The following is a 56,427-nucleotide window of genomic DNA, read 5'->3' on the forward strand; positions in this document are numbered from 1 at the left end:
GCGGGCGCGGCGGCGGAAGCGGGCGCGGCGGAAGCGGAAGCGGGCGCGGCGGCGGAAGCGGGCGCGGCGGCGGCGGAAGCGGAAGCGGACGCGGACGCGGGCTCCGCGGTGGGGGCGGGGGCGGCAGCGCTCGGGGCGGGGGTGTGGGGGGCAGCGCCCCCCACGTTGGACGAGGCCGGGAGCGTGCTCGGGGCCGGGTCGTCCTGGCAGGCGGCGAGGGCGAGGAGCAAGGCGGAGGTGGCGAGGAGCGGGCGCTTCGGCATGTCGATCGTCTCGGCTTGTAGCAAAGGACAGGAGGGGCGTCGTCGGGATCTTTCGGCGACGCGGCCCCGGAGGAACGGCGCGGGGGGCCCGGAGGTTACATGCGAGCCGAGGGGGCCATTCCGCAGGGCGAGATCGGGTAGGATCGCCGCGATGGAGCAGCTCTTCGACCTCTCCTGGTGGCTCCGCATGCACGGGCGGGTGCTCTTCGCGGGCGCCGCCTTGGGGATGTACTGGGTCTCGCAGGCCCACAGCCGGCACATCGACGCGGAGGTGTTCGCCTCCGTGGTCCGGAAGCTCATCGAGGCCGGCAACGTGCCGCGCGCCCTCAAGCTCACGAGCGCCGGTCTCCCCATGCCGGCCTGTGTGGCCACGAAGGCCGCAATCCTCGCAGCCGTTCGTGTGGGCGCGCAGGTCGGCGCGGCGCGGGGCGGATATCGAGGCGGGCCGAATGCCGCCCTCCCGCCCGTCCTGCCCGAGATTTCGCGCGACTACGACGAAGCGTTCCGGAAGGCCACGGCGTCGTTGTGGAAGGCGTTTTTCCTCGCGCTGCCGTCGCCGTTCCTGCTCGCGCTCGCCGCGTGGGGCTCGTTCGAAAGCCGCGGGGCCGCGTCCTTCACGTGGGGGATGGCCGTCGCCGCGACCGGGATCCTCGTCCTCGGGTATGCGGGGTATTGCCACGTCCGAATCGTGCTTTCGCGCGAACGCGTGTTCCAGAATCTCGCGCCGTTCTTCGAGCAAATCGCCCGGGACGGCGGGAAAGCCGTTGAGGCACGAGAACAAGCGACGGGCACGTGAGCCGTTTTCCTTCGCTCGGGCGTCCTTGGGTTTGGCGCGTAATCACGCGTATCGGCCCGGCAGATGGCCCCGATTCACGAGGAGAATGGAAAATGATGGTGAAGAGGCAGCTCGCTCTGGTGCTCGTGTCCACAATGGCCCTGCTCGGCGTCGCTTGTGGAGGAGGCGAGATACCGCAGGCCGACACGCCGCCGCCGCCGCCGCCGGCCGAGACCACGCCGCCGCCGGCCGAGACCACGCCGCCGCCCGCGCCGACGGCCGCAGCGCCCGCCCCGGAGGCAGCCCCGGCCCCCGCGGCCGAGCCCGCGCCCGCCCCGAAGCCCGGCAAGGAGCGAATCGTCGGGCAGTGGCAGTTCGATCTTTCGGGGGAGCCGCGCGCGGCCGCCGAGGCCGAGGCCAAGAAGAAGGCCGGCAAGGACGAGAAGAAATACGCCGCGCTGATCAAGGAGACCGAAGACGCCGCCGCCGGTGAGTGGGTCGAGTTCACCGCCGATTCGATGTACGTCTCGCACATCACCGAGAAGGGCAAGGACAAGGTCATCCTCAAGGTGAAATACGAGGTCGCGAAGGACGAAAACGGGGCGATTGTCATGAAGCCCTCGGGCAAGGACGAGATCTCGAAGAAGGAGATGCCCAAGGACCTCGAAATCGCCGTTACTTTCAAGGATGACAAAACGATCGAGTTGAAGGACCCCAAGAAAAAGATGACGCTCGTCTTCAAGCGGAAGTCCTGATCCTGCTTTGGGCGCGCGTGCGCCTTGCGGGATGCTCCATATCCCTGCATGATCGTGCCTCCGGAAAACGGAAAACCCCCGCCCGACGGAGGGACCATGACTCCCGAGACACACATCGCAGGCGAGCACTGGATCGAGCGCGAAGAGCGCGATCTTTTCGTCTATCGTTTCCCCCACGGAACGGCGACCGGCGCGCACGTCGAAGAGCTGAGCAAGCTCGAACGGCCCCTATGGGACGAGGGCGCGCCGCACGTCTACAACCTGGTCGTGCTGGGCGAGGAGCTTGCCATCTCGCCCGGCGCGATCACCGAGACGGCGAAGCTCTTTCGCACGTCGCCCCCGCGCACCGCAGCGTACGTGGCGCGCCGGTTTTTCCACCGCACGTCGATGGAGTTCCTCACGCGCATGATTCGTGCGTTCGGGGTGAACATGCACGGGAAGGTCTTCGACAACGAGGTGAGCGCGCGCGCGTGGCTCGCCGAGCGGCGCCGGGTGCGCAACCGCAAGAGCGTGATGTAGATCGTTCCGCGGGGTTTACTTCGCGTCGGGATCGTCGCCGGCCGGATCGCGGCTCTCGATGACGATCGTGCCGCGCTTCGTGGTGGCCTTGCGCGGCGGCGGGGAGGGGTTCGTGAGGGAAGCCAAGAGCTCGGGCGCGGGGGCGCCGGCGATGGGCAGGACGATCTCTTTGGTCTCGGCGCCGCGCTCGTAGGTGACGCGGAGCTCGGGCGCGGTGGCGAGCGAGGTCCACACGTCCCAAAGCTGCTCGGGGGTCTCGACGGTCTTGCCATTGACGCGCGTGACGACGTCGTCGGGGCGGACGTCGAGCCCGGTCCACTCCTCCGGGATGGCCACGAGGCGCCAGCCGACGAACTTACCCTCCCGGAAGACCTCCTCGGGCCAGACGCGGCGGAGCAGCCACGGCAGGCCCATCGGCAGGACGGTCTTCAAGGCGTCCCGTTCGAGCTTGTCCGGGGCCTTCGCCGGGCCCTTCGAGGCGGCTTGCGCGGACGCGCTCGCCGGGGCCTTGGGCGCGGCCGGCGGAGGGGACGTCTCGCTCCCCGCGCCACAACCGTGCAGGGCCAGAGAGACCAAGCCGAACCGATACACGTCTCGCCACCGCATGGAGGGACTATGGGAGAGCCGCGCGCCGCTTGCCAACAATCCGGAGGCGGGCCCGGTCAGGCCGCCTCTTCCAGCGGCGGGCCGCCGGTGCGGGCGATCTGCTCGTGCCGCACCCGGCCGACGTCGAACGAGCGGGCGGCATCGAGCATGCGGTCGAGGAGCTCGTCCACGGCCATCGTGGCGCCCCTGCGGAAGCGGAGCGGGTTCAGCCGCGCGACGACGAAGGGCTTGAGGAAGGGGCTCTCGAAGCCGCGGGCCTTGAGCGCGGCGGCGATCGCGGTGACCCGATCGTCGAGCGCGAGGAGCTTCTGCGCCTGCGCCTCGCGGCGGGCGAGCGCGTCTTCGAGCGGGACGTCGAGGAAGGCGTCCGTGGCCCGGAGCAGGCCATGGTACGAGCCGCCCGAGAAGCGCGGGCGGGCCTCGTAGCAGAGGCCAAGCGTGAGCAGCGCGGGTTCTTCGAACTCGAAGGAAAAATCCGCCTCGGCGCGGTCTGCGCCGGCCTCGGCGAGGGAGCGGGCCATGCGGATGACCTCGAGCGCGCGCTCGCGGACGTTGTGGGCCTTTTCGGTGTTGAGGGCGAGGATCTGGTAGGCGACGCGCTCGTCCGGCACGACGAGGGCGACGAGGGCGCGGCCGCCGAGGCGTTTCATCGCTTCGAGGCGGTGGCGGCCGTTCGGGGTCCAGTAGCGGCCGTCGGGCCTGCGGAAGGCGATGATCGGGTCGAGGAAGGTGCCGATCTTGTCGATCACGGCGGCGAGTTTGTTCGCGTGGGCCTCGGAGAGATCACGCTGGAAGGGCGTGGGCTCGACGCGTTCGAGGGGCAGGCCCGCGAGGACGGTGGGGTGGGCGCCGAGCGGGTCGCGGTAGACGGCGAGGACCGAGCCGCCGTCCTCCTGGATGGCGCGCGTGAGGGTGTCGATCTCGGGCGGGACGGGGCCGGCGAGCAGGACGCCGGCGGGCAAACCGCGGGATCCCTCGGCGGGGCCTTTCTTGCGGCGGGCGCGTTTCACCGGCGGCGCGGCAGCCTCGGGCTTCGTCGCGGCGGCGGCCGTCTCGGGCGCTCTTTTGGGGCGGGGTGCGGCGCGTTTGGTCGTGGCCATGCACCACGTTCGTTCGGCGTGACGTTCGTCCCGGCAACTGGTTCGAAGGGGATCCACCCTTCGGTTGGGCTCAATCCCGCACGTAAATCGAGGTGGAACGAGGCGTCGGCGTCGCCGTGGAGGTGGCAGGCGGGCGCGCGGACGCCTTCGTGGAGGAGGCCCGGGGCGTGGACGACGGGGCGGGCGTCGGGGAGGGCGCGGCGACCGCGGACGAGGTGGGGGGCGCCTCGGCGGTCGTGGGGAGGAGCGGCGAGGGGGCGGGGGCCGGGAGCGGGGAGACGTCGACGATGGGGGGGCTCGCGGAGCTTCGGGGCGGCGTGTCCTCCGTGGTCGGTGCGGGCGGCGGCGTGGGGGGCGCGGCAAGGAAGACGCGCGTGGCCAGGGCGCCCACGCCGAGCAGGCCCAGGGCGAGGAGCGTGGTGTTGCGGATGCGGCGGGGGGGTTTGTCTGGGGGCGCAGCCGTGCCTCCCGAGGCCGCCCGGGGGGCCGCGGGGGGCGCTGTCAGCGTGACGGCCTCGCGGCCGGTCTTCGAGAGGGCGGGGCGATTACTCGGCACGAGGCGGAGCCGCGCAGGGCCGAGGGGCGCCTGGGCCGGGAGCGGCGTTTCACCTGCGCCGGTCGTCGTGGGGAACGACGGCGCCGGCTGGCCGAGCACCTCGGCGAGGGCCCGGACGGCCTCGGCGGCGGAGGGAAAACGGTCGTCGGGCGCGAATGCGGTGGTCCTCGCGAACCAGGCGTCGAACGCAGGCGGGAGTTCGACGCCCGCCTGCTCGGCGCGCGCGCTCGCCGGCTCCTGCGGGCCCCGGCACACCCGCGTGGCGAATGCAAATACATTCAGCCCCGATTCGGTTTCCTTGTACCAATAGGCTACACCGCAGAGGAGCGTGTAGGCGATCATGCCCAGGGCAAACACGTCGGTCGCGGGGGAGACGGACGAATCCTCGTCGAACTGCTCGGGCGCCATGTAAAGAGGGGTGCCCATCGAGCGCGTGGTGCCCGCTTGGGAGGCGCTTGCCGCCAAGATCTTGGCGATACCGAAATCGAGCACCTTGATGCGCGGGGGGCCCTCGTCGGGCGCGCACAAAAAGAGGTTGTCGGGCTTGAGGTCGCGGTGCACGATGCCGGCGCGGTGGGTTTTGTCGAGCGCGAGCGCCGTTTGGCGGAGGTGCTCGATCACCTCGGTCGGGCTGAGCGGCCCGAGGCGACGCACGCGTTTGCCGAGGTCCTCGCCGCGGAGCAGCTCCATCACGAGGAAAGGCATGCCGCTCGGCGTGTCGATGCCCGCGTCGAGCACGTCGACGATGTGCTGGCTCTGCACGTTCGCCGCGACGCGCGCTTCCTGGCGGAAGCGGCCCCGGAGCTGGTCGCTCTGGATGCAATGCGGCAGCATCACCTTGAGGGCGCAGTGCCGCTGGGTCTCGGCGTGGACGACCTCGTAGACCGCGCCCATCCCGCCGGTGGCAATGCAGCGGACCACCTCGTAGCGGTCCGCGAATACACTGCCTGGAGAGAGCGGCCCTGCCGACATGGCGGGGACCATAGCGCGGCGCCGGTTCGAAGAGAAGCGTCGGGCCGAACCCGGATGCGGCGTGGAGATCCGGCCGTGTCCTTGCAAGTAACCGATCCGACATGCGAGCATCCGCGAGCAAGGAGGCCACGATCACGATGAGTTCGGGGGACGCTCGGAGCGCCATGCGGCGCGGGTCGCGCGGCGCGGGCGCCTGCGTGGTCGTCTCCGCGTTCGCGGCGGCGAGTTTTTTCCCGAACGTCGCGCGCGCCGATCCAGCCGTGTGTGCCCTCGAGCCGGCGATGTGGCCCGCGCGCGCGAAGCCGTATTTCCTGATTGCCGTCGATTCGTCGAGCGCGATGACGGCGAGCGTCATGCAGGGAGGGGCCGCGGTGGCGAACTCCTGCGGCTACCCGACCACGCGTATCGGGCACGCGAAGTGCGCGGTGAAGAAGACGGTCCAGGCGTATGGCGACAAGGTGAGCATCGGCCTCGCCGCGTTCGCCCGTGGGACGGTCCTGACCTGCGCGTCGTCGTGCGGCAACGACGGAAACGGGTCGTGCATTTGGCTCGATTATGGCGGAGGGGGCTCGCCGCAGTCCGGGTGCGGGCCGGAGCCGAGCTCGCTGCCGAGCTCTTCGGACCGACGCGGGGCCGAGATCCTGGTGCCGGTGCAGCGCGACAACTTCTATGCGCCGCCGCTCGACCCCTCGAACGTCATGGAGCTCTTGCAATGGGTCGACCACGCCTGCACGCCGTCCGGTGGGATCCCCAAGGAGGTGTGGGCGACCGGCGGCAGGCCGCTCAACGGGGCGTTGCGCGACGCGTATCGATACTTTTCGGTCGGCTGGAGCAGCCCGAACGGAGGCCGGTCGTTTCCGTCACCATTGTCCGACGCAGGAGAACGGCCTTGTCGGCCGCTGCGGGTGATTCTTCTGACCGCCGGCACGGAGGCCTGCGACGACGCGGCGGACGCGGCGGACGCCGCAGCGGATCTGCTCACGGGGTTCTCCAAGGGAGGGATCTCCTGGAGCGTGAAGACGCACGTCGTCGATTTCGGGAGCATCGCCGTCAACGACGCCATTGCGGGCGCGGGAGGGACCGGCAAGGCGATCGCGGCGGCCGACGAGGCCACGCTGACGGCGGCCCTCGCGAGCATTCTTGAAGGCTCGCTCGTCGGGGAGACCTGCGACGAGAACGACAACGATTGCAATGGCTGCACGGACGAGGGGTTCGGCAAGGGGGACGCGTGCAGCGCGGGCATCGGCGCCTGCATGAGCACGGGTATGCTGGTGTGTGACGGCAATGGCGCGACCGCGTGCAACGTCACGCCCGGAGAGCCCACGGCCGAGGTGTGCGGCGACGCGATCGACAGCGATTGCGACGGGGCGCCGAGCAATGGGTGCAGCGCCGACGCAGACGGGGACGGCGTGCCCGACGCGTACGACGATTGCCCGGACGTCGCCAATCTCGACCAAGGGGACCAGGACGGCGACGGCGTGGGCGACGCGTGTGACGCCGATCCCGACGGCGACGGGATTCCCACGGAAATGGGCGACAACTGCCCGATGACGCCGAACGTCGGGCAGGAGGACCGCGACGAGGATGGGGTCGGCGACGCGTGCGACGCGGACGACGCCGTCGACGACGACGGGGACGGGGTCGCCGATACGAACGACGTTTGTCCCGGCGTCCCCGATGCGGAGCAGAGCGACATGGACGGCGACGGCGCGGGGGATGCGTGTGACGCCGACATCGACGGGGATGGCGTTGCCAATTTCGCGGACTCGTGTCCCCTGGATCCGCGTCTCTCCTGCCCGAACCCCGTCGTCGACGTGTCCGGGTGCGCCTGTCGGGTCGGGAGCGCCGCCGGGGCGGGCCCCGAGCTTTGGGCCTCGCTCCTCGCGGGCCTCGCCGTCCTCGCCGGTCGCCGCTCCGTCAATCGATCCGCATCCAGAACGGCTCGAACGACTCGGCGCTGACCATGTCGTCCCCGGCCGTCAGGGTTCCCTCGAAATCACCCACCAAAAAGACGCGCCCCTCCTCGCTCACGGAAATGCCCGTCGCGCGCTGCGCATACTTGTCCCCGAAGGTGCCGGCGCGCCGCGTCCGCAGAGACGCGTCGATCTCGAGGACGAGCATGTCCTCGGCGCCTTGGCTCTCGAAGACACGATCTCCCACCTCGACCCGGCCCGTGTAATCGAGCGCGATCACGGCGCCTCCGTCCGGCGTCCGCGCCATCGCCCTGGCGCGCGTGGCGCCGGTCTCGCCGAAGCTCCGGACTTTGACGAGCGCGCCCTTGGAATCGATCGTCGCGACGAACGCCGCGCGCTCCGCCGACGTCGCCGCGAGCGTGGCGCCGTGCCCCACGCGGCCGGAGAAGCTCCCGAGCACGAACGTCTGTCCCGTGGGATCCACGATGGCGCCGGCCGCCTCCTCGTCGCCGGTGTCCCCCAGCGCGAGCATCCATCGCGCCGCGCCCGCGCCGTCGAGCGCGGCCACGAAGACGTCGCTGCCGCCCGCGCTCACGACGGCCGCGTTGGCCGGATCGAGCGAGCCCTCGAAATCGCCGACCACGACGGCCCCGCCGTCCGGGCCCGCCGCGATCGCCGCCGCTCGTTGCGCGAGCGGACCGCCGATCTGCGCGGCGAACCGGGCATCTCCCGCGGCGTTCAGCGAGGCGACGAAAACGTCGTAATCACCCTCGCTCGCGAGCGGGCCGTCGCCGAGATCGATCGTGCCCGAAAATATGCCCGCGAGGATCGTCCCGCCGTCCGTGGTGGTCGCCACGCTCGTCGCGCGTTGCTCTCCGACGTCCCCGAAACGTTTTGCTTCGCCGAGGACCTCGCCTCCCGGGTTGAATCCGTCGAGGTTCGCGAGAAAGGCATCCCGCCCGCCCACGCTCTCGACCCGGCTCGGCCCGAAATCGAAGGCGCCTGCGAGATCCCCGACGAGGACGATGTCGCCGTCCGCGCGCGCGGCCGTCGCGCGGGGGCGCACGGAGCCGAGATCCCCGGTGACGACGGACGCGATCAGCCCGCCTGCCGGGGCGAGCTCGAGGAGAAAGAGGTTTTCCTCGGCCGCACACGGCGTGGGGGTCGTGCCGAGGAGCAGCTCGCCGCTGCAATGGCCCACGACGACGGATTCGCCCGCGCTCCGCGCCGCGACGCCCGTGAGCGCGCGCGCGCCCGTGCCGCCGACCTTCACGACGGCCGCGGCCTCGAACGTGCCGACCGGACCCTCCTGCCACGTCGGGAGCGGATCCTGGAGCGCCGGCGCGCAGGCCGGCAGCAGCGGGAGCGCCACGAGGAGTGCGAGCGCGGACGGCGGGGCCCTTCGCATGAAACGCGTCCTTTCAAAAATGGCCAAGGACGACAGCGCCGCCGGCGCCCTTCGTGGCCCACGGAACGAAGGTCACGGCCTCGGTCGCCTTCGGCGCCCCGTACGTCCGGACGAACCCCACGGCAGCGAGACCGACGCCGACCGCGCCGAGCGCGCCGAACGTGAGCGAAAGGGCGAGGTCGCGGTTCCACGACGCGCGGTACGCGTCGGCGAGCCCGGGTTCGTCGCACGTGCCGTCGGGGCAGCGCTCCGCCACGGCGCTCCGGACGTTCATGTGCGCGACGGTGAACGCGATGCTCCCGCCGATCGCGGCGAGGCCCCCGATCCCAGCGATCCAGGCCCAGGTCGGGACCACGCGATGCGCATGATCGGGGGGCTCGGGGGAGCGAAGGTCGGTCGAGGAGAGGGGAGGGAGGGTCGGCTCCGCGGGCGCCGCCTGCACGTCGAGCTCCACGGTCTTCGACTCGCCTTTGGCCACCGTCACGCGCGTCTCGATCGGCGGAGCGCCGGGCATCTGCGTCGTGAGGACGTGCTCACCCGGATCCACGGGCAGCGCCGTGCCGAGCGAGGCCGCCCCGAGCTCGAACCCGTCCCGCGTGACGCGGACTCCGGACGAGGTTTTTCCGCGGAGGACGAGGCTGAGCTTGGGGATCGAGGGCTCGATCGCAGCTTTTTCTTTCCGGGCGATGGCCGCGCGCGCCCCGTGTTTGGGCCGGAGCGTCGCCGGCATGGCGTCGACGAGCCGCAGATATTCCGCGTAATGGGCGGAGGCCGAGGCGATTTTGCCCCAGAGGCGCTCGCATTCGGCGAGGGTGAACAAGGTCCCCGCCCGCGGGTCGAGGCGCTGGCTCTCGGCGAACGCGGGGCAAGCCACGTCGAAATGGCGGGCCTGCATCTCGGTCAAACCGCGGTCGAAGAGGGCCTCGGCCGCCGCCTCCTGCTGCGCGTGCGCCGGGGTCGCCCCGAAGAGCGCGGCCGCGCCGGCCAGAGGCCACGCGAAACCCCAGAGGGGCTTCCAAACGCCGGACATGAGAGACGGTATCGTTGGGCCAAGCGAGGCGTCAAGCCGCGCGCGCATCGCTGGCCCATGCGCGCCGCGGCGTCTAGCATCGCCGCCGGTGGAGTCGTCCACGTCGTTCCCCATCCTGCTCTCGCTCCGCGTCGCCGGCCTGGCGCTGCTCTTCGTCGGGCCGATCGGGCTCGCGATCGCGCTCTTGCAGGCGCGTGTCCGGTACAGGTTGCGTGGGCTCGTCGACGCGCTCGTGCTCTTGCCGCTCGTCCTGCCGCCCTCGGTCGTCGGGTACTTCCTCGTCGTGGTGTTTGGGCGGCGAGGGCTCCTCGGGCGGATGCTGGAGGAGGGGCTCGGCGTGCGGCTCGTGTTCTCGCCGGCCGGCGCGGCGCTCGCGTCGGCGGTCGTGGCGCTGCCGATCCTCGTGAAGACGGCGCAACCGTCGATCGAGGCGGTGCCGTCGCGGCTCGAAGACGTGGCGCGGACGCTCGGGCTCCGGCCGTGGGAGGTCGTGTTTCGGGTGACCCTGCCCCTCGCGTGGCGTGGGGTGCTCGCGGCGCTCGTGCTCGGCTTTGCGCGGGCGATCGGCGAGTTCGGGGCGACGTTGATGCTCGCGGGCAACATCCCGGGCCGCACGAACACGATGCCGGTGGAGATTTTTTCGGCCTTCCAGGAGGGCGACGACGCGCGCGCCGGGCTCTACGTGGCCGTGCTCTCGGGGATCTCGGTCGTGGTCGTGCTCGTGGCCGGCTTGCTCGGGCCCAAAGAAGGGCGGGCACCGGCATGAGCGGCGCGCCTGCGTTGGATGTCGATTTGCAGGTCACCGTGGGGCGCGGCGCGTCGGTGTTCACCGTCGAGGCGCGCTTCTCGTTGCCTGCGGGCGTGCTCGTCTTGTTCGGCCCCTCGGGCGCGGGCAAGACCGTCACGCTGCGCGCGATCGCCGGCCTGATCCGGCCGAAGCGTGGCTCCGTGCGCCTCGCGGGGGAAGCCCTCGACGACGGGATGCGCGGCGTCCACGTGCCGGCCGAGCGGCGGCGGATCGGGTACGTGCCGCAGGATCAGGCGCTCTTTCCGCACCTCGACGTGCTCGGCAACGTGGTCTTTGGCCTGCCCCGCGCCGAGCGCAAGAAGCCGGGGCCCGCGACGCTCGCGCTGCTCGACGAGCTCGGGCTCTCGGCGCTGCGCGGGGCGCGCGTGGACTCGCTCTCCGGCGGGGAGCGGCAGCGGGTGGCGCTCGCGCGGGCGCTCGCCGCCGAGCCGAGGCTGCTTTTGCTCGACGAGCCGCTCTCGGCGCTGGATCGCGCGGCGCGGCTCTCGATCGGCCGGTCCTTGCGGGAGGCGCTCGCGCGGCGCTCGCTCCCGGCGGTGCTCGTGACGCATGACGCGGAGGAGGCGGCGGCGTTCGGGGATGTGTTCGTTCAATTTGAGCGTGGAAAACCGGCCCGGGAGTTGCCGCGGGAGGTCGTGCTCGGTGAAAAAGGTCCATGCCCCCATTGCGGCAAGCCGTGATCGGCGAGCACGTCGCGACGATCGAGCCGCCCGATCTGCTCATCCTCTCCTTCCACGGCGTGATCCGCGCGCCCCACGTCGCGGAGTACGCCGCGCTGCGCGCCGATCTGCTCTCCGATCAGCGCTACCTCCTGACCCTCGCGGACCTGCGCCGCGTCGAGGACGTCGAGCCCGCGTGCCGCCGCAGCATCGCGGCCATCCGGGACGAACGCGCGCAGGCGACCGCGTTCGTTGGCGGCAGCTTCCGCTTCCGGGTCGTCGCGGAGCTCATCGCGAACGCGGCCCGCGTCTTTGCGCACAGGAAGCTCGCTTTCCGTTTCTTCCCCGACGAAGCCCCGGCACGCGCCTGGCTCGCCGACATGCGCCGGACGTTCCGCGGCGCGTGAGCGGGCCAGGGTGGACATGACGCTCCGTTTCCCCTACCTGCCGTACCTGCCGCGTCGCGGCACCTGTCCGTAGACACCGGCCGGCCTCCGCGGTACCCCTCCGCCGGCAACGACAACCAGGGAGCCTTCTCGGATGAAGCCAATCCACCGTGCAGCCGTCATCGGCGCCGGGGTCATGGGCAGCGGCATCGCCGCCCACCTCGCGAATGCCGGGATCCACGTGGTCCTGCTCGACATGGTCCCGCCGAATCTCGGCGATGCTCAGAAGAACGACCGCGCCGCCCGCAACGCGTGGGCGCAGGGCGGGCTCGACAAGGCCGTGAAGGCCAGGCCGGCCGCCTTTTTCCACCCCTCCTTCGCCCGCCTCGTCGAGGTCGGCAACGTGGAGGACGATCTCGAGCGCGTGAAGGATTGTGATCTCGTGATCGAGGCGATCATCGAGAAACTCGAGCCGAAGCAGAGCCTCTTCGCGCGCCTCGAAGCGCTGGTCAAGCCGGGCGCGATCGTCGCGTCGAACACCTCGGGCCTGCGCATCGCGGAGATGATGGCGGGCCGCGGCGAGGCGTTCCGGAAGAACTTCCTCGTCATGCACTTCTTCAACCCGGTCCGCTACATGAAGCTCCTCGAGCTCGTGGCCGGGCCCGACACGGACCCCGCTGTCTTCGAGCGCGTCGTCCGCTTCGGCGAGGACGTGCTCGGCAAGGGCATCGTCGTCGGCAAGGACACGCCGAACTTCGTGGGCAACCGCATCGGCGTGCACGCGATGCTGGCGACGCTCAACGGCATGATCGAGCTCGGTCTCCAGCCCGAGGACGTCGACGCGATCACGGGCCCGGCGATGGGCCACCCGAAGAGCGCGACCTTCCGGACGGCGGATCTCGTCGGTGTCGACACGTTCGTGCACGTCGCCGACAACTGCTACGCGTCGCTCACGGCGGACGAGGACCGCGAGGTCTTCAAGGCCCCGGCGTTCGCCCGCGCGATGCTGGAGAAGAAGATCCTCGGCGACAAGACGAAGGGCGGCTTCTACAAGAAGGGCAAGGACGGGCAGATCCAGACGCTCGACGTCGCCACGCTCGAGTACCGGGCGAAGGGCGGCGACGAGGCGATCCGCAAGGCGACGAAGTCGATCGAGAAGATCGATTCGCCCGCGGATCGCGTGCGCAAGCTCGTCGCGGATCAAGGCAAGGCCGGTGCGTTCGCGTGGAAGGTGCTCTCGAAGTCGCTCGCGTACTCCGCGCGGCGCATCGGCGAGATCACGGACGACGTGACCGCGGTCGATGACGCGATGAAGTGGGGCTACAACTGGGAGCTCGGGCCCTTCGAGACGTGGGACGCGCTCGGCTTCGCCGAGACCACGGACCGCATGAAGGCCGAGGGCATCGCGCTGCCGGCCTCGATCGAGAAGATGCGCGCCTCGGGCGCGACGGGCTTCTACAAGGGCGACGAGGTCTACGACCTCGTGAAGGGCGCCTACGTGAAGCGCGCTGTCGATCCGCGGAACGCGACGTTCTCGATCCTGAAGAAGGGCGAGGCGCCGGTGCTCAAGAACGACGGCGCCGAGGCGTGGGATCTCGGCGACGGCATCCTCGGCCTCACCTTCAAGACGAAGGCGAACAGCATCGATCCGGACGTGATCTCGATGCTCTCGCAGGCTGCCGAGAAGGCGGAGGAGAGCTTCCGCGGGCTCGTCATCTCCAACGACGGCGATCACTTCTGCGTCGGTGCGAACCTGTTCATGGTCGTGATGGCGGCCGGCAACAAGGACTGGGAGTCGATCCGCTCGATGGTGAAGAACTACCAGTACGCGACGCAGCGCTTGAAGTACGCGCGCGTGCCGGTGGTCGCGGCGCCGTGGGGCATGACGCTCGGCGGCGGGCTCGAGCTCTGCTTCGGCGCGGACGCGGTGCAGGCGGCGGCCGAGACGTACGCGGGCCTCGTCGAGGTCGGCGTGGGCCTGATCCCGGGCGGCGCGGGCACGCTGAACATGCTCTGGCGCGCGCTCGAAGGCATCCCCGAGGGCGCGAGCATCAACACGCTGGAGATCGTGGCCCAGGTCTTCAAGAACATCGCGCTCGCGAAGGTCGCGACGAGCGCGGACGAGGCGAAGGCGCTCGGCTACTTCCGCAAGACGGACGGCGTCTCGTTCGACAAGGCGCGCCTCTTGACCGAGGCGAAGGCGAAGGCGATCGGCCTGGCGGAGTCGGGCTACCACCCGGCGGCGCCGAAGGCGTACCGGCTGCCGGGCGAGAGCGGCATCGCGACGCTCCGGATGATGGTCGACACGCTCGTCGCCGGTGGTTATGCCACCGAGCACGACGCCAAGATCGCGAACAAGCTCGCGGTCGTGCTCTGCGGTGGCGCGAGCGGCAACGCGCACGACGTGACCGAGGACGAGATCCTCGAGCTCGAGCGTGAGGCCTTCGTGAGCCTGTGCGGCGAAGAGAAGAGCCAGGCGCGCATGCAGTCCATCCTGATGACCAACAAACCCCTGCGGAACTAGGCGAGGACGACCATGGCAGACATCGTGATCGTGGAGGCCGTTCGTTCGGCCGTGGGCCGTGCCCACAAGGGAGCGCTCGCGCAGAAGCGCCCCGACGAGCTCGCGGGTGAGGTCGTTCGGGGCCTGCTCGCGCGCGTGCCGCAGATCAAGCCGTCGGAGATCGACGACCTGGTCCTCGGGTGTGCGATGCCGGAGGGCGAGCAGGGGCTCAACGTGGCGCGGCCCGTCAGCTTGCTCGGCGGCCTGCCCGAAGAGGTCTCGGCGATGACCATCAACCGGTTCTGCTCGAGCGGCCTGCAGGCGATCGCGATCGCGGCGGGCAGCATCTCGGCCGGTCACGCGGACATCGTCATCGCGGGCGGCGTCGAGAGCATGTCGATGGTGCCCATGACGGGCAACAAGATCTCGGTCTCGCCCGAGGCGATGGACAAGTGCCCGTCGGTCTACACGCCGATGGGGATCACGGCCGAGAACGTGGCCAAGCGCTTCAACGTGGCGCGCGCCGATCAGGACGCGTTCGCGCTGTCGAGCCAGAAGAAGGCCTCGGCGGCGATCGAGGCGGGCCGCTTCAAGGACGAGATCGTGGCCGTCACGGGCGTGCGCTACAAGGGCAACGAGCGCGTCGCGTTCGAGTTCTCGCGCGACGAGCTGCCGCGTCCGGACACGACGCTGGAGGGCCTCTCGGCGCTGAAGCCCGCGTTCGCGACCGTCGGATCGGTCACGCCGGGCAACAGCTCGCCGCTCTCGGACGGCGCGGCGGCGGCGATCGTGACGACGAAGGCGAAGGCGGACGCGCTCGGCGTGAAGCCGCTCGGCTACCTGCGCATGTTCGTCACGGCGGGCGTGGATCCGTCGATCATGGGCATCGGCCCGGTGCCGGCGGTTCGCAAGCTCCTCAAGAAGACGGGGCTCTCGATCGCCGACATCGACCTCGTCGAGATGAACGAGGCGTTCGCGAGCCAATCGGTCTATTGCCAGCGCGAGCTCGGCATCCCGGACGAGAAGCTCAACGTGAACGGCGGCGCGATCGCGCTCGGCCACCCGCTCGGCTGCACGGGCGCGAAGCTCACGGCGACGGCGCTCTACGAGCTGCGCCGCCGCGGCGGGCGGTATGCGATCGTGACGATGTGCATCGGCGGCGGCATGGGCGCGGCGGGTCTGTTCGAGCGGGCCTGATCGGCACGCTCCTTCGCTGAAGAGGGCCTCTGCGCGGATGCGCGGGGGCCCTTGTTTTTGCGGGCGGCCTCAGTCTCCGCCGTCCGAGGCGCGCGCAATGGCTCGGATGGCCTCGCGGAGATCGTCTTCGAAGCGCTGGAAGGCCGATAGCTTCCGCAGGGCCTCGAAACGCACCTCTTCGCCGAAGAGACGATGAACGCTCTCGGCTCCGCGACGGAACCCTCCCTGCTGGAGGATGTGTCGGAGGGACTGCTTCGGATCCACTTCGCGCTCGGGGGCTGCCGGTAGAGAGGGCTCGGCCCCGCGACCCAGGATCGTCCGAAAGACCTCCACATCTGCGAGCATCCAAGCCTCGATCTCGCGCACGGGGACACAGGGGACGGCGACGAGAGGGAAAGCGCTGCTGGCCAGACCAATACCGGGAGCAACGCAGGTCTTTCGCGCCTCGTCCGGATCGCCTCCACCATCGGCGTGAATGACCAGCAATGTGAAAGAGTCCCAATACTCGGCTACTGCGGCTGCGATGCGATCGACTCGCTTCGGCGGGTATGGCCTGGGAGCGTCGATGCCAAGGGTCTCCCCGACCTCGACGCGGCCCGGTTCCAGCTCATTTCCAAGCGTATCGAGCAGGCGATTGATGAGAGGCGAAAGAAAATCGTAGTCGCTCGGCCCCTCTGCATAAAGGGCAGCGCACAGGTACACGCGCCTCCGTGTCATTCGGCCGCCTCGGCGTCCGCGGCGTGGAGCAGCATGTCGACCTCGCGCAGCGACGCAACGAACGCGCTGTCGCTCGGCTTTTTGGGCTTGCCCACGGGGCGGGCTCGGGTCTCGCGCTTGCCGTCGCGAACCACGACGTCCACGACGCGGAGCATTTGGGGCTGGTCGCGAAATGCCGCGACGACGACCGGCGAGTGCGTGGTGAGAAGGATTTGCGACTTGTTGTCCGAAGCGGACGTGTCACGCAGGATCGACAGGAGCCTGCGCAGTCGTCCGGGATAAATTCCGTTTTCGGGCTCTTCGATTCCGAGGACGGACGGATGCGGTTCAACCGTGAGAACCGTGAGGAGCGCGAGTGCGCGCAAGGTGCCATCCGAGGCGAGGCGTGCCGGGAGATGCTCCCCGCCGGAGAGCTTGAAGTCGAGGCGCAGAGCGTCTCCTTCGGGAACGACGTCGAAGCCGGAGAGGCCCGGCACGAGCGAGGCGAGATCGGCGCGAATCGCACCGAGGGCGGGCGCGGGGAGATCCGCGAGAATGGCAGCGAGGTTGGATGCGTCGGGGGCGAGGATGCCGGAGCTGATCTTTTCACTGGGCTCGCGGAGGCGGGCGGCATCGAGGTGGAGGAAGCGAAAGGAGTCAAACCCTCTGGCGATGGCGCCGATGACAGCATGCCAGCCGCGCGATTGTGCTCTGTTGTAGTGTGGAAATAGAGTGGTAAAAAATGGAAAATGAAACCACTGTTCTGCCCCTTCGCCTGTGTTGGGAAGGACGGATAATAACCTATGGGGGCCGACCTGCCGCGCCTGCCAAAGGACGAGAGCTCCCTCCGCGGCGTCATCGCCGTCGGCCTTCACCCGCAGGCTCTCATCCTTGATTGCAAGCTCCTCGATACCTGAATCCCGTGCCCGACGCTCGATCGTGAGCTCATACCGATATCGAGTCGGCAGCGATGGTGCCCCGTCCTCGAAGGCCGGGATAGGCGTGCCCAGCGACACCTCGACCGTAAATCGAATCGTCCGACTCGTCTCTCCCCCGAACCGGCTGAACTGATCGAGGACCCGTCCGCGTCCCTTCTTGAACGCTTCCTCCACGGGCATCGAGGCCAGCCGTCCGAGCAGCGCCATGGCCTCCAGCAGGTTCGACTTCCCTGCGCCGTTCGGGCCGACGAACACGGTGAGCGGCTCCAGATCCACCGCGAAATCCCGCAGCGATTTGAACCCATCGACCTCGAACCGCGTGATCATGCCGCGATCGTACCACGTCCCTGCATGCCAGCCATCCGAGCCCATGCGCTTTCAGGCGAGACGGAGACAGCTCACCGCTCGATGTCGGTCGCTTCATGGATGACCTCCGCCCCCCACCCCGGATACCCTGTCCGATGGAGGGCTCGTGTCATGGAGATCCGGAATCTCGTGTTCGAGGGTGGGGGGATGAAGGGGATCGCGTATGCCGGGGCGATCGCGGAGCTCGAGCGGCGGGGGCTGCTCGGGGGCGTCACGCAGGTCGCCGGCGCCTCGGCGGGCGCGATTACGGCGGCATTCCTGGCCGTCGGCGTCGACGCCGCGGAGCTCGAAAAGATCTTACGCGAGACGGACTTCTCCGATTTCATCGACGGCAGGGGCTGGCTCATCGGGGACGCGAAGCGCCTCCTCGACAGCTATGGCGTGAACCCGGGCAAGACCGCCGAGGACTGGATCCGCAACCAGATCGCCCACCTCACCGAGCGCCTGACCGGCCGCCCCCAGCCCGACCTCACCTTCGCCGAGCTCGCGGGCCTCGTCGCGACGTACCCGGGCCGCGCGCGCGACCTGTACGTCGTCACGACGAACCTTTCGCAACGCATGACCGAGGTCTTCTCGGCCGCCTCGCACCCCGACGTCCCCTTGTACAAGGCCGTGCGCATATCGATGAGCATTCCGCTCTTCTTCGAGGCGTATCCCTTCAACGGGGACCTCTACGTCGACGGCGGCGTCTCGTGGAATTACCCGATCGACCTCTTCGACCGCCTGCGCAAGACCCCGGTCCTCGGGGATCAGCCGCGTGGGCCGGCGGTCGAGGAGGGGACGCTCGGCTTTTGCCTCGGGACGAAGGCGGAGAACGAGGCCGCCAGCAAGGATTGGCGTCTCCCGCGGATGGAGATCAACGAGTTCAAGGACTACGCCAAGGCGCTGGTCTCGTTCATCCTGACCTCGTCGACCCTCTTGCACCTCGACGAGGCCGCGCTCGCGCGGACGATTTTCATCGACGACGCGGGCGTCTCCACGACCGAATTCAAGCTGCCGAAGGCGACGCAGGACATGCTCGTCGCCAATGGCGCGGCGGCGACGAAGGCATGGTTCGATCGCGGGTAACGCCGCGCCGAATCGCGCGTTACTCCCCCTCGTCCGTCGCGGCCACGGGCTTCGCGGCGGCGTCGCTCGGCGCTGCCTTCCAGAGCTCTGGCACGCGCGCAAAAATCCCCGGCTTGGCCCAGGCGAGCGCGCCCGTCCCCGCCAGCACCACCAAAAGGAGCGCGAGCGGCACGAGCACCCGCGCCCCCATTCTGCGTTGCACCGGCACCAGCGGCGCCGGCAGGATCTCCGCCGGCTCCTTGGGCGCCTGGGGCAGCCATTCCGGACTTTTTCCCTCGGGCCGCGCCGCAATCCGGATCGCCGGCACCACCTCCGGGGCATAAGGCGTCGGCACGAGCCCCGCGAGCTCCTTCAAGCTCGACGCCGTCGCCCGGAACATCGCCTCCTCGCCGCCCTCCGGCAGCGCGAATCGCTTGAGAAGCTCATCCACGCGGTCCGGCCCCGCCTTCACGGGCGCCGCTGCCACGGGCGCCTCCGCCGGAGCCTCCTCCACGATTGCAATCGGCGGCTGTGCAGACGCCACAGGCTCCGCAGCCACGACGGGCTCCACCACGATCGCAGCCTTCACCGAAGCCGAAGGCGCCACCGACACCGACGGCTCCACCGACGCGGGCGGCTCCGTCGCGGGAGGTTCGAGCGCCTCCACCATGCTCGAGAATCCCGACAGCGACAGCGCTTCCACGCCCTTTTCCACGGCGGGCGAAGGCAAGGGCGTGAGCACCTCGAATTCGAAGCTGAGCAGCTCCTCGGCCGAAGGCGGCAGCTCCGACGGCACCACATGCACAACAGCCGGCGCTTCCTCGACGCGCGCTGCCTCGACGCGCGCTTCCTCGACGCGCGCTTCCTCGACGCGCACCGACGGCGCCACCATCGGCCGCGCCGATGCCGGCGGCGGCGTCGGCGGCCGCATCCCGAGCCCGACCGGCCAGGGCAATGTCGACTCGTGGGTTACGCGTCCCCCAGCGTCCTTCACGGACACCGGCGCGGCCGTGGGCGATGCCGAGGGCGGCGGCATGAGCTCGACCGCCGCTTCCCGCGCCGAAAGCAACGTCGAATCGGACATCGTGGGCGCCACGGGTGCCGCGGCTTGCGCGACGACCGGCTCCGACGCGGGCAACACCGCGGCGGCGGGGCTCGACGGTTCACTCTCGGCCGGCGCTTCCAGCAACGCGAGATTGACGCTGCAAAGCGGCGTCGCGTCCGTCGTTTCGAGGGACATCGGATCCTGGAGCGTGGGCGTCGCCTCGCGCAGCGGGCCCGAGGGCGGCGCGGTGAAGAGCAGATCCGGCGATAGGGAAGGGATCTCTGCGATCGAAACGGGTCGTTTCGACACGGCCACGGGAGCGGGAGCGGGAGCGGGAGCGGGAGCGGGAGCGGGAGCGGGAGCGGGAGCGGGAGCGGGAGCGGGAGCGGGAGCGGGAGCGGGAGCGGCCACGGCCACGGCCGCAGGCGCGGCCACGGCCACCGGCGCCTCCACCACGACCGGCGCCGGCAGCGGCGCAGGCTCCACACAAAGCCCTGCCTCCACCGCGCGCGCCGTCTCCTTCGCCAGCCTCGCCAGCGTCCGCTTCGCGGCACCACGATTCAAGGGCACCAGCGCGGCCTCGATCTCCGCCGCCACCATGCCCGGACCTCGCTCGGCGGCCTGCGTCCGCGGCCTCGCCACCGCAGAGAGCCCCGGCGCTCCGCCCGCCGTTACCGCGAGCAGCCTCGCCAGAAGCTCCCGCAGCCCGCGCGCGGCCTCCGGACCCGACAGCACCTCGCCTTGTCGGTCCACCAGAACCACGCCCTCGGCCGAGAGCGTCACGGCCTTCGGGTCCACCCGGATCGGCAGATTCCCGAGCGCGTCACAGAGCGAAAGCACGAGGTAACCCGCGCTCTCCGGCACCATCGCCGCGGCCCGCGTGGATGCGGCCCCGAGGACCTCCGTCAGCGTCACGTTCGCCCGATTCACGACCCACCTCTCCTCGGTTCCCCAAGCCGCACAGGTACCCCACGTCCCGCGAGGTACGCCTTCGCCTCCGCCACGGAGTACGTCCCGTCGTGGAAGATCGACGCGCATAGCGCCGCGTCCGCCCCTCCCTCGACGAGCCCCTCGTACAGATGCGCGAGCGTCCCCACGCCCCCCGACGCGATCACCGGCACGCGCACCGCGTCCGCCACGGCCCGCGTCAGCGCGAGATCGTAGCCCGCTTTCGTCCCGTCCCGGTCCATGCTCGTCAGCAGGATCTCCCCCGCCCCGAGCTCCGTGATCCGCTTCGACCACGCCACCACGTCGAGCCCCGTCTCCCGCCGCCCCCCGTGCGTCACGACGGTCCACCGCGGGGGTTTGGGGGCAGAGCCCGGCTCGCCGGGCGGCGCCCCCATCGTTGGTGAGGGCTCGTCCGTACCAACCCGCCGCGCGTCGATCGCCACCACGATCGCCTGCGCGCCCCAGCGCGCCGCCGCCCGCTCCACGAGCTCGGGCTCGCGCACCGCGGCCGTGTTGATCGCGATCTTGTCGGCGCCCGCGTCGAGCAGCGCCTCGATGTCGCGCTCGCTCCCCACGCCACCGCCCACCGTCAGCGGCACGAAGATCTGGTCCGCCGCCGCGCGCACCATGTCGAGCAGCGTCCCGCGCTTCTCGTGCGAGGCCGTGATGTCGAGGAAGGTAATCTCGTCCGCGCCGGCCTCGTCGTAACGCCGGGCGGCCTCGACGGGGTCGCCCGCGTCCCTGAGCCCGACGAACTGGACGCCCTTGACGACGCGTCCGTCCTTCACGTCGAGGCACGGGATGATGCGCTTGGCCAGCACACAGCGCGCTTAGCGCCCGTGAGGCCCGAGGGCCAACTTCCCGGCCGCCCCGCGCAGGCAGGCGGACCCGTCCTCGTCCGGGGGCGTCGCGGCGTACCTGGATGATTTCTTGATGCGTTCGCGTGGCGCCTTGACGTCCCCTTGATGCGCGCGCGCCTAGCTTTTCGCCATCGAGCCATGGAACACGATACGCAACCCGACGAGCCCCGCGCCGCGCCTCCGGATCTCTTGATCCTCCTTCGTCCGAATGGAACCGTGCTGGGAGGCGCCGGCGGCGTGCCCACGACGTGGCTCGAACGCCGCCCCGACGGGCCCGCCGTGAGCGAGGCCGTGGCGAAGGCCTGCGAGGACACGTGCAGCGACGCGGGCGCGGGCGTGGTCGCCTTCCGCCGCGTCGTTGCGGAGGTCGATGGGCAGCTCCGAACGTTGCTCCTCGTCTCGGTGGACGCGCTCCCCATGCGCCGCTCGCTCGTCCGCGTCCCGGACCTGCTCATGACCACCCTCGACCGCTTCGTCTCGCAGGCGCGCGCGGCGGACGTGGAGCTCGCGCTGCACAAGGATCCGAGCGTGCCGCCCGTCCTTTACGGGGACGAAGAGAAACTCGCGTGGCTCCTCGCGACGCTCCTCGGAAATGCGGTCCGCCTCGCCGCTTGTCCGGACGCCGCCGCGCCTCGTGTCGACCTCGCGGCGAGCTTCGATCGCGCGACGAACGAGTTCGTCTTCATCGTCTCCGACAATGGCCCCGGCATGCCCGAATCCACGCGGCGATGGCTCTTCGAGCGGGATCCACGCACGGGGCGCTCCGCCGGCCTCGCGCTCCTCATGGTGAAGGACGTCGTCGTCGCGCATCACGGCTCGATCGACGTCGCGAGCCGCGTCGGCGAAGGGAGCCGTTTCACCGTGCGTATCCCGCGGGGCCACGCCCGGGCCTAGCAGCTCCGCGGCGCTCGGGTCAGGTATCGACCGGCGCGTCGTCCTCGTCGCCGCCCGTCTCCCCCGCGTACCGCCGCTCCGCCCGCTCCGACGCGCGCATCACCGGCCTCCGGATCGCCTCGATGTACTCGGCCGGCGCCTCCGACAGCTCCAGGTTCGAGAGCACCTGCGTCACCACCCGCAGCCACAAGCTGCGCGCGGCTTGCGGCGACAGCGCGCCCTCGGGCTTCGCCGCCTCCTTCGCGAGCAGCTCCGTGCGCGCGTTCTCCAGCTCGGCCAGCCGCGCGCCTGCCGCGATCCACGCGTCCACCACGTCGCGCAGCGTGTGCGGCGGCGCGCCCGCCGGGATCTCCCCGAGGAACTCGACCATCCACGGCTCCTCGTCCCGGATGAGCCGCGCGACCCGCGCCGTGTTGCCCGACTCCGCGAGCAGCGACGCATTCACGATCGCGAGGCCCGTCGGGAACAACTTGCGCGAGATGTCCCGGGCCCGCGCGGCGCGCGCGAAGTCGGGCGGGTGCCCTGCGAGGTAGAGCTCGGCCCGCGCGTCGAGCGAGAGCGAGATCGCCCGCGCGAGGTGATCGTGCCGCGCGTCGACGAGGGTCTCCTCTTCGAGGATCGACGCGAGCGCCGTCGGCGTCGCCTTCGTCTGCGGGAGGGTGATCACGGCCTCGTAGACCTTCAACACCTTTCCGTGCAGCGGCGCGATCTCCGGGATGGACAGGAACACGCTCTTGCGCTTCGTCTCGTCCACCCAGGGCGCGAGGATCGCGACCATCTCGTCGATGTTGAGGTGCTTCAGCAAAGTGAGCCTCCTGCCGTCAAGGATGCGTGCATGATGGTGTCCTTTTGGCGGGGGCTGTCAACAGCGGAGAGGCTGGTGCCCCGCACAGGCGGGGCCCTCGGACATCTTGGCGCGCCCTGAGGCGCGGCCGCCTTCGCATACGTGCGACGTAACCGCTCGTAACCGGCGGCGCGCCTTTCCTCAATGTATACTGCCTCCGTCAGCTCGATGCGCTCGTGGGAGAGCGCTCGAGACCCGGCCCCGTATATTGCTGCGCGGACGTCACAGCAATCATGCATCAATCGAGCACGGGCCGACAAATACAAAGGAGACGGCATTGATTCGCAAGAAGCTCATGCGGGGTCTGGGTGTGACAACGGTGATCCTCGCCGCGGCGGCATGCCAAGGTACGGACGCGGGGGTGGACGATGTGCGCAACGGGCACAACGTAGACATCCCAGCGCGTCTGGCAGCGCTGCCGGCTGCGGAGGTGGTGCAGCTCGACGACGACGCGATCCCGCGGTTCGTGACAGGGAACCTCGGCCGACTCGCGACGGCGGAGCCCGTCGAAAAGACCGATTTCGGCGCGGTCCTCTCGGACATCGCCCCGGTGTTCCGCGCGGACGCGAGCGAGCTCTCGCTCCGGCGTGCTCGCACCGACGAGCAGGGGGATCAACACGTCCGCTTCTCGCAGACCAAGAACGGCTTGCCCGTCCTCGGCGCGGAGCTCGTGCTTCATGTGCGGGACGGGGTGATCATCGCGGCAAACGGCAGCGCGCGGAGCGACCTACCGGCGGACGAGGTGCCCACCCTCGAGCTTTTGGACGCGCTCGGCGCGGCCCGGGACGGCACCGAGGCGGCGGACGTCGTCGTGGGCGGCGAGGCGCCGCTCGCCTATTACGCTGCCGGAAAGCGGCTCGCGCTCGTGTATCAAGTCGACGTCCGCGGCCGGCTCGAGGACGGCACCCCGATGCGGGACACCGTGCTCGTGGACGCGGCGGATGGCTCGATCGCGCTCCGGATCCCGCACATCCACACCGCCAAGAACCGGAAGGTGTATTCGGCCGGCAATCTCCCCGAGTTCCCGGGGTTCCCCGTCCTCCCGGGCACGCTGGTGCGGAGCGAGGGGCAGGCCGCGAGCAGCGATACCACCGTCAACGTCCACTATGACTGGCTCGGCAAGACGTATGACTGTTACAAGAACCTGTTCGGCCGCGACTCCTACAACAACGCCGGCGCTGCGATCGTCAGCTCCGTTCATTACAGCATCGACTACGTCAACGCGTACTGGGACGGGACGCAAATGGTGTTCGGCGACGGGGACGGCGTGACCTCCTCGAGCCTGGCTCTCTCCCTGGATGTGACGGCCCACGAGTTCACCCACGCGGTCACCGGCAGCGAGTCGAACCTCACCTCCTCGGGCGAGTCCGGCGGCCTGAGCGAGGCGATGAGCGACATCTTCGGCGCGGTCTGCGAGTGGTACCGCGATGGCCAGGTCGTGAGCGGAAAGACGTGGATCGTGGGCGATGAGGTATGGACGCCGGCGATTCCGGGCGACGGCCTGCGCTACATGGCGAACCCTGCCCAGGACGGCGAATCCCTCGATTTCTACAACACGAACGCCGGCTCCGCCGACGTCCAGCTCAGCTCGGGCATCGCCAATCTGGCGTTTTACCTCCTCTCGCAGGGCGGCACCCACCCGCAGGGCAAGTCTTCCGTCAACGTGACCGGCATCGGCATCCTCAAGGCGGCCCGCGTCTTCTACAAGGCGAATGTCGACATCCTGACCTCGAGCGCGAGCTTCCTCGACGCCAAGAACGCGACGGTGCAGGCGGCGACGCAACTCGGGTTCACCCAGGCGGAGATCGACGCGGTCGCGAAGGCCTGGGACGCCGTCGGCGTCGTCCCGCCGCCGCCGCCCCCGGCCACCCCGCTCCAGAACAATGTGCCGCTGACCAACCAGAGCGGGGGCCTCGAAGGCTTCAAGTATTACACGCTCGACGTCCCCGCGGGCGCCACCAACCTGGTCTTCAAGACCAGCGGCGGCACCGGCGGCCTCTTCATGGACGTCCAGCTCGGCTGGCCTTCGTTGGGCCAGGCTTGCGTGTCGACTGGCAGCGGAACCTCGCTGACCTGCGCCGTTTCCAACGTCCAGGCGGGGACCTATTACGTGGCGCTCTTCGGCTTCCCCCCCTATTCGGGTGTCACCCTGAAGGGCTCGTTCACCGCGCCGGCGGCCACCACCGCCGATCTCGTGATCAACGAGATCGACTATGACAACGTCGGCACCGATAGCAGCGAATACGTCGAGATCTACAACCCGGCCGGCGGCGCCGTCAGCCTCTCCGGGTGCGCGCTGGTCCTCGTCAACGGCGCGAATGGAGCTGCTTACAGCACAGTGGACCTGAGCCCGGCCGGCTCCCTCGCCGCCGGGCAATACCTCGTGGTCGGGTCGAGCGCGGTGGTGGTGCCCGCCGGCGCGAAGAGGATCGATGTCCCCACGTCGACGAACATCCTTCAGAACGATACGGAGGGCGTGGCGCTGGTGTGCGGCGCCGCCGTCGTCGACAAGCTCTCCTACGAGGGCAGCGTCACCGCGGCGACCCTTCCGGGCGTGGGCACCGTGAGCCTGGTGGAGGGGACGGCGTTCGTCACCGCGGATAGCAACACCGTGACCCGCTCGCTTTGCCGCCTGCCGAACGGCGCTGATACGGACAACGCCTCGGTCGACTGGGGCACCTGCGCGAGCCTCACCCCGGGCGCTCCCAACTGAAGGCCCGGCGGGCGGTCACGGCGGTTTTGCGAGCGAGGCGGGGACGCCGTTCACGACGTCACCCCGACGCCACCTCCTCCGTCGTGCTGCCCGCTGCGCCCGCGCTCCTCCTTCCCTTCGGCCCTGCGCCGAGCGCCTCGAAGCTCCCGCGTTTCACAGGGTCGTTCGCGAACTCCAGCCTTCCGGCGCCCTCGATCCGCGCGACCGCGGCGAGGATCCGATTCCCGACTCGATTCCGCTCCTGCGTCGTGAGCGGAGCGCTCGCGCGTCTCTGCTCCTGCTTCGCATCGGCATCCGTGATCGCGGCGAGCGCGAGCGCGAAGCCGTCGACGTCTTTTTGAACGATGCCGAGCGACGCGGCCTCGGCCGGTTTTTCCTTGGCGCGATCGAGGATCTGCTGGAGCGCGGCTTTCACGTCGGAAACGCTGTCCTTTCTCGTTCTCCTGCCCACGCCATAGGCACGTTTCACATCGACGGGCGCCTTGAGGCGGTGGAGGGCGGCGCGGACCTGCCGCGCGCGCTCGTGTCCGTCGGCGAGGGCGGCGAATTGCTCGCTCGTCGCGGCGACCGACTCGCTGCGGGCCTGCTTCGCGCCGGGGACGACGTCTCCGAAGCTCTCGATGTCGCTCACGAGGCCCTCGACCAGGCCCTCCGGCAGCCGCGGCGAGATCACGGCGGCGTGCGTGAGTGCCAGATGCAAAGCCTTGAGGCCGAGTTGCGTGATGGTGGTGAAACCCTTCCGGGGATAGGAGCTCTTCACGATCAAGGTGGCAGGCATGATTCCTCCCTCGACGCGATAGGGGGTTACGACGTCGCGTCGGGCGCGAGGGTGCGCACGAAGAATGCCAAGCTTCGAGGTTCTCCACGCGTAAGCGCGAACCGCTTGAAATCCAGCGGGAAAGACGGATCGCAGCGACGCGCGGGCCGGGGAGACGCACCGGCGGAACGGGGAACATGTCCGGAATTGTCCAGAATTGTCCGGAATTGTCCGGACACTTGGGGTGCCCTGGCGGAACACCGCCCCGCGCTCGCGGAACACCGCCCCGCCGTCGCGGAACGCCGCCCCGCCGTCGCGGAACGCCGCCCCGCCGTCGTGGAACGCCGACCCGCCGTCGCGGAACGTCGCCCCGCCGTCGCGGAACGCCGACCCGCCGTCGCGGAACGTCGCCCCGCCGTCGCGGAACGCCGCCCCGCCGTCGCGGAACGTCGACCCGCCGTCGCGGAACGTCGATCCGCCGTCATGGAACGTCGATCCGCCCTTGCGGAACGCCGACCCGCCCTTGCGGAACACTTGCTCGCCTTTGCGGAAGACAGCCGTGTGCGTCGAGGCATGCATGATGCTTGGTTGGCCCCGGCGTGAGCGAAAGCAGCAGCACGGCTCGTGTTCAGGCCGATGTACCCAAGGACGGCACGAACGTCGAGGAGGCGCCGATCGAGCTCGAGCGTGCCGCCGGCATCGAGGAGACCTATGAAGAGAGCGAGAGCGGTCATCGTGAGCGTCGTGCTGGGCTCGCTCCTCGGAGGCTCGTCGGGGTGTTACCGCTACTCGTGGCAGGCCCGCGGCGATCCGGGGCTGACCGACGTCCCCGTCGATGCGTACAATCCGCGCTCCGCGACGCGCTGGTCCTACGTATGGGGGCTGCTCCAGGACAAATGGGCCCCGACGGATTGTGCGGGCGACGGGACTGCTCGACCGTGTAGCAACCAGATCCCGATCTGCGGCGGCCGTCCCGTCGGTCGTGTCGACACGGCCTTCAGCGTCGGCTCTGCATTGTTGATGTTCTTGACGCTGGGAATGGCCGTCCCCGAGCACGTGACGATCTATTGCAGCACGGCGGGGACCATCTCGGTGCCGCCCGTCAAGCCTCCTCCGCCTCCTCCGCCGGAAGGGAGAAGACGATGACAACAGCACCTATCCATCAGCCCACATTTCCGCCGGCCGAGGCTCCGACGAACCTGCTGGAGCTACCGCTCGACGTGAAGCCGACGCCGCGGAAGCGGAACGTGCCCGGCTTGCCAGACGAGTTCGAGCCCCTGGCCTCGGGCTCCTCGGGCGAGGACGAGCTCGCTGCGCGCGTCCACGGGGTGCCGAGGGTCGACGTCCGTTACGACACTTCGTGGAGCAACTGGCACAACTCGCTGGACGTGGGCGGCAGGGTGGAGCGGCAACTCACGCCCTCGAACGCGTGGACGGAGGCGAGCGTCAAGGTGCCATGGTGGAGCGGTCTCATTGGCATGCGCGCTTTGCAGCGGATCGTGATCGAGGCCAGGGACAGGAGGAAGCGCGTGCGCGCCTTCGGCGGCGGCTGGTCGCTGAACAACGTCGCGTTCATCGACGAAGACCTCGTCAACACCTCCAATCTCTTGGACGGCCTCGTGTTCGTGGATGAGAACCGCAGGACGATTCCGTGGATGCTCGACCCGAATACGACGGTCGATCCAGGCCGGCTCGTCCTCGCGCAGGCGGGCACCCGGATCAGCACGCTTCACGGCTGGCTGGAGTCGCGTCGCTTGTCCCTCCCGACGTGTGGTGCCAGCAATGGTCAGACGATCATCGGCGCCATCTCCACGGGCACCCATGGGTCCGCGTACGGCGTGGGCGCCATGCAAGACTATGTCAAGGGGCTCCACGTCATCGGCCAGGACGGCAAGTCGTTCTGGATCGAGCGCGAGAGCGGTCCGCCGATCGTCTCGCAGACGTTTTGCGCGTCGCTCAGCTCGACCCTCCGGCGCGACGACGATCTGTTCGACGCGGCCCTCGTCGGGTTTGGCTGCTTCGGCCTGATACACGGCGTTCTGCTCGAGGTGGCGCCGATGTACCTCCTCGAGAGGTTCGTGTACCAGCGCGATTTCGACGCCGCCATCAAGGCGGCCCTGACGCTACCCCTCGAGGATTGGGAGACGACGGCGAAGGCGCTTGGTCTCCCCTCGACGGAGAGACCCTACCACTTCGAGATCGTGCTGAATCCCTATCGCCTCGGCGCAGGCCAGAAGGGCGCGTTCGTGCGTGTCCTCTACCAGCGCCCCGTCCCGCCCTCCGGCGCGCTGCCGCACAGCAGCAGGCCCGACGGGACGACGCTGAACTCCGGGGAGCTCATCGGATGCATCAGCGTGATCTCCGAAGGTTTTTCAGCGCTGGTCATGGGCGCGGCGCTTCAGCATCAGATGGAGTCGATCGTCGCGCCCACCCACGGCCGGGGGGTTCTCGGCACGTGCAGCCAGCATTTCGGTGACACGGAGCGCACCGGCCGCGGCATCAGCCTCGAGATCGGCGTGCCGCGCGCGCGGGCCGCGGACGCCGTCGATTTGATCCTGCAAGTCACGGCGCGGAAGGCCTTCGGCGCGCCGATCGCGCTGCGGTACGTGAAGGCATCGAGCGCCCTGCTGGCGTTCACGCGATTCGAAGACATCACCTGCACCCTCGAGCTGCCGGGGCTCGGCTCGAGGACGGCGAGCGAAGCGCACGCGATGATTTTCGATCTGTTTGCGCGGTCCGACATTCCTCACGCCTACCACTGGGGCCAGGGGCTGCCGGTGAACGGCGCGTGGGTGCGGCAGGCGTTCGGCCCGCGCCTCGATCGCTGGCTCGCTGCGCGCAGGGCATTCCTCACCACACCCGAAGCGCGGTGGATGTTCTCGAATCCGATGATCGAGAGCCTGGGTCTGATGGACCCCCCGTGACCCCCCGTGACCCCCCGTGACCCCCCGACCTGCGCGTGAAGATGCCGCTCGGTTCAGCCCCCGCCCGACATCTCGCGGTACTGCGCGACCGTGAAGCGCGCCCAGGCGCCACGCGCGTCGCGCAGGTGCACGGCCACGGGTTCGAGGGCGTCGAGCGCCCGAGGATGCAGCTTGCATTGCACCCCGCGCGAGCCGCGGCGATCCACGGCGAAATCGGGCGGCGTGTCTTCCTCCGCGGGCTCGGCCCGGGCCGCGGTCTTCGGCTGCGCCGGCGCGTCACGACCGCCTTGCAAGGCGCGCGTCGTCCGCAGCTCCAGCACCGCCGCCGGCCCGCCCGAGCCCGCGCGCCCGGCGTCGAGCGCGGTCGACGTGGGGAACACCGAGCCCGTCCGCCCGTTCACGCCAGCCCCGATCCCCGCGCGCAGAAGGACGTTGAGCCCGGCATAATTCGTCGTGTGATAAAGCGCAGAGCCGGACGCCAGCGTGACCGCGCCGGTCTTTCCGGGCGCTGCCAGCCGTTGCGCGGCGCCGGCGCCGCTCGTCCGCGCCACCGTGGCCGCATGCGGCGGCCGCTCCTTGCGCGCGCCGCCGGGCGTGGACGCCTTTCGTTGCACCGTGGCCGCGTGCGGCGGCCGCTCCTTGCGCGCGCCGCCGGGCGTGGACGCCTTTCGTTGCGCCGTGGCCGCATGTGGCGGCCTGCTCGGCCGTTTTCCGGGCTGCGCCGTCGTCGTCTTCCGCTGCACCGTCGCCGGATGCGGCGCCCGCTGCTTTTTCCCCTCGCCCTCGCCGTTCGCCATCGCCGCCTCCTCCGCGTCGTTCCCTCGGAGAACGTTACCGCAGCTTCTCGTACACGTCGCGTGGTCCGCGCACGGATCCGCTCACCGGCGTCTTCACGTCGGCCGCGCGGAGCACGTCGAGCGCGAAGGCCGAGCATTGCTTCGATTGCAGGTTGAACCGGTGTCGCCCCGACTGATACTCGGCGACCTTCGCCATCGCCGCCTGCGCCTGCCCCGCGTCGATGGGATACTCCTTGAGCCGCACCCCGGGCTTCTCGAAGGCCGTCCTGTCGTCGTGCACCACGCCGGGGACACCCGACATGAGCTTGCCGAGGTCCTGGTGTGGATCATAAGCGCCGTAATTCTCGGGGGAAAAACCCCAGGCGTGCCGCTCTCCCGTCGGTTCTTCGAGCGCGACGAAGCTATGGCCGGCGAGCGGCTCCGGGAGGCTCGTGTTCTCGTGCATGTACGTCCCGAAGATGAGCCGGTATCCCGCGCCCTTCGCCTGCGCCGCCCGCATTTGCAGCGGCCCGACGTGGTGCGCCGGTGGCCCGAAGGCGGGCAACGGGCGCGCATGCGCGGCCATCTTCGCTTGCCCCGTGGCCACCGCCCGGCCCATCCGATCCGCCTCCGCCTCCAGCTCGAAATCCTGCACCACCGCGATCCCGTCGCCCAGCGGGTTCGCCACCCGCCCCTCGCGCTGCTGCACCACGTGCGTCAGCTCGTGCCCGAGCAGCTCCTGCCCTCGCGAGGTGTGTGGCTCGTAAAACCCGGGCGCGAAATGGATGTCGGTGCCCAGCGTGAACGCGATCGCCCCGATCGACGCCGCCTCTCCGCCCACGTGGACCCGCACGTCGGAGAAGTCCGATTCGAAGAAGGTCTCCATTTTTCGCAGCACCGACGGCGGGAGCGGCTGCCCATCCCGCGCCGGTTTGTTTTCGAGGAAGCCCGCCGGCGGCTGGAAGGCATGCACGCCCGAGGGCTGCGCCGGGCCGATGGCAGCGGGTTCGTCGGCGGCACGCCTTTGCAACGGGGCGACGCGCGTCGCGGCGTGCGGCGGACGTTCGACGGGCCGAGAGGCCGCGTGTTTTCGTTGCGCCACCGTGGCCGGGTGCGGGGGCAGGGAGGTCGTGCTGCGCTGGACGGCCTTGGCCGCGTGCGGCGGTTTCGTCGCGTGCGGCCGGAAGAAGGCCTGCGCCAGCATCGGCGCCGGGATACGATTGGCGGGATAACACGCCTGGATGACGCGTTGTTTCAGGCTCATGGCGATCGCGTCCGAGCTGCGCGGGGGCCGGGGCCATGCCCAGGACCCTCCGTGGCTAGATGGGATTGAGCGTACCACCGCACGCGGCGAACCAGCAAAGGCGCGGCTGTTTCCGTGCGGCTTCCCCAGGTCACCGTGCTCGCGGCCAGCAGGAGGAGGATCAGCACGGGCACGCCCACGAGCGCGGGTCGAAACCGCCGGAGCAGCGCTCGCCGCGCCTCCAAACGCCGCGCCACTTCCACGCGCCGCGCCTCCTCGCGTTTTGCGCGCGCCTCCGCGAGCGCCTCTTCCCCGAGCGTCCGGTCGACGAGATACACGAGCCCCGCCGCCGCGCTCCGGTGTCCGAGGGGATCCTCCACGTTCGCGGCCACCGAAAACCAGAGATCATGTCCGGGCCATCGCGCCCGCATGAAGTCCGCGATGTCCGTCGCGAGGGCGGACACGTCGGCGTCCACCGCCGCCGCTTCCGCGCGCCGCGCCTCGATGTGCGCGGGGTTCGTGAAGGCCCCCCGATCGGCCGGCAGCATGCGACCATACCGCGCGAAGAGCCGATCCCGCGCCGCCGCGTCCTCGTCGTCCGTGCTCCCGAGCGCGACGAGATCGGCGAAATTGATCTGCACGTCAATGGGCACGTCGCGCGCGTCCTTGCCCATTCGTCCCGCGAATTGCTCCACGAACGCCATCACGGCGTCGATCCGCGCGCGCACCTCCTCGACCTGCGCCGCCGCGGGCTCGGCCATCGTTTCACCGGCCGGGAACAGGTCGCCATAGGCAGGCACGAGCGAGGGGTGCACGTGCCCCGGGACCAAACCTTTTCTGCGTGGTGGCACGGGCGGAGCCACGCAAAGGACGATGCCTCCGATGCGACCGACCCGCGGCTCCAGCGCATCCCGCAGCGCGCCGGCCTCGTCCCGCGCCGCGTCCACGATCGCTCCCGGCACGTCGATCACCCGCACCGCGCGCTCGCCGATTTCGATCCGATGCTCCGTCACCGCCGCCGTCGGCGCTGGATGGGCCCCCGTCTCCACGCGCGGAGGCCCGATCCCCTCGGGCGTCACGGCCGCCATGCGGGCGTACTGGCTCCACCGCATCCGCGTCCGGGTCTTTCCGGACCGACGCCAGCCGAGCAGCAGGATCGCCGGCTCGCGCTCCCGATCCGGCGCGGGGCTCCCGCTCATGCGCGCCCCTCGGCGGTTCGTGGTCCGAGGGCGCGGAGGGCGAACCCCGTCACGCGCGCCCGCTCGCCCTTGCCGATCCACTCCACCGCGGGCAACCCCTCGATTTCGGCGGGTCGAATCCGGTTCGTCAGGAAATGCAAACGCTGGTTCGACGAGCCGCGCAAGGGCAGCCGCGCCGCGAGGTCGGCCTCGTAGCGGCCGTCGATCAGCAGATCGACCTCGGCGAGCAGCGCCCTTGCGTGAGGTCGCACGCCTCCTTCGATCTCTTCGCGAGAAAAACCCGAAAAGGCGATGACGTCCGCCCCCTCGGCCCGAAGCACGCGGCAGAGCGCCGCGAAGCCGAGCGCTTGCTCGAAAGGCTCACCGCCGCTCAACGTCACCCCGCGCAAGCCCCGAAAGGAGCGCACCCAGGACGCCGCCGCGTGGGCCGTGCAAACTCGCCGCGGCGCTGGCGCCCACGTTTGCGGGTTGTGACACCCCCGGCACCGGAGCGAGCAGCCCTGCGCCCAGAGGACCGCGCGCGCGCCGGGCCCATTCGCGTGGGACGGCGCGACGGCGTCGGCGAGGTTGAGCAGGAGGTCCGTCACGACGAACGGAACCTCCCCATCACCGCCGTGTTTTGCAGGACCACCTCCGCGCCGCCTGCCCCGTCGCCGCCCGCGGGCCACAACGCGCGCCCGTCCTCGCCGTAGAGCTCCGCCTCGACGCCTTGCGCGCGCAGCGCCCCGAGCACGTCCGCATAACCGCCGTGCACACACGCCGGGCCGTCCCACTCGGTGGGCCCGCGCATTTCGATCGCGTCGATCTCCGGGAGCGCGGCCCACGACACGAGGTGCTCGGCGATCCGCGCGAAGACGCCGTGATCGTCGGAGAGCTCGGTGACGAACGCGCCTTCGCGTGCTTCGAATCGAACCTCCGAGGCCCGGAGCCCCGCCGCGACGCCGCCCTCGCAGAGCGACACGACCCGCGCCCGTGCCCGCGCCGCGAGCAGCGCGTCGAGCTCGCCGAGCAGGGCCGCGACATGCGCCGGGCCTTCTTGCACCCTACGTCCTGCCAAACCTCGGAGATCGGCCGCGAGCCCGGGGCGAAACGCTTCGAGTTGCCGCTGCCATGCAGGCGCCTCCAGCACGGCGAGCGCCCGCGCGAGCGCCTCTTGCCGGGCTGCAAGGGCCTCTTCCAGCATGCGCGGCGAGACCCGCGCCACGTGCGCATCCACGGCCCCGATCCGTGCCCCGTCCGGCTGGCGCGTGAATTCGACGAGCGCGGCGCGCGCCTGCTCCGCCTCGCGATCGAGCGTGATGCCGAGCGCCACACACGCCGACAAGAGCACGAGCGCCCGCTCGACGCGCCCGAGGCACGCCTCCACGGTCGCCGTTCTCGGCGAAAGGGCCGGCGGCAAAGCCTTCGAGGCCGGGAGCTTCGAGGCCTCCTCACGCGCCTGGTTCGCTCGTTCGGCCGCAGCCCGCCGCAGGGCTTCTTCGTCCCTCTTGCTCGGCCGAATGCGCAGCGATTTGACCCCGCTCATGGCCTAACCTCCTTGCCAATCGATCTGGGCCTCGATGCGTTTCAGGGCCCCGTCCTCGCCGTTCTCGTCGACGGGCAGGGAAGGGGGCGCCTCGGCGGGGCGGGGCAGGGGGCGTGGCCGCTTCGGGGGCGCGGGCGGGCGCAGGCACGTGTATTCGAAGATCGGCGCCTGTCCGAAGCGCAGATCGTGCCGGTGCGTGACGAGCCAGCTCTCGAGCTTGCGCAAAAGGCCCGTGCGATCTTCCGGGTCGAGCCGCGGCCCGGCGGTCTCGATCTCCCATTGCGCGAAGAGGGATTCGGCGAGCGCCGAGAAGCTCTGCCGGCGGTCCAGCGTGAGCTCGCAGAGCGCGGTCCTTCCCTCGTCGCGCATGGTTCGAATGCGAATGGTGACCAGCATCGGGCCTTGCAGGGCGGGTTTCCCCCTCCGGCGGGACGAGGGTACCAGGCGTCCCGAGGGCAGGGCCAAATCGCTGGCGAAAGCGCACCCCGGCGATGCGGAAAACTTGCCCCGCTGCATGCGCCCTGCTCGTCTGCCCGGGCGCGTTATGGAGATCCCCGCCCTCGTCCAGAGCCTCGACCTCTCGCGCGAGGACGACGTGCCCTCGCTCGACTGGCTCGCCGCGAGCGCGGAGACCCCGGATTCCTTCTGGTCCGCCCTCTTCGAATTCGTCCGCGAAAAAGGCCCGCCGCTCCGGAGCCGCCCAGGAAAACCGCAGGACCTCTACCACGATGCCGTCCTGCGCCACGTCGCTGCGAACCGGCCGGCGCTTGTCTGGTATGAACGTTCCACGGCGCGCTCGCTTTCGTACGCCGCGCTCGACGCCCGCGCCTCCGCGTGCGCGGCTGCCTGGGCGCAACGCGGCGCCAAAGCCGGCGCGCCGATCGCCCTCGTCCTGCCCCTTGGACCCGCCTTCGTCGTGGCCCTCGCCGCGGCGCTGCGCCTCGGCCTTTGCGTCTCCGTCCTCGAACCCGCGGGCCCCCACGCGCTCGCCGCGCGCCTCGAAGCGCTCGGGCCCGCGCACGTCGTCGTCGATCCCGAGGATCCGCCGCCGCTCGGCGATTTCGACGCGCTCGTGTTGCCCCTCGTCGAGAATGGCCCGGCCCTGCGCGCGCCGCCGTATGCGTATGCGCCCGACGAACCCTGCGCCCGGCTCTTCTCTCCGCTGCGCGCGCCCTTGCTCGTTCCCGTCGATCTTCCCGCCGCGCGTGCCCTCGAAGATGCCTTGCGGGACGCCGTGTTCGCTTATCGCATCGGCCCCGGCGACGCCCTCGCGGCGCCGGATTTCCCGATGCAGCAACACATGCCGGCCTTGCTCCTCTCGACCTGGCTCGCGGGCGCGACGTTCGTCCACCTGCGAAAGACCGACCTTGAAGAAGACCCGACCCTCCTCGAACAATCGCCGATCACCGTGTTCGGCGTGGCCCCGGCGGTCGCGGCCCATCTTCGACGCAAACCTGCCCACCTCGCGCGCCTCCGCCACGTCTTCCGCAGCGTCGACGAGCCGCTCGACTGGATAGGTCACAACGAATTCGTCAAGAAAAACGATCTGGCACGCGTCCCGGTGAGCAACGTCCTCGTCGACGCGGCCAGCGGCGGCTGCCTGCTCTTTTCCACCCGCCGTCCCGGCAGCAGCAATGCCCGCGCTTTGCCCGCGCCCGGCCGTCCGTACCTCCTGCTCGACGCCGGCGGCAGCGGTGAACCCGCCGTCGGCGCGACCGGCGTCTTCGTCCCCCTGCCCGGCAAAGAAGGGTTTTTCATTCTGGCGAGCCTCGGCGCCGAGTACCTGTATGGCTCGACCCTCCCCCCGCGCCGCGCCGCGCGTGTGTATCCCGCGAGCGAGGTCACGGCCCGCGTCTCCACGCTGCCCGGCGTCGTGGGCGCCGCCGTCGTGCCTGTGCCGACCGGAGAGCCAGGCGCCCGCTGGGCCTTCCTCCTGGTCGTCTTCACCGGCGCGAGCGACGTCCCCGAAAAGGACGTCTCCGCCCTCGTCTCCCGCACGATCCGCGAGGATCTCGGCGAGGACTTCCTCCCGGACAGGGCCTTCGTCTTCCCCCTCTTCCCCCGGCGCGTCGGCAAGGAATTGGACCTCGACTGGTGCCATCGGCAATACTCCTCGGGCATCCTCCTGCGGAAGGCGGAAAGCCCCGTCTTCCGTGATCTGACCGCCCTCCGGGCGCAGATGCTCGGGACCTGACGGGTCTGTCCCGGCATACGATCGGTCCGAGGTCTTCGTCATGTTCGATCCGAACCTCGTCACGCACGCCCTCTCCGGCCCCGGCATGGATGCGACCACCGCGGCCGTGGACGATGCGTTGCGCCTCGCCCAAAGCGGCGAGCTCCGCGCCGCCGCCGAGCGTGCCTCGCTCTCCCTCGAGGACGGCGCGACCGACGCCCGGCTCATCGCGTCCTTCCTGCTCGGGGTCTTCGCCGAGCGGGGCCCGGTGGCCTTGCCCGACATCCTCGCGACCGCACGTTTCGCCCTCGAAGGAGGCTTCCGCGCGCTCCGGCCCTTCCAGCGCAAGGCGCGCGTGGCCGACTCCGCCTGGACGCTCCTGTTCCGCGGGATTCGAGCGTCCATCGACTTCCACGAAACCAAGCGCGACGCGACGTGGAAGACCTGGGCCGCGTCGATCCCGCGCGATTTGACGGCGAAGACCGTCGCCGAGGCCGAGGCGCTCACCAAGGCCATCACGGCCGTGATCGAATCCCCGCAATCCGTGCGTGAGCTCTCCGCGCTTCGCGCCCGCAGCGAGAGCGTCTTCCAGCGCGTGCCGCCGCCCCCGCCGCCCCCGCCGCCGCCCCCGGCGGAGCCCACGCCCGCGGAGCCGGAGACGATCGAGGCGCAAGCCGTGGACGAGCCCGAGGAGAACACGCCCTCCGATCCCGAGCCATTGTTCGAGTCGGAAAATCTCCACCCCAGCGCGCCGCCTGCCCGTACGATCGAGGTCTCGGCCGCGCTCGAGCAGTTCATCCGCAAGCTCGAAGCTTTCGAGCTCCTCGTGAGCCGCGGCGACATGGGCAAGGCCGCGATCGTGGCCCAGGACGTGCGCCGCGTCCTCGATCGATTCGATCCGCGCGTGTACCTGCCCGCCCTGCTCGCCCCTCATTTCCGCCTCCTTTCGTCGAACATCGGCGACATCGCGCCCCACTGGGAGGCCGAAGGGGGCCCGGCGTGGCAAGCGCTCGAGCAGCTTTATCAGGTCGACCTCGACGCGTTCGTCGGGACCTGACGCATGGACGGGCCGGCGCCGCTGTCCTCCGAAATGCCCCCCGCCCCGCCCGGCGCAGGCCGCGTCGCGCTGGAGGAGGCCATTTCGCGCGCCGCCCCTGCCTTCGAGCTCCCGGCCCTCGTGGCCTTGCTCCGCGCGCGTTTCCCCGACCGCACCTTGCGATTTCGCAGTCACCCCTCGCTCGCGTTCGAACCCACGCTCGTGCGCGCGGTCGAGTTTTTCGGCGACCATGTCACCGTCACCCTGAACCTCGGCCTGCGCGCGGTCACGACCCCGCTGCCCTCGTATTTCCAGGAGCTCTTCGCGCATCCGCAAGCCGGTCCCGCGCTCGAAGGCATCCTCGCGCTCGCCGACCACCGACTCCTCACCGATCACGCCGATTCGCGCGCGCCCGTGGAACAGGAGCGCCTCGTCCCGCGCCCTCGTTCCCTGCGCAGCTCGGCATTCACGCTCGCCCGCCCCTCGTCGCCGATCACGCTCGGCTGGCTCTTTCGCAAGGTCTATCCCGAGCTCGAAGTCTCGGTGCGCCGCGCTGGACACGAGCGTCGCTTGCCCGCGCCCGACGCGCGGATTGGGCAGGCGACGCTCGGCATCTCCGCGCTCGGCGGCGAGGCCGAGGTCTCGGTGCCCGGGATCGATGCCATTCTGGTGACCGACGCGTCGCGGACCTGGACGAATGAGCCGTGGACACGCGAGGCGCGCGCTCGTCTTTTGGATCATGTCCTGCCCGCGCTCTCCGGCGCGGCCGTGCACCTGCGTGTGCTGCTCGTCGATCACGAGGCGTCGGGCAAGCTCATCGTCCGCGGGCCGGGCGAGCTCGGCTGGGATCCGCTCGCGAAATCGCGGCCTTCCGAGATCCACACGCTCTTCGAAGGGCGACCGCCCGAGCGCCCGACGTGACGGCAAATTTGTCCCGGGGAGCGCGCCCGTGGAACGCTATGCGCGATTGGAACCGTAAAAGCCCCGAGCCCCCACGGTTCGGTCCTCAAGTTTTCTGCACGAGGGGGGCAAAGGCGCGCGACGCATTCACAGCGAACGCACGCTTGCCTCGTTCGGACGAGGTGGTGGGGAAGGAGAACCGATCTTGAGCAAGTATATCCAGGACCAGATTTTCAAGTCCAGGCTCACCATCACCTACCGGACCAACATCACCGGCACGCCGCAGCAGGAGAAGCTGCCCTACCGGGTTCTGGTCCTGGGTGAGTTCGAGGGCCGCTCCAAGCGCACCGCAGGGCTCTTGCCCGCCCTCTCCGAGCGGAACGTTCGCTCGATCAAGCGCGGGGCCACGGTGGACGATCACCTCACCGAGATCGTCCCCACCTGGCATTTGCCGAAGGCGCTCTCGCACCTCAAATCGAGCCTGCCCGGCACCGTGACCCTCGACCGGATCGTCTGCACGGTCCCGAGCGGCGCCATCGCCCGCAAGGAAGCCGGCAAGTATCCGCTCACCGGCAAGGGGCATTTCGAGAGCACGCCGGAGCAGAACGGTCTGAGCCGCGTCGACGGCGAGCTCATCGTGGGCGGCACGCTCGACGTGAAATCGATCGACGACGCGGGCAACCTCGAGGTCCAGGGCGCGACGATCACGTTCTCCGGCGAGGTCGCCGGCGATACGATCGATCCCTCGACCCGCAAGAAGGTCGGCCTCGTGACGGGCCTTTTGCGCAATCGCGTGGTCGCGCTGGACGCGGCGAGCGTGCCGAAGCCCGAGGCCGAGGACAGCGACGACGACGACGTGTCGAAGGGCCGGGTGTACGTCCTGCCTCTCACCACGCCGCTCAAGGTCAGCGCGGAGCGCACGGTGCCCTTCGCGTCGATGAAGGATTTCACGCCGGACGCCGTGGCCAGCAGCATCCCCGAGCTCCAGCGGCTCCGCGTCATCAAGCTGATGCTGCTCGAGCTCCAGTCCCTGCTGCGCAATCGCCCCGAGCTTCGCGCCCAGATGAAGCGCGCGCTCGCCTCGCCCGAGGGGCTCAAGGAGCTCCAGAAGTGGGCGAAAGACAATTACAAGGTGCTCGAGATCTGAGGTCGAGGAGCGATCATGCCTGCCACCAATACAACTCCCAAAACCGCCGACGAACTCAAAGCGGATCTTCTCGGGGCGTTCGGCGAGACCGCGGGCGACCTCAAAGAAGGTGACGCGCTCAAGCTCCTCATCAGCGAAGTCAAGCCGCCGGCGCAGCCGAGCGGCGGGACGGACGGCGCGCTCTCCCTCGCTGACGATTCCGGGGCGACGGCCCCGCTCAAGTTCGACGACCGCAACGTCAACATCAACGACGGCGCGCGGTTCATGAACGACCTCGCGGCGCTGCTCGTCAATTGCACGGACGAGCTCACGCTCTCGCGCGGCGACGACGTCGGACCGCTGCACGTCTTCGCGAGTTATTCGAACGTCGTGGAGGCGATCGCGCTCGCCGCGCAGAAGGTCGACGAGAAGCTCGGCAAGCACCTCGACGACGTCTTCCACGACGACGACTTCCAGGCGACCGAAGCGGTCTGGCGCGGGCTCCACCACCTCGCGTCGGGCGTCGAGAGCGAGGACGTCATCATCGATTTCCTCGACGGCAGCAAGGCCGAGATCGGCGCCGACGTCATCGATCACGACACCGACATCTTCGGCGGTAGCCTCTTCAACAAGGTCTACATCCAGGAGTACGATCGGTACGGCGGCAAGCCCTTCGCCACGATGATCGGCCTCTACGAGTTCGACTCGTCGGAGGAGGACGTCGACTGGCTGCGCGCCATGGGCCGCGTCGCGAACGCCTCGCATTGCCCGTTCGTCGCATCGGTCGCGCCCACGTTCTTCTCGCCCTGCAAGACGATGCAGGAGGTCGCGGAGATCGGCGACCTCGACGCGGTGCTCACGCACCCGCATTTCGGCAGGTACAACGAGCTGCGCGACACCGATTACGCCGCGTACCTCGGGCTCGTCCTGCCGCGGTACCTCCTGCGCCGTCCCTTCGGCCATTCGTCCAAGCTCGAGCCGGGCAATGTCGTCGGCTACAACGAGACGGTCCTGCCGGGCCGCACGGACGACGCCAGCAACTTCCTCTGGGGCAATGCGGCCATTCTCTTCGCGAAGAACATGGTCCGCTCCTTCGAGGGATCGGGCTGGGCCCAGCACATTCGCGGGCCGCGCGGCGGCGGCATCGTCGAGGGGCTCACGGTCTACACGTACGAGAAGAACGGCTACGAACAACAGCAGCCGCCCGTGGAGATCGCGATCCCCGATTACCGCGAGCTACAGTTCGCCTCGAACGGCTTCATTCCGCTCGTGCACAAGAAGAACGAGGCCGTGGCCACGTTCTTCAGCGCGCAGTCGCTCAAGAAGCCGCGCTCGTTCGTCGAGGATCTCAACACGAAGAACGCGCATCTCGTCACGAACCTCGCGTACTCGTTCTCGATCACGCGCATCGCGCATTTCGTCAAGCGCATGATGCGCGAGTACATCGGCAGCACGGCCGACGGCCCGTACATCCAGCAGGTGCTGGCGAACTGGCTCGGCGGGTACGTCACGACGGTCGTCAATCCCGACGATCTGACCTTGCGGTTCTATCCGTTCAAGGCCGTGAGCGTGACCGTGGAGGACAAGCCGGGCGCGTTCGGCTGGTACAAGTCGATCATCTCGGTTCTGCCGCACGCGCAATTCGAAGGAATGGACGTCGAGCTTCGGCTCGAAGCGGCCCTGGGCGGGCCCTGATACGGGATCGAGCATTAGGAAAGGATGAACGGCCATGCCGGAATTTCGTAAAGTCCTCGACGTTTATCAGGGCTTCAACTACAAGAAGGACAAGCAGACCGCGGTTGGTTTCATCACGTCCCTGAAGGTCGGGGATACGGCGCTGACCGCCGATCTCACCTGCAAGAACCCGATGAACCCGACGGAGGATCTGAAGGTCGTCGCGGTCCTGCGCGATATCCTCTGGGAGACGGGCGTCACCGACGCGGTCTATCTGACCGGGCAGGTCTCCGCGACGAACAAGCAAAACATCGCCCTCCTGATTTATACCTCCATGACGAACGTGCTGGTCACGTTCCAGTTCTCGGTCTACGAGTACGATCCGGTGCAGAAGGAGTATTACCTCTGCTTCCACTCGAACTCGACCGACATGAATGGGATCCTGGAGAAGCGGGGCGATGAGCTGAACCTCTCGGTGACGGACGACGCGTCGACCGAGGTGCAGTCGCCCATCAACTTCTCGTTCAACACCGGCATCAAGCCCCAGCCCTCGGCGCAATCGCTGCAGGTCGCCGTCGGCAAGGGGAAGAACTTCGCCAAGCTCTGGGGCTTGGCGCAGAGCTAGCCGGGGCGAACCGTGGCGGCGCTGGCACGGCCGAAATGGCGGATCGGGCAGGTCCTGCTCCCCGAGCATTTCCTCGGTCTCGAGGAGGCGCTCTCGGCCGAAGCCGCGCTGCGGGCGAGCCTCGTCGGTTTGCCCCTCACGGGGATCGCGCGGCTCGAATGGAACGGTGACGATCCCAAGAATGGCGTGCTCTGGGTGTCGGGCCTCACGGCCGTCCTGCCGGACGGGGCGCTCGTGGACGTGCCCGGCAATGCCCGCCTCAGCGCGCCGCTCGATCTCAAGGCCGTCGGGCGGCGCCGCGTCGAGGTGTTCGCCCACGTCCTGCCGCCGGACGACGAAGCGAGCGCGGAGGGGGCGCTCGAACCGCCCTCGCCCAAAGAAATCCCGCGTGTCTTGCTCCGCGTCGTGCTCTCGGCCGAGGCGAGCCTCGAAGGCAGCATCGGCCGGGCGGAGCTCGGCCACTTCGAGCTGACGACCGGGGGGCCATTCCGCCTCTCGACCGATTTCATCCCGCCGCTCGTGCGGATCGGCCCCACGCCTTACCTCGCGCCGCGCCTCACGCGCCTGCGCGGGGAGCTCGCCGAAATCGAAGGCGCGCTCGACGATCTCGCGCTCGAGGCCGTGGCGCGCGGGGACTCCGCGGCGCCGCTCTTTCGCGTGCGTGTCGAGGCCCGCAAGCTCGGCGGGCTGCTCGGCGACATGGACCGCGGCGTGCACATGCACCCGTATCCGGTCTATTCAGCCTTGCGCAATTTCGCGCTCGAGCTCGGCCTGCTCGACGAGCGGGCCGCGCCGTTCTCGGCGCCTCCTTACGACCACCACGATGTCGCCCGTATCTTCGGCGTCGTGTGCGACGAGATCTCGGCGCGCGCCCGCGTCCCCACGCCCGAGGAGCCGGCGATCTCGTTCGTCTCCGAAAGTGGGCGCCTCGTCGCGGGGGATCTCCCGCCGGAGGCGCTCGGCGCGACCGAGCTTTACGTGGTGGTCCTCAAGCATCGGACCGCGGACAAACTGCCGCTCGAAGGCACGGTGCTTTCGAGCCCGGGGCGGCTCCGCCTCGTGCGCGAGCATGCGCTCCGTGGCATGCGCCTCGTGTCTTCGCCGAACCCGCCGTTCCGGCATCGGTTCGGCGGGCCGGTGGATTTTTATCGGATCGTGGGGGCGGGCTCGTCGGCGGGCGACGACGCGCGCGAGTGGGGGGCTGTGCTCCGGGAGCGGGCGATCTGTTTCTTGATGCCCAAGGAGCTCGAGGGCTTGCAGGTGCTGCTCTCCTGGAGGCGGTCGTGATAGAAGGGACCGCGGAGGAGGCCGTCGTTGTCGTTCTACGGCAAGCTCAGGGGCGATCACGAACCCCGTCTGGAGAGCATCGCGCGCAACCTCGAGGTGTCGCTCAACGCGAAGGGCGGTTATGCCTCGGCCGTCGAGGTGTACGGGCTCGGCCGGTACGACGGCCATTTCGCGACGAAGCCCTTGCTCGACGAGCTCTGCGCCGAGATGCTCGGCGTCGTGCGGGCCTACGAGCCGCGGCTGCGCGAACCGAAGCTCACCCTGATCGGCCGCGACCAGGGCCTCTGGGTGCGATTCACGCTCACGGGGCTCGTGGGCGGGCAGCCGGTGACGTACCACGTGTTCTTGCACAGCGTCTTCCGGAACGTCTCCGTGCGCCGCGGGTAGGCTCGGCCGGCGGAGGCGGGCCTTGAAGGAAAAACTCGAAATCACGCTGGCGCTCACGGTCGGGGGGACGGAGCACACGATCCCGGGCGGCAACGTGCGGGGTTTCTCCTTGCGTTTGGAAGCGTGGGGCGTCTCGGGCTCCGTCGAGTTCGTCCTGCAGGACGACGCGTCCTGGGGCGGGAAATACACCGACGAGCTGCTCGCGGATTTCGTGAAGGCCGATCTCGGCGAGGTCTCCCTTTCGATCAAGCCGGGGCACCTCGAGACCGACACCGAGGCGGACGACGCGGAGATCAAGACGAGCGGCCTCGTGCTCGAAAAGTCGGTGCGCGAGGAGACGATGCAGCGGGTGATGGATGCGCCGGCGGTGCTCGTCCGGCGCTACCGCGTGACGTTCGTGGACCCGGCGCAGGCGCTCTGGCGGCAGCATTTCCCCTGCGCGCTCTACACCGAGACGACGTTCAAGGACGTCATCGAGGCGCACAAAGGCGACAAGATCAGCCTGACCTACGATTGGGACGTCATCACCACGACGGCGTCGCAGATCTTCTTCCACCTCGATCCGGCCGCGCGAGCGAGCTTTTACGATCTCGTGATCTGGTACGTGCGCTCCCGGAACGGCGTCTTCACGTACGACCACGCCGAGGGCACGTATTCGATCAAGGGGGCGAAGGACACGAGCGGGGAGGCTTCGGAGCTCTTGCTCGACGATCTCTCCTCCATGACCTCGTCTTTCCCCGAGGTCCCGCGCCACAAGCCGCGCGTCTTGAACTCGTACACGGAGAGCACGGCGACGGAGCTCGTCGACAATACGAATGCGGCCACGGGCATCTATCGCGACACGCTCCTCCGCACGCCGATCGCGCAAGACGTCGACGATCGGGTCACCCTGGAGACCGCGCGGCCCCTCCTGCCCAAGCGCGAGGTCGAGCTCTCGTTCCGGCGTTTTCCCACGGTGGCCGTTTCGCCGGGCAGCTTGCTCGACATCTCCACGACGGGCGGACACAGCGCGAACCTGATCGCGGCGACCGAACCTTTTCGCGTGGTTTTCCTTTCGCTCGAAGCGCGCGCCCTCGAGGACGGGTCCGAGCCGACCTATGGCGACACCGCGGCGAGTTTCTCCGTCGAATGCACGGCGCGCCTCGAAGAAAAGAGTGAGGCGCGTGTTCGCCTGCCGTCCACCGTCGATCCGCGCTTCCCGGGTCACCTCGAAGGCAAGGTGGTGAGCGCCGTCGGGGAAGACACCGACATCACGTACGATTTCGCGACGGACGAGGACACCTCGATCGATCAGTACACGGTCAAGATCCCGCTCTTCGAGAACAAGGAGATCACCGCGCCGTACGAGCCGGAGAGCGGGGCGGGGAACCTGTATCTGCCGCTGTACAAGAATCAGCGCGTGCTCGTGGCTCTCGATTTCAGCAAGGCCACGGTCATCCGGATGGTCGATTGGCGCAGTGAGGCGCGCGTGGCCAAGGACGGGCAGGGGCAGCACCTCTTCCTCGGGAAGACCTCGACGAACAACACCTCCGTGCTCCACGATTACCAGGACGAAAAGCCGGTCCTGCGTGTCTTGCGCACGAACGACAAGGACACCGTGCTCCTCCGGCTGGAGGAGGGCAAGATGACCCTCAAGGTCGAGGAGACGGGGGGGTAATCGGTCATGCCGCTGGTCTGCACCATCGAGATGGACAAGACCGCGGGGATCACCGTGACCGTGGTCAACGCCGACGCGAGCATCACGCAGACCATCGTGATGGACGGGACGAAGATCGAGATCAAGGTCGCCGGTGATTCGGCGACGAGCACGATCACGCAGACGTCGGAGAAGATCGCGATCGCCTGCAAGCAATTCGAGGTCACGGCCGACGAGACGATCACCATGACCTCCACGAAGGCGTCGAGCTGGACGAGCCAGGACACGTTTTCCGTGCAGAGCACGAAGGACGCGACGATCTCCTCGGACGCGAACGTGTCGATCTCGGGGGCGCAGAACGTCACGGTCGAGGGGACATCGAAGGTGGGGCTCACGGGCGCGAGCACGAATACGTTGACGCTCGAAAGCGCGGGCGCGACGTTGTCCACGGCGGCGACGCTCACGCTCGAAGGGACGAGCCAGATCTCGGCCAAGGGCGCGATGATCGAGGCCAAGGCCGATGGCATGATGAACCTCGAATCGTCGGGCATTGCGACCCTCAAGGGCAGCATGACGAACGTGCAGGGAAGCCTGGTGAATCTCGGATAGGAGGGGACGATGGCAGAGGCCGAGACCTTGAATTCGCTCTTCCTGGAGGAGCTCTCCGCGCTCGACGCGTTCGCCGCGCGCCGCGAGGCCGAAGGCGCGCTCTCGCTCGGGGCCGAAGATCCCGACGTGCGCCGGATCCTCGAAGCCCAGGCGTTTTTTTCGGCGAGGACACGCGCCGCCGCCCAGCGCGCGACGGCCGCGGCCGTCCGTCGCATCGCCGCCGGCACGCTCGACGAGCTGCTCGTGCCGGCGCCCGCGTCGATGATGGTCGAATGCGTGGTCGGCGAGGAGCGCGTCGAGCCCGCGGTCCTGCCGCGAGGCACGTTGCTCCGCGCGATGTCGGCCGAGGGCAAGGTCGGGCTCTTTGCGATGATGCGTCCGCTCGCGATCCTGCCGATCGACGTCGCGGGCGCGCGGCTCGTCGAGCAGAACCGACGGCTCTTCGTGCGGCTCCGCCTCCGCGCGCGGCGCTCCTGGAAAAACGCGGCCACGCTCTCGTTTTACGTGCGGCGCCTCGACGATTACCGCGCGTCCCTGGCGCTGCACGACGCGCTCTCCCGCCACCTCACGCGCGCCTTCGCCGTCGCCGGCACGGACGGGCCCGAGATCCCCTGTCGTGCTTCGTTCGGCGCCCCGCGCGCGAGCGCCCTCGAAGACGGCGACGACCGCGGCTCGCTCGCCCGCATTCGCTCGTTTTTCCACCTGCCCGAGCAAGAGCTCTTCGTGCAGGTCGAGGTGCCGCAGACCCGCGCCCCGTGGGACACGCTCGACCTCTTCCTGGAGCTCGACGAGGAGTTCCCCACGAGTTTGTCGATCTCGAATGATACGTTTCGCCTGCACGTCGTTCCCGTGGAGAACGCGTGGGTCGATTTCGCCGAGCCGATCCTCTGGGACGGCACGCGGACGACGGCGCCCGTGCGTTCGCCCTCGCCGCTGCTCGAAGGCGTCGAGCCCGCGGGGGTGCGCGGGGTCTACAAGGCGACGGATCGTGGGCTCGTGCCGCTGATGCCGGCGGCGCTCGCGCAGGACGGCGATACGTACGAGATCGAAGAAGGCGACGGGGTGACGGAGCTCAAGCTCTCGATCGACGGCGCCTTCGAGAAGCCCTGCAAGGTGCTCGCGGAGGCCCGTTTTTCGCAGCCGGTGCTCTGGTCGGCGTCGCCGGGCAAGCTCGCGCTCGGCTTGCAGACGCGGCATTTGCCGGGGGTCTCGTTCCGGCTCGTGGGCAGCATGCGCGCGCCCGCGGAGAGCCCGCTCGCGCAGGATCCGGCGCGGTGCCTCGACGTGTTGTCGCTCCGCATGCGACCGGCGCTCGGGCGGCGGGATCTCGTGGGAATGCTGGAGATCCTCGGCGCGAGCGGGGAGGGGGCGTATCGAGGGTTTGCCACGCTCGTCGACGAGCTCGATTCGCGCGAGGCGCCGGATCCGGCCCGGCGCGCGGGAGGCATTCGGCGCGTGTATCGGCTCGCGGTGCGGCAAAGGACGCCCGAAGAGGCGCCGCTCGTGCGTCGGCTCTCGGCGCAGATCGCCGCGCTCCTCGACGCGTGGACGGAGGAGCCCGTGGACGTGGAGATCACGACGCGCCCGATGGCGGGCCAGCGCGCGCTCTCCGGAGGGACGAAGGCATGAGCGCGACGGGCACGCTCGAACCCCGCGCCTTCGCGGAGATCGTCGCCTGTATCGAGGATACCGGGCGGATCCTCGACACGGCCGTGCGAAACAACAAGACACGCGACGTCGAGGCGCTCCGGGCGAAGCTCCGGAAGAGGCTCGACGATCTCGACGCGAAGCTCGACAAGGTGGTCTCGCCGAGCACCCTGGAGGGGGTCCTCGTCCCGCTCGTCGTTTTCCTCGACGAACGTGTGCAGACGCGGCTCGCGCGCGAGGGAGATCCCGAGAGCCCGCCGTGGCCGCTGCTTCAATGGGATCTGCTCGGCGAGACGGAGGGCGGCGACGAGTTCTTCGAGCGCGCGGCGCTCCTCACGCCCGAGAGCAAGCCCGAGCCGCTCGTGGTCGCGACGTACTTGCATTGCCTGGCGTGTGGTTTCGTGGGCCGTCATTTCGACGAACCCCAGGAGATCCGCGCCTGGAAGGAGAAGCTCGCGCGGTGCCTGCCGCGGAGCGAGGCCCCGGTGAAGACAGGGGCGGCCCCCACGGTCCGGGCCCGGCCCGCGCTGCGGTACGGGCTGCTCGCCCTGGGCGTCGCGGCAGGTTTTCACGCGGTTTTTGCCCTCGTCAGCCTTCTGTGGTGAAGTGCCGAGGGAATGGCGGCCGGAGGCAAGGAGAGTGATCCGCAGTCCTCGCTGCTCGCACGATGGCGAGCGAGCGGGCGGCGTCCGTCCACGCCCCCGCCGCCTCCCCGGATCGAGGTCGAGGCCGCGCCCCGTTCGCCGCCTCCACCGGACGCGGCGGCCCTGCTCGCGGCCGTCGAGGCGGGCGCCGCGGGCGTCGTGCCTCCGCACGTGCTCGCGCCCTTCGTGAAGCCCATTCGCGACGCGCTCGCGCTCCCGCCCGAGGCGCGGGATCCGAAGGCGCTCGCGCTGGCGTTTGATCGGGTGGAGGAGCTGCTCGAGGCCTTTCTCTTCGCCGGGCCACGTAGGCCCGCGGCGGGGGGGTAGGGCGGCGAGGAGGCGCGCGCGATGCAGCAGGCCGCAGCGCTGGGAGCGTCCTTGAACCCCTGGGTGATCGCCGCGATCGCCCTCGTGGGCGTCTTGCTGCTCGTCCTCGGCATTTTCTTGTTCGTGCGGTCTCGCAAGAAATCCGGCGAGGAGGCGCCCAAGGTGCCCTCGCCGCGTTCGCTCGACCGGACGTGGGACGATTTCGTGCGCCGCCTGCCGGAGAGCGTGCAGGGCGCGCCGATCGTCGTCGTGCTCGGCGAGCGTCGGGCCGGCAAGACGAGCGTGGTCCAGACAGGGCTCGCGCGCTCGGGTGCGGCGTCGCAGGTCGCGCCGAGTGACACGTCGGATGCGCGGCTCTCGATGTTCGCGGGCCAGCACGCGCTCGTGCAGGAGATCAGCGGCGAGCTGCTCGAAGACACGCGGCCCGAGGCGCGCGCTTCGCTCGCCGATCTCTGGAAGCCCATCGCGCTCCGGGTGCCGGTCGTGGTGTTCGTGATCGACGCACGCGCGCCTTCGTTCACGCCCGCGGGCCTCCGGCGCCTCGGCGCGCTCGGGCGGGACGTGGTCGACCGCCTCACGTCGCTCCGGCGCGGGCGCGCGCCGCGGGTGCGCGTCGTTCTTTCGCACCTCGACGAGCGACTCGAAGGGTTCGTCCCGCTCGCGCGCGTGGCGGAGGAGGAGGGACACGCGACGCAGACCTTGAAGCCCGCGGGCCGGCGCGCGGCGGACCTCGAGGGGCTCCTCGCGCCGCTCGACCCTTGTTTGTCTTCCGCGATCAAGACGCTGCCGGCCGTACAGACGGCGGCGGTGACGAAGCTGCTCGCGGGCGGCGGGGGGAGCGTGTTTGCAGCGCTCGAACCGTTCCTCGATGCGTTCGTGGGGAATGCGACGCAGGTCGCGACGCCGTCGCTCGACGGGATCGTGGTCTCGGGATTGCCCGAGGGCGCGGACGCGGGGATGGTGGGCGAGCCGCTCGGCCTCGATGCGCAGGCGGTGCAATCCGACTTCCATGCGCACGAGCAGCGGCGGATGCTGGGCGCGCTGGTCTTTGGGGCCGCCATTGCGGGGCTCATCGGCGGGCTGTATTTGTGGTACTGGCAGGACGTGAAGGCCGTGCCCGCGCAGGTCGCAGCCTTCACCACGCTGCGCCCGCCGCGCAACGTGGAGATGGATCGAGCCGAAGGAAAAGCGGCGAAGGCGCTTCGAGCGGCGCTGCGGCCACGCTGGTGGCCTTTGCGGTACGCGTATCCGAACGCGAAAGAGGAGATCGACCGGCCGCGGACCGAACGCGACGGAGGCGGGGAACGCGAGCAGTTCCTCGGGAAGATCCGCGAAGTGTATCTCCTGCCGGCGGCGAGGGCGTCCTCGCTGCCGGTGCGGCTTTATGCGGTGGCGCTGCTTCGGGCCTCGGAGGATAACGATCTCGGGGAGCTCGCGCTGCGCGACGAGGAGACGTTCGCGCGGGTGCTCGAGGTGCCGGAGCGCGTGGTCGGCGATTACGTGACGTTCTCGTATTCGCCGTGGCGGGGCGCGATCGAGGGGCTCGATCAGGGCATTCCGCGAGGCGATTGGGAAGGGTTCTTGGGCTCGCTCGACGACTCCTTGAAGAAGGGCGCGGTCCCGCCGGGCGAGATCGGCGCGCTCTCGGAGAGCGCGCGCAGGCTCGCGGATGCGCTGCGCGGCGTGGAGGAAGCGCCCTCGCAGAAGGAGCTCGAATCGCTGCTCCGCACGGAGAGCCCGGAGGACGCAGACAAACTGCTCGGCCCCGGAGGCAGCCACCAGATCCCGGACTGGGCGCAGCAAAAGAGCAAGGAGCTCGAAGGGCTGTTCGGCGAGGTCGACAGCTCGAAGATCGACGTGCCGAGCGCGGAGAACCGGACGCTGCGGCAGATCGTGGGGGATCTCGAGGGGATGAAGTGCCCCACGGGGGACACGGCCTCGAAGGAGACGTTTTCGATCGACAAGAACCGCGTCTATCGCGCGGAGGATTGGGACCGGCTCGTCGCTTCGAGCAAGTCGTCGGCGTACGTGAAGGGGTTCGTCGACGATGTCCGCGCCAAGCAGCGCTCGCCCTTCTTCGGGCCAAACCAGACGTTCCCCGCGGTGGGCGCGAGTGACATGCCGGGGCGTGGTCCGAGCCGGCCGCTCCCGGGGCTTTACACGGCGCGGGCCGTCAATGACGAGCTCGTGCCCGCATTCACGAAGCTCGACGCGGCGCTCACGGGGGCGTGTGTGCAGCAGACGGCGCGCGACGATCTCGCGCGGCTCGTGCGCGACGGGATGGACTCGTACGCGACGGCCTACCAGACCGCGCTGTTTTCCTACGTGCAGGGCTTCGGGTTCTCGGCGGGCTCGCTCGCGTCGCTCCGGACCGATCTGCAGGACATGGCCACGCCGAGCTCGTGGTTTGGTCAGTTCTGGACCACGGTGGCGGAGAATGCAGCGATCGACCCGGGGAGTGATCCGAATCTCGCCATCCTGCGCAATGCGCTCCGCTCGTTCGATGCGATCGTGGCGCTCCAGCCCGAGAAGGGCAAACCCGTCAACCTCGACAAGTATTACGCGATCCTGACGCCGCTCCTCGCCTCGCTGGAAGACGGGCCGCTCCAGGCCGCGGGCGCGCCGCTCGGGGATCGTTTGCCGCTCGTGGGAAAGCTCGGTTTGTCCCTTCTCGACCCCGACCCGAAGCAGCCGATGCCGCAGGTCAAAGCATGGCTCGACGCGGCGCGGATCCCCGGCGGGGACATGCGGAGGCCGTTCTTCCTGCCGATGAACCAGGTCTACGAGTATGCCCTGACGAACGTCGAGAAGGCCGTCGAGAAGATCTACAAGGGCGAGATTCGCCCGCTCGGCGAGCCGCTCTGGGCGCGGTTTCCGTTCCTGCCGACGGCGAAGGTCGAGGCGCCGCCGAGCGAGGTCGATTCGGTCTTCGGCGTGAAGGGCACGATGCGCCTCGCGTTCAACGACGGCGTGGCGCCGGCCGCGCGGCGGAGCGACGGCGGGGCGTGGGTGGCGAAGCGGCCGCTCGATTATCGCGCTGTCGTGCTCCCGAAAGAGGCGCTCGAGGTCGGCGGCTGGTTCGACGGTCTTTCGGGCCTGCTCTGGGACGAGGCGGGCAAACCCAAGGCGATCGCGCTTTTGGTGCGGCCGCATGCGCTGCCGAAGGTGGAGCGGGACGATCGCGTGGCCGTGACGATGTCCTCGCTCAGCGTGGGGGAGACGACGGTCGCAGGGTTCAATCAGGCGCCGGCGTGGAAATCGCTGCCCGTGCCCTGGTCGACGTCGACGCCGGCGACCGTGAGCGCGGAGCTCACCGACCTTTCGAGCGGCGGCAAGACGTCGCGGTCGCAAGAGGGGACGGGCGACGCGTGGCAGACGCTCCGGCTCGTTTGTGAGGCGTCGGCGTGGCGGGGCTCGGCGGTGTCGTGGATGCTCGGCGCGCGCGTGGCCTTCGATCTCGGCTCGGATCCGTGGGACGTGTTGCTCCCGCCGCCGAACCACGGCGCTCGTTGCCCGTCGCGGCCGCCGCCCTCCACGACGCTAAGTGGACAAGCCTCGACGCCTCGTTGATACTGCCCTCGTGCGAGGCCACGCGTCCCTCTGCGGCCTGACCGCGCTTCTCGTCTCGGCGCTCGGGGCCGGCTGCGCGTCGTCGAAGGCTTCCCATGTGGATCTCGTGCTCCGCCCGGCGGCCGACGCGAATGGTGCGCGCTCCGTGTACGTGCTCGCCCGCGCGATCGACGAGAAGACGTTCGGCGCGGAGTCGTACGAGTCCGTCGCGGCACGGGTGACCACGCCCGACGAATCGGTGCAGACCTCGGTGGTGGTGTTACCCGGGCAGACGAAGGTGATTCAGGTGCCGGTGCCGGAGAAGGGGACGCTCGCGATTTACGCGCTCCTCGAACGGCCCGACCGAGACGCGTGGCGGGTGCTCCTGTCGTCACCGCCGCCGGAGAAGCTCGAGATGCGGATTGAGCGGAGCAGGCTTTGCCGTGTCTCGAAATCGGACGAGGTTTGCGTGCCGGAATCGCGCTGACGCGGGGCGGGGGCCTCCTTCGAGGGACGCGACGTAGGCCCTGGCGGCTACCTCGGGCCACCCTTGAGGCTCGTCGTTCGCGTGGCAGTAGGGGCAGCTTTCTTCTCCCGGGTCGGTCTCTTCGGGCCACCAATTGGGCTCGTTGTCCGTGTGGCAACTGGAGCATTTCTCCCTGATCTCGCGATCGATGGGCCCGACGAAGGGGTCGAGGGTGACGTCGCAGAGCTGGCCGTTGTTGTCCGGATCGATGTGGATGCCCATGAACGGGATCTCGTTCGTGTTGACTTCGACGACCTGCGGGGTTCCGTCGTCGTTCGTGAGGCCTTCACACGGATACTCGCCCGGGGGAATGGGCGAGACGGCATTGAACGGAGGCGTGCCGCTGCTGCAGCTCACGGCGACGCGTTGCACGTTGCATGCGGCGGGCACCACGCCGGTCGTGACGATCTCGGCCTCGCAGCCGCACCCCACGGCCGAGCTCAGCATGGATTCGAGCCCCACGCCCGGGCCGTAGATCCAGGCCGCCGTGAGGCAGCCGAAGGCCGGGTTCGAATTCACGTTCGCGACGCACGGGGGCGGCGGAGGTGGAGGGGGCGGGGGCGGCGACGTGGGGTTCGTGGGCACGATGGTGATGCCCTGGAGGTCGCTTGCGGGGGCGTCGCCGATAGACACAGCGTCGCCGTCCCCTGCGGAGAGGCACGCGGTCGCGCCCGCGCAGGAGGCGGCGAGCAAGAGGAGGTGGGTGAAGTGAAACCGGCTGAAAAGAGGCGTGCTCATCCCGAAGGTACGCCCGTCGACCTCAGCCGGTTTCACCTTGGCGAGGCGCCGCCCGTGTCCCGGCAGGTGGGATCAGCCGGTGCTTTCGCTCGGCTCGTTCAGCTCGGTCGGGCCGCTCGATTTCGCGCGGGTGGCGGCGCTCTTCTGGGCGGGGCCATATTGATAGGCGAAGAGGTCCTCGAGCGGGCCGAGGATCTCCGGGCCCTTCGGGTCGCGCTGGCCACGCCGCCGCGCCTGTGAGGCGATTTCACCGAGGAGCATGGCGAGATCGTGGCCCCGCCCGGCGCGGGTCTCGATGAGCATCTCGGCGAGCTTCTCCGCCGCGGGGACCATGGCGTCGAGCCGCTGGTGCTCGTCGGCGATATCGAGGGCGCGCTGCACGTCCCCCGCGTGGAGCCCCGCGCGGTCGATCTGCTCGGGGGTGAGGCGCTTCAGGTTGGCGATCGCCTTCGCGACGCCCTCGCGAATCTTGATGAACTTCAACATTTGCTCGGCGGTGACGTCGATGAGCGCGAGGTCGCTCGCGTCGATGTGGGTGTCGCCGGGGACGGGGTTTTTGGGGTCATTCATGAGCTGCCTCCAAATGGGGGACGGTTGGGTTGTCGTGCGGCGGTCGACGGGAGAAGCCCCGTCTCGTGCGCCGTGCCGGAGATCAAGGCACGAGGTATGCCAAGCGCTTGGCGAGGGCGCGCCGAGACGTCGCGCGCGAGCGGGGCGCGAGGCGTGTGGGCGCGTCTCCGAGGCGCGTGGGCGCAGGAAAAAGACGCGTGGGCGGGGAGCAAAGGCGCGCGCGCGTGAGATCAAGACGCGCGTGCATGATGTCGAGATCGTTCGGGAATGTCTTGAAGGCGCGTGGCCGTGACGTGAAGACGCGTGGGCACGAGGTGAAGGCGTGCCCACGTGCCTCGGCGACGCGCGCACGCGACCTGGAGACGCGTGCACGCGACCTGGAGACGCGTGCACGCGACCGTTGGGTCGCGATCAGGCGGTGAGAAGGCTCACGTGCAAGGGGGCGGCAGGACTGGACATCTCGCGAAATTGTCCGGAATTGTCCAGAATTGTCCGGATTTGTCCGGTCCGCGTGGGCGGGCGTACCTACGGCGCAGGCGCGACGCCGGAAGGGGAAGGAGAAGGCGCGGGCGAAGGCCGGTTTCTGGGAGCGAGGGGGCGAGGTTGGTAGCGTGGCGCCTCGGAGCCATGGCCAACGAGGATCGATCGCCGAAGCATGGGTTGCCTGGCCGGAGCGCGCCGCCACATCCAGCGAGGATCCAGCCGAAGGAAAGGCCAGGGCAGGCGGCCCCCGCGCGAACGCCGCACCCGGCGACGGTGTTGCAACGGCAGAACGCCCCGGCCTTCCCCGCGAAGGTGCCGCACGCCGCGACGGTGGCGCAGCCGAAGGCCCCGCATGCGGCGCGGGGGATGCCGCCGGAGGCCCTCGTCGCTTTGCGAAAAGCGAGAGGTGTCCTTCAGGCAGCGTCGAACGGTCCCTTCGATCCCTACCGGCCCATGAATTTCTTCCGAGAAGAGACCCTATCGAACTTTTCAGGTCGAAATGACAGCGGGGTCGTCTTCGGTAGCACGGTGCAGCGTCCGGCGCGCTCGTTCGCGGGCGAGGAGGCGGCGCAGTTCCTTCGGCACCTCTCCACGTACTTTTTTTACTACGCGAACCACTTCCTGGAGAAAAGCGACGCGGAGGTGGAAGCCATGTACACGAACGAGCGGATCCTGATCTCGGCCAACAATCCGAAGACGATGGAGCAGCTCTACCAGCAGCTCTTGAAGGAGCCGACGCTGCTCGACGCGATCCGCACGATCCCGAGCACGAGCTCCGATCGGCGCGGCGCCCGCGTGGTCGACCGCTTCCAGGACGAGATGATGAGCCCCGACCTGACCGAGGACGTGCAGTTCCTCGCCCAGGGCCTCGCGATGGTGCCGATCCGGGAGTCCGTCGAGCAAATCGCGCTCCGAACCGCCGGGCCGAGGACGGACGTCCTCGTGGAGCCTCATTATCGAGAGAAGCTGATCCTCGTGACGGGCCTCGGCGTGCACGCCGAGCAGAAGCTCCTGCTCGTGCTCATCAACTCCCGCCTGCCGAAGACGACGCCGGTCCTCGTCCGCGGCAAGAAGCGCCCCTGCTTCGGCTGCTGGTTGTGCCTCTACTTCGTGGCCGACGTGATGGGGTACAACTTGAATTACAACACGCGCCCCGGAAAATCCTGGACCAATTCGATCGATGGCCTGAAGGCGATCATCGACAAGGCGCTCGGGATCGACGTTCCGAAAAAGGTCATGCGGGAGTGGGGCGACAAGGTGATCCGAGAGTACGCGGCCAAAAAGATCCACTCGCACGTCTCGACGGTGTACGGGACGGGCGCCGAGGATCCCGGGTTCGACAGCGAATCCGACGACGATCTCGACAGCTATACGTGAGCCTCCGACGAGGTGGCGTCAGCCATGCCCGAGTGATCCGCGCCCGCCCTTCTTGTACCGGTCGAAGAGCTTGCGCAGCTCGCCGAGCTCGATGCCGTATTCCTTGGCGATCTCCTTGTGCCCGCGTTCGCCCACGAGCATGTGGCCGAAGGCCTCTTCGAGGCGCTCGAGCTCCATGGGGAGCGCCGCGGGCTCGACCTGCGCCGTCGGCGCGGGCGCAGGCGCAGGTGCGGGGGCGGGGACGGGCGCGGGCGCTTGTGGGGCCGGGCCAAACCCGAGGACGTTCGCCGCCGTGGGGGCGGGCGTCGCGGCCGGAGCCGCCTTCGATGGCCGTTTGACATGGAGGCGCACCGCGGGATCGCCGAGGAGGATGTAGCCGGAGAGGTCCTGCCGGAGCATCCAGAGATGCCCGAGCCGTACCTCGTCGCGTCGGCCCCCGCTCGCCTCCTGATCGTAAAGGCTCGTGAGCTCGGTGTTCGCCTGCTCGAAGAATCGCACGAGCTCGCGGAACGCGAGGCCGACGCGGTCGCCGCGCACGAGGGAACGCACGACCGACATGAAGCGGGCCGGGCGGGCGATCGGCGTGCCCGCGTCGCGCTCCTCGAAGCTGTAGGTCCAGGCGAGATCGATGTGGCCGAGGAAGGCAAGGGGGCCCTTCGGGCTCGCCAGCGCAGCGCGGGGGAGCGAGGCGATGAAGGGGGGCGCATGGCGAGGGAGGGCCTTGAGTACCTCCTCGGCCTCGCCGCCGTAATGGCCGAGCTTCTGCAATCGTTCGAGCCAGTGGCGATAAGCGCTCCGATCCGGCGTGCCGCCGCCATAACAGGCGACCATGAACCAGATGCCGTCCGGCACGAAGGGGCGCTCGCCGAGGTCGCTCGCGGCGAACGT

The 56,427-nt window shown here is 69.5% G+C and carries 50 protein-coding genes and 1 pseudogene (1 of these 51 only partly in view); 30 read left to right on the top strand and 21 right to left on the bottom strand.

What is annotated here, in order from left to right; all coding sequences use genetic code 11:
• Nucleotides 1-263: pseudogene (locus QHF89_RS33620) on the bottom strand (DNA translocase FtsK); the annotation flags it as partial.
• Between the two features lie 151 nt (nucleotides 264-414).
• Here QHF89_RS33620 and QHF89_RS33625 point away from each other — a divergent pair.
• The 3 genes from QHF89_RS33625 (at nucleotide 415) to QHF89_RS33635 (ending at nucleotide 2,312) form a co-directional block, all read left to right on the top strand.
• Nucleotides 415-1,059: a hypothetical protein gene (locus QHF89_RS33625; protein ID WP_136971784.1), complete on the top strand. Its 645-nt coding sequence runs from the start codon at nucleotides 415-417 to the stop codon at nucleotides 1,057-1,059.
• A gap of 92 nt (nucleotides 1,060-1,151) precedes the next feature.
• Complete coding sequence (locus QHF89_RS33630) at nucleotides 1,152-1,793, top strand: hypothetical protein (protein ID WP_284721245.1); 642 nt, start codon at nucleotides 1,152-1,154, stop codon at nucleotides 1,791-1,793.
• A gap of 96 nt (nucleotides 1,794-1,889) precedes the next feature.
• Nucleotides 1,890-2,312, top strand: coding sequence for a hypothetical protein (locus tag QHF89_RS33635; protein ID WP_136932135.1), 423 nt, complete (start codon nucleotides 1,890-1,892; stop codon nucleotides 2,310-2,312).
• Between the two features lie 15 nt (nucleotides 2,313-2,327).
• On the opposite strand, the gene QHF89_RS33640 is transcribed toward QHF89_RS33635, so the two are convergent.
• From QHF89_RS33640 to QHF89_RS33650, 3 genes are all read right to left on the bottom strand, one after another.
• The gene (locus QHF89_RS33640; RefSeq protein ID WP_136971781.1) at nucleotides 2,328-2,918 is read right to left on the bottom strand and encodes a serine protease; all 591 of its coding nucleotides are present in this window, start codon (nucleotides 2,916-2,918) and stop codon (nucleotides 2,328-2,330) included.
• Between the two features lie 56 nt (nucleotides 2,919-2,974).
• Nucleotides 2,975-4,018 (bottom strand): ParB N-terminal domain-containing protein, encoded by a 1,044-nt coding sequence (locus tag QHF89_RS33645; RefSeq protein ID WP_136971780.1) that lies wholly within the window; start codon nucleotides 4,016-4,018, stop codon nucleotides 2,975-2,977.
• Nucleotides 4,019-4,088: 70 nt separating this feature from the next.
• Nucleotides 4,089-5,546, bottom strand: coding sequence for a serine/threonine protein kinase (locus QHF89_RS33650; protein WP_284721246.1), 1,458 nt, complete (start codon nucleotides 5,544-5,546; stop codon nucleotides 4,089-4,091).
• A gap of 101 nt (nucleotides 5,547-5,647) precedes the next feature.
• Here QHF89_RS33650 and QHF89_RS33655 point away from each other — a divergent pair, with 101 nt between their 5' ends.
• Entirely contained in the window at nucleotides 5,648-7,507 is a 1,860-nt protein-coding gene (locus QHF89_RS33655) for a thrombospondin type 3 repeat-containing protein (RefSeq protein WP_284721247.1), read from the top strand.
• On the opposite strand, the gene QHF89_RS33660 is transcribed toward QHF89_RS33655, so the two are convergent.
• Nucleotides 7,464-8,867, bottom strand: a complete 1,404-nt coding sequence (locus QHF89_RS33660; RefSeq protein WP_136971778.1) for a hypothetical protein — start codon at nucleotides 8,865-8,867, stop codon at nucleotides 7,464-7,466. The genes QHF89_RS33655 and QHF89_RS33660 overlap by 44 nt on opposite strands.
• 13 nt (nucleotides 8,868-8,880) lie before the next feature.
• Complete coding sequence (locus QHF89_RS33665) at nucleotides 8,881-9,897, bottom strand: peptidase associated/transthyretin-like domain-containing protein (protein WP_136971777.1); 1,017 nt, start codon at nucleotides 9,895-9,897, stop codon at nucleotides 8,881-8,883.
• 88 nt (nucleotides 9,898-9,985) lie between these two features.
• Here QHF89_RS33665 and modB point away from each other — a divergent pair, with 88 nt between their 5' ends.
• The 5 genes from modB to QHF89_RS33690 all read left to right on the top strand — a co-directional run bounded on the left by modB (nucleotide 9,986) and on the right by QHF89_RS33690 (nucleotide 15,450).
• The gene (modB, locus tag QHF89_RS33670; protein WP_284721248.1) at nucleotides 9,986-10,663 is read left to right on the top strand and encodes a molybdate ABC transporter permease subunit; all 678 of its coding nucleotides are present in this window, start codon (nucleotides 9,986-9,988) and stop codon (nucleotides 10,661-10,663) included.
• Nucleotides 10,660-11,385, top strand: coding sequence for an ATP-binding cassette domain-containing protein (locus QHF89_RS33675; RefSeq protein WP_136971775.1), 726 nt, complete (start codon nucleotides 10,660-10,662; stop codon nucleotides 11,383-11,385). The genes modB and QHF89_RS33675 overlap by 4 nt, the downstream gene beginning before the upstream one ends.
• Nucleotides 11,361-11,771, top strand: coding sequence for a hypothetical protein (locus QHF89_RS33680; RefSeq protein WP_136971774.1), 411 nt, complete (start codon nucleotides 11,361-11,363; stop codon nucleotides 11,769-11,771). Before QHF89_RS33675 ends, QHF89_RS33680 begins: the two co-directional genes overlap by 25 nt.
• A gap of 133 nt (nucleotides 11,772-11,904) precedes the next feature.
• Nucleotides 11,905-14,274: a 3-hydroxyacyl-CoA dehydrogenase/enoyl-CoA hydratase family protein gene (locus QHF89_RS33685; RefSeq protein WP_136971773.1), complete on the top strand. Its 2,370-nt coding sequence runs from the start codon at nucleotides 11,905-11,907 to the stop codon at nucleotides 14,272-14,274.
• A gap of 12 nt (nucleotides 14,275-14,286) precedes the next feature.
• Nucleotides 14,287-15,450, top strand: coding sequence for a thiolase family protein (locus tag QHF89_RS33690; protein ID WP_136971772.1), 1,164 nt, complete (start codon nucleotides 14,287-14,289; stop codon nucleotides 15,448-15,450).
• Nucleotides 15,451-15,519: 69 nt separating this feature from the next.
• Here QHF89_RS33690 and QHF89_RS50025 read toward each other — a convergent pair whose 3' ends face one another.
• Nucleotides 15,520-15,795 (bottom strand): hypothetical protein, encoded by a 276-nt coding sequence (locus QHF89_RS50025; RefSeq protein WP_342763978.1) that lies wholly within the window; start codon nucleotides 15,793-15,795, stop codon nucleotides 15,520-15,522.
• Between the two features lie 368 nt (nucleotides 15,796-16,163).
• Nucleotides 16,164-17,411: an AAA family ATPase gene (locus QHF89_RS33700; protein WP_284721249.1), complete on the bottom strand. Its 1,248-nt coding sequence runs from the start codon at nucleotides 17,409-17,411 to the stop codon at nucleotides 16,164-16,166.
• 150 nt (nucleotides 17,412-17,561) lie between these two features.
• On the opposite strand from QHF89_RS33700, the gene QHF89_RS33705 reads away from it, so the two are divergent.
• A complete protein-coding gene (locus tag QHF89_RS33705; RefSeq protein ID WP_284721250.1) occupies nucleotides 17,562-18,518 on the top strand; it encodes a patatin-like phospholipase family protein in 957 nt (318 codons plus the stop codon).
• A gap of 19 nt (nucleotides 18,519-18,537) precedes the next feature.
• On the opposite strand, the gene QHF89_RS33710 is transcribed toward QHF89_RS33705, so the two are convergent.
• The gene (locus QHF89_RS33710) at nucleotides 18,538-20,472 is read right to left on the bottom strand and encodes a hypothetical protein (protein WP_284721251.1); all 1,935 of its coding nucleotides are present in this window, start codon (nucleotides 20,470-20,472) and stop codon (nucleotides 18,538-18,540) included.
• Entirely contained in the window at nucleotides 20,469-21,311 is an 843-nt protein-coding gene (gene hisF, locus QHF89_RS33715) for an imidazole glycerol phosphate synthase subunit HisF (RefSeq protein ID WP_136971768.1), read from the bottom strand. The genes QHF89_RS33710 and hisF overlap by 4 nt, the downstream gene beginning before the upstream one ends.
• Nucleotides 21,312-21,488: 177 nt before the next feature.
• On the opposite strand from hisF, the gene QHF89_RS33720 reads away from it, so the two are divergent.
• The gene (locus tag QHF89_RS33720) at nucleotides 21,489-22,244 is read left to right on the top strand and encodes a sensor histidine kinase (protein ID WP_284721252.1); all 756 of its coding nucleotides are present in this window, start codon (nucleotides 21,489-21,491) and stop codon (nucleotides 22,242-22,244) included.
• Between the two features lie 19 nt (nucleotides 22,245-22,263).
• Here QHF89_RS33720 and QHF89_RS33725 read toward each other — a convergent pair whose 3' ends face one another.
• A complete protein-coding gene (locus QHF89_RS33725) occupies nucleotides 22,264-23,049 on the bottom strand; it encodes a hypothetical protein (protein WP_136971766.1) in 786 nt (261 codons plus the stop codon).
• 400 nt (nucleotides 23,050-23,449) lie between these two features.
• On the opposite strand from QHF89_RS33725, the gene QHF89_RS33730 reads away from it, so the two are divergent.
• A complete protein-coding gene (locus QHF89_RS33730; RefSeq protein ID WP_284721253.1) occupies nucleotides 23,450-25,801 on the top strand; it encodes a M4 family metallopeptidase in 2,352 nt (783 codons plus the stop codon).
• A gap of 58 nt (nucleotides 25,802-25,859) precedes the next feature.
• Here QHF89_RS33730 and QHF89_RS33735 read toward each other — a convergent pair whose 3' ends face one another.
• Nucleotides 25,860-26,579, bottom strand: a complete 720-nt coding sequence (locus QHF89_RS33735) for a hypothetical protein (RefSeq protein WP_136971764.1) — start codon at nucleotides 26,577-26,579, stop codon at nucleotides 25,860-25,862.
• Between the two features lie 690 nt (nucleotides 26,580-27,269).
• Here QHF89_RS33735 and QHF89_RS33740 point away from each other — a divergent pair.
• Nucleotides 27,270-27,704: a hypothetical protein gene (locus QHF89_RS33740; protein ID WP_136971763.1), complete on the top strand. Its 435-nt coding sequence runs from the start codon at nucleotides 27,270-27,272 to the stop codon at nucleotides 27,702-27,704.
• Nucleotides 27,701-29,482: an FAD-binding protein gene (locus QHF89_RS33745; protein ID WP_136971762.1), complete on the top strand. Its 1,782-nt coding sequence runs from the start codon at nucleotides 27,701-27,703 to the stop codon at nucleotides 29,480-29,482. The genes QHF89_RS33740 and QHF89_RS33745 overlap by 4 nt, the downstream gene beginning before the upstream one ends.
• A 53-nt stretch (nucleotides 29,483-29,535) precedes the next feature.
• Here the strand turns inward: QHF89_RS33745 and QHF89_RS33750 are convergent, their stop codons facing one another.
• The 6 genes from QHF89_RS33750 to QHF89_RS33775 are packed head-to-tail and all read right to left on the bottom strand — an operon-like array spanning nucleotide 29,536 to nucleotide 34,594.
• Nucleotides 29,536-30,279, bottom strand: a complete 744-nt coding sequence (locus tag QHF89_RS33750) for a hypothetical protein (RefSeq protein ID WP_136971761.1) — start codon at nucleotides 30,277-30,279, stop codon at nucleotides 29,536-29,538.
• A gap of 34 nt (nucleotides 30,280-30,313) precedes the next feature.
• Nucleotides 30,314-31,522: an eCIS core domain-containing protein gene (locus tag QHF89_RS33755; RefSeq protein ID WP_284721254.1), complete on the bottom strand. Its 1,209-nt coding sequence runs from the start codon at nucleotides 31,520-31,522 to the stop codon at nucleotides 30,314-30,316.
• Entirely contained in the window at nucleotides 31,519-32,700 is a 1,182-nt protein-coding gene (locus QHF89_RS33760; RefSeq protein ID WP_136971760.1) for a hypothetical protein, read from the bottom strand. The genes QHF89_RS33755 and QHF89_RS33760 overlap by 4 nt, the downstream gene beginning before the upstream one ends.
• Nucleotides 32,697-33,287, bottom strand: coding sequence for a 4Fe-4S single cluster domain-containing protein (locus QHF89_RS33765; RefSeq protein WP_284721255.1), 591 nt, complete (start codon nucleotides 33,285-33,287; stop codon nucleotides 32,697-32,699). The genes QHF89_RS33760 and QHF89_RS33765 overlap by 4 nt, the downstream gene beginning before the upstream one ends.
• Nucleotides 33,284-34,225, bottom strand: coding sequence for a hypothetical protein (locus tag QHF89_RS33770; RefSeq protein WP_284721256.1), 942 nt, complete (start codon nucleotides 34,223-34,225; stop codon nucleotides 33,284-33,286). The genes QHF89_RS33765 and QHF89_RS33770 overlap by 4 nt, the downstream gene beginning before the upstream one ends.
• A gap of 3 nt (nucleotides 34,226-34,228) precedes the next feature.
• On the bottom strand, nucleotides 34,229-34,594 hold the full coding sequence (locus QHF89_RS33775) for a hypothetical protein (RefSeq protein ID WP_284721257.1): 366 nt from the start codon (nucleotides 34,592-34,594) through the stop codon (nucleotides 34,229-34,231).
• 175 nt (nucleotides 34,595-34,769) lie between these two features.
• On the opposite strand from QHF89_RS33775, the gene QHF89_RS33780 reads away from it, so the two are divergent.
• The 15 genes from QHF89_RS33780 (at nucleotide 34,770) to QHF89_RS33850 (ending at nucleotide 52,332) form a co-directional block, all read left to right on the top strand.
• Nucleotides 34,770-36,419 carry an AMP-binding protein gene (locus tag QHF89_RS33780; protein ID WP_284721258.1) on the top strand — a complete coding sequence of 550 codons (1,650 nt, stop codon included), beginning with the start codon at nucleotides 34,770-34,772 and terminating at the stop codon, nucleotides 36,417-36,419.
• A 40-nt stretch (nucleotides 36,420-36,459) separates the two neighbouring features.
• Nucleotides 36,460-37,455, top strand: a complete 996-nt coding sequence (locus QHF89_RS33785) for a type VI secretion system protein IglI family protein (RefSeq protein ID WP_136971757.1) — start codon at nucleotides 36,460-36,462, stop codon at nucleotides 37,453-37,455.
• Nucleotides 37,456-37,488: 33 nt separating this feature from the next.
• On the top strand, nucleotides 37,489-38,355 hold the full coding sequence (locus tag QHF89_RS33790) for a type VI secretion system baseplate subunit TssG (RefSeq protein ID WP_284721259.1): 867 nt from the start codon (nucleotides 37,489-37,491) through the stop codon (nucleotides 38,353-38,355).
• A 184-nt stretch (nucleotides 38,356-38,539) separates the two neighbouring features.
• Nucleotides 38,540-39,481 carry a type VI secretion system contractile sheath small subunit gene (locus QHF89_RS33795; RefSeq protein ID WP_136971755.1) on the top strand — a complete coding sequence of 314 codons (942 nt, stop codon included), beginning with the start codon at nucleotides 38,540-38,542 and terminating at the stop codon, nucleotides 39,479-39,481.
• A gap of 15 nt (nucleotides 39,482-39,496) precedes the next feature.
• Entirely contained in the window at nucleotides 39,497-41,155 is a 1,659-nt protein-coding gene (tssC, locus tag QHF89_RS33800) for a type VI secretion system contractile sheath large subunit (RefSeq protein ID WP_136971754.1), read from the top strand.
• A gap of 34 nt (nucleotides 41,156-41,189) precedes the next feature.
• A complete protein-coding gene (locus QHF89_RS33805; RefSeq protein WP_136971753.1) occupies nucleotides 41,190-41,759 on the top strand; it encodes a hypothetical protein in 570 nt (189 codons plus the stop codon).
• A 12-nt stretch (nucleotides 41,760-41,771) separates the two neighbouring features.
• A complete protein-coding gene (gene tssK, locus QHF89_RS33810) occupies nucleotides 41,772-43,046 on the top strand; it encodes a type VI secretion system baseplate subunit TssK (RefSeq protein WP_136971752.1) in 1,275 nt (424 codons plus the stop codon).
• Nucleotides 43,047-43,073: 27 nt separating this feature from the next.
• Entirely contained in the window at nucleotides 43,074-43,433 is a 360-nt protein-coding gene (locus tag QHF89_RS33815; RefSeq protein WP_136932170.1) for a GPW/gp25 family protein, read from the top strand.
• Between the two features lie 22 nt (nucleotides 43,434-43,455).
• Nucleotides 43,456-45,090, top strand: coding sequence for a hypothetical protein (locus QHF89_RS33820; RefSeq protein WP_136971751.1), 1,635 nt, complete (start codon nucleotides 43,456-43,458; stop codon nucleotides 45,088-45,090).
• A 6-nt stretch (nucleotides 45,091-45,096) separates the two neighbouring features.
• Nucleotides 45,097-45,678: a hypothetical protein gene (locus QHF89_RS33825; RefSeq protein WP_136971750.1), complete on the top strand. Its 582-nt coding sequence runs from the start codon at nucleotides 45,097-45,099 to the stop codon at nucleotides 45,676-45,678.
• A gap of 9 nt (nucleotides 45,679-45,687) precedes the next feature.
• Nucleotides 45,688-47,307 carry a type VI secretion system baseplate subunit TssF gene (locus QHF89_RS33830; RefSeq protein ID WP_136971749.1) on the top strand — a complete coding sequence of 540 codons (1,620 nt, stop codon included), beginning with the start codon at nucleotides 45,688-45,690 and terminating at the stop codon, nucleotides 47,305-47,307.
• The gene (locus QHF89_RS33835) at nucleotides 47,304-47,930 is read left to right on the top strand and encodes a DotU family type IV/VI secretion system protein (RefSeq protein WP_136971748.1); all 627 of its coding nucleotides are present in this window, start codon (nucleotides 47,304-47,306) and stop codon (nucleotides 47,928-47,930) included. Before QHF89_RS33830 ends, QHF89_RS33835 begins: the two co-directional genes overlap by 4 nt.
• A gap of 12 nt (nucleotides 47,931-47,942) precedes the next feature.
• Nucleotides 47,943-48,296, top strand: coding sequence for a hypothetical protein (locus QHF89_RS33840; RefSeq protein WP_136971747.1), 354 nt, complete (start codon nucleotides 47,943-47,945; stop codon nucleotides 48,294-48,296).
• Nucleotides 48,297-48,317: 21 nt separating this feature from the next.
• Complete coding sequence (locus QHF89_RS33845; protein WP_136971746.1) at nucleotides 48,318-51,866, top strand: type VI secretion system membrane subunit TssM; 3,549 nt, start codon at nucleotides 48,318-48,320, stop codon at nucleotides 51,864-51,866.
• 10 nt (nucleotides 51,867-51,876) lie between these two features.
• Nucleotides 51,877-52,332, top strand: coding sequence for a type VI secretion lipoprotein TssJ (locus QHF89_RS33850; protein WP_284721260.1), 456 nt, complete (start codon nucleotides 51,877-51,879; stop codon nucleotides 52,330-52,332).
• On the opposite strand, the gene QHF89_RS33855 is transcribed toward QHF89_RS33850, so the two are convergent.
• Together QHF89_RS33855 and QHF89_RS33860 are read right to left on the bottom strand one after the other, a co-directional pair.
• Entirely contained in the window at nucleotides 52,237-53,109 is an 873-nt protein-coding gene (locus tag QHF89_RS33855) for a hypothetical protein (protein ID WP_136971744.1), read from the bottom strand. The two genes, QHF89_RS33850 and QHF89_RS33855, sit on opposite strands and share 96 nt — an antisense overlap.
• Before the next feature lie 72 nt (nucleotides 53,110-53,181).
• A complete protein-coding gene (locus QHF89_RS33860; RefSeq protein ID WP_136971743.1) occupies nucleotides 53,182-53,679 on the bottom strand; it encodes a hypothetical protein in 498 nt (165 codons plus the stop codon).
• A gap of 936 nt (nucleotides 53,680-54,615) precedes the next feature.
• On the opposite strand from QHF89_RS33860, the gene QHF89_RS33865 reads away from it, so the two are divergent.
• Nucleotides 54,616-55,539 (top strand): hypothetical protein, encoded by a 924-nt coding sequence (locus QHF89_RS33865; RefSeq protein WP_136971742.1) that lies wholly within the window; start codon nucleotides 54,616-54,618, stop codon nucleotides 55,537-55,539.
• A gap of 18 nt (nucleotides 55,540-55,557) precedes the next feature.
• Here QHF89_RS33865 and QHF89_RS33870 read toward each other — a convergent pair whose 3' ends face one another.
• Nucleotides 55,558-56,427, bottom strand: the 3' portion of a protein-coding gene (locus tag QHF89_RS33870; RefSeq protein ID WP_136971741.1) for a hypothetical protein. 855 nt of this gene lie beyond the right edge of the window; the window shows 870 of its 1,725 coding nt (coding positions 856-1,725); its start codon lies beyond the right edge, outside the window; it ends in the stop codon at nucleotides 55,558-55,560.

This window comes from Polyangium sorediatum, from assembly GCF_029946465.1.
Lineage (GTDB): Bacteria > Myxococcota_A > Polyangia > Polyangiales > Polyangiaceae > Polyangium > Polyangium fumosum.

Coding starts and splice junctions, on each gene's coding strand:
- QHF89_RS33625 (WP_136971784.1), top strand. CDS start 415: ATGGAGCAGCTCTTCGACCTCTCCTGGTGGCTCCGCATGCACGGGCGG.
- QHF89_RS33630 (WP_284721245.1), top strand. CDS start 1,152: ATGATGGTGAAGAGGCAGCTCGCTCTGGTGCTCGTGTCCACAATGGCC.
- QHF89_RS33635 (WP_136932135.1), top strand. CDS start 1,890: ATGACTCCCGAGACACACATCGCAGGCGAGCACTGGATCGAGCGCGAA.
- QHF89_RS33640 (WP_136971781.1), bottom strand. CDS start 2,918: ATGCGGTGGCGAGACGTGTATCGGTTCGGCTTGGTCTCTCTGGCCCTG.
- QHF89_RS33645 (WP_136971780.1), bottom strand. CDS start 4,018: ATGGCCACGACCAAACGCGCCGCACCCCGCCCCAAAAGAGCGCCCGAG.
- QHF89_RS33650 (WP_284721246.1), bottom strand. CDS start 5,546: ATGTCGGCAGGGCCGCTCTCTCCAGGCAGTGTATTCGCGGACCGCTAC.
- QHF89_RS33655 (WP_284721247.1), top strand. CDS start 5,648: ATGCGAGCATCCGCGAGCAAGGAGGCCACGATCACGATGAGTTCGGGG.
- QHF89_RS33660 (WP_136971778.1), bottom strand. CDS start 8,867: ATGCGAAGGGCCCCGCCGTCCGCGCTCGCACTCCTCGTGGCGCTCCCG.
- QHF89_RS33665 (WP_136971777.1), bottom strand. CDS start 9,897: ATGTCCGGCGTTTGGAAGCCCCTCTGGGGTTTCGCGTGGCCTCTGGCC.
- QHF89_RS33675 (WP_136971775.1), top strand. CDS start 10,660: ATGAGCGGCGCGCCTGCGTTGGATGTCGATTTGCAGGTCACCGTGGGG.
- QHF89_RS33680 (WP_136971774.1), top strand. CDS start 11,361: ATGCCCCCATTGCGGCAAGCCGTGATCGGCGAGCACGTCGCGACGATC.
- QHF89_RS33685 (WP_136971773.1), top strand. CDS start 11,905: ATGAAGCCAATCCACCGTGCAGCCGTCATCGGCGCCGGGGTCATGGGC.
- QHF89_RS33690 (WP_136971772.1), top strand. CDS start 14,287: ATGGCAGACATCGTGATCGTGGAGGCCGTTCGTTCGGCCGTGGGCCGT.
- QHF89_RS50025 (WP_342763978.1), bottom strand. CDS start 15,795: ATGCTCGCAGATGTGGAGGTCTTTCGGACGATCCTGGGTCGCGGGGCC.
- QHF89_RS33700 (WP_284721249.1), bottom strand. CDS start 17,411: ATGATCACGCGGTTCGAGGTCGATGGGTTCAAATCGCTGCGGGATTTC.
- QHF89_RS33705 (WP_284721250.1), top strand. CDS start 17,562: ATGGAGATCCGGAATCTCGTGTTCGAGGGTGGGGGGATGAAGGGGATC.
- QHF89_RS33720 (WP_284721252.1), top strand. CDS start 21,489: ATGGAACACGATACGCAACCCGACGAGCCCCGCGCCGCGCCTCCGGAT.
- QHF89_RS33735 (WP_136971764.1), bottom strand. CDS start 26,579: ATGCCTGCCACCTTGATCGTGAAGAGCTCCTATCCCCGGAAGGGTTTC.
- QHF89_RS33740 (WP_136971763.1), top strand. CDS start 27,270: ATGAAGAGAGCGAGAGCGGTCATCGTGAGCGTCGTGCTGGGCTCGCTC.
- QHF89_RS33745 (WP_136971762.1), top strand. CDS start 27,701: ATGACAACAGCACCTATCCATCAGCCCACATTTCCGCCGGCCGAGGCT.
- QHF89_RS33750 (WP_136971761.1), bottom strand. CDS start 30,279: ATGGCGAACGGCGAGGGCGAGGGGAAAAAGCAGCGGGCGCCGCATCCG.
- QHF89_RS33755 (WP_284721254.1), bottom strand. CDS start 31,522: ATGAGCCTGAAACAACGCGTCATCCAGGCGTGTTATCCCGCCAATCGT.
- QHF89_RS33760 (WP_136971760.1), bottom strand. CDS start 32,700: ATGAGCGGGAGCCCCGCGCCGGATCGGGAGCGCGAGCCGGCGATCCTG.
- QHF89_RS33770 (WP_284721256.1), bottom strand. CDS start 34,225: ATGAGCGGGGTCAAATCGCTGCGCATTCGGCCGAGCAAGAGGGACGAA.
- QHF89_RS33775 (WP_284721257.1), bottom strand. CDS start 34,594: ATGCGCGACGAGGGAAGGACCGCGCTCTGCGAGCTCACGCTGGACCGC.
- QHF89_RS33780 (WP_284721258.1), top strand. CDS start 34,770: ATGGAGATCCCCGCCCTCGTCCAGAGCCTCGACCTCTCGCGCGAGGAC.
- QHF89_RS33785 (WP_136971757.1), top strand. CDS start 36,460: ATGTTCGATCCGAACCTCGTCACGCACGCCCTCTCCGGCCCCGGCATG.
- QHF89_RS33790 (WP_284721259.1), top strand. CDS start 37,489: ATGCCCCCCGCCCCGCCCGGCGCAGGCCGCGTCGCGCTGGAGGAGGCC.
- tssC (WP_136971754.1), top strand. CDS start 39,497: ATGCCTGCCACCAATACAACTCCCAAAACCGCCGACGAACTCAAAGCG.
- QHF89_RS33805 (WP_136971753.1), top strand. CDS start 41,190: ATGCCGGAATTTCGTAAAGTCCTCGACGTTTATCAGGGCTTCAACTAC.
- QHF89_RS33825 (WP_136971750.1), top strand. CDS start 45,097: ATGCCGCTGGTCTGCACCATCGAGATGGACAAGACCGCGGGGATCACC.
- QHF89_RS33830 (WP_136971749.1), top strand. CDS start 45,688: ATGGCAGAGGCCGAGACCTTGAATTCGCTCTTCCTGGAGGAGCTCTCC.
- QHF89_RS33835 (WP_136971748.1), top strand. CDS start 47,304: ATGAGCGCGACGGGCACGCTCGAACCCCGCGCCTTCGCGGAGATCGTC.
- QHF89_RS33840 (WP_136971747.1), top strand. CDS start 47,943: ATGGCGGCCGGAGGCAAGGAGAGTGATCCGCAGTCCTCGCTGCTCGCA.
- QHF89_RS33845 (WP_136971746.1), top strand. CDS start 48,318: ATGCAGCAGGCCGCAGCGCTGGGAGCGTCCTTGAACCCCTGGGTGATC.
- QHF89_RS33855 (WP_136971744.1), bottom strand. CDS start 53,109: ATGAGCACGCCTCTTTTCAGCCGGTTTCACTTCACCCACCTCCTCTTG.
- QHF89_RS33860 (WP_136971743.1), bottom strand. CDS start 53,679: ATGAATGACCCCAAAAACCCCGTCCCCGGCGACACCCACATCGACGCG.
- QHF89_RS33865 (WP_136971742.1), top strand. CDS start 54,616: ATGAATTTCTTCCGAGAAGAGACCCTATCGAACTTTTCAGGTCGAAAT.